This window comes from Achromobacter colocynthidis (genome assembly GCF_057334535.1).
Map to the genome: position 1 here is coordinate 1 of NZ_JBHFIZ010000027.1, position 53,024 is coordinate 53,024.

Genomic DNA, 53,024 nt, shown 5'->3' on the forward strand with positions numbered 1-53,024 from the left:
GCACCCCCCCCCCCCCCCCGTTCACATTAGTGGTCCCGCCGTCAGACCCCGCGTCTAGCGACTCAAGCGTGCGCCCGCCACGCCAATGCTTCACCCGCGGCGAGCGGCACCAGTGTCGTATTGCCGAAAGCCAGCTCTTCAGGCACCTGATAGGCCTCACGCGCAAGCGTCAGCGTACCGGTGTTGCGCGGCAGGCCATAGAAGTCGGGGCCATGAAAGCTTGCAAAGCCTTCCAGCTTGTCCAGTTTGCCCACGGCGTCAAAGGCGGTCGCGTAGAGCTCCATCGCGTGCAGCGCCGTGTAGCAACCCGCGCAACCGCAGGCATGCTCTTTCAGACCACGCGCATGGGGCGCGCTGTCGGTGCCCAGGAAAAAACGCGGACTGCCGCTAGTCGCCGCCTCGACCAAGGCCAGGCGATGCGTCTCGCGCTTCAGGATCGGCAGGCAGTACCAATGTGGACGCACACCGCCCTGGAAAATTGCGTTGCGGTTGTACAGCATGTGCTGCGGCGTGATGGTCGCGGCGGTCGGCCCTTCTGCGTCGCGCACATATTCCGCGCCTTCTTTCGTCGTGATGTGTTCGAACACCACCTTCAAGGCAGGAAACGCGCGACGCAAAGGCTTCATGACGCGCTCTACGAAAATGGCCTCGCGGTCGAACACATCAATCGCCGGATCAGTGACTTCGCCGTGCACCAGCAGCGGCATCCCACACTTTTCCAAGGCTTCCAGCGCCTTGGTGCACTTGCCCAGCAAGTCCGTGACGCCAGCATCCGAGTTAGTCGTGGCGCCTGCCGGGTAGAGCTTTACCGCGTAGACCTGGCCGGACGCATGCGCGGTACGGATCTCTTCGGCGGACGTGTTATCGGTCAGGTAAAGCGTCATCAGCGGCGTGAAGGCATCCGGATTTCCGCCGGCCTTGCGCAACGCTTGAAGGATACGGTCCCTGTAGGCCAGTGCCTGCTCGGTGGTGGTCACCGGCGGCTTCAAATTCGGCATGATGATGGCACGTGCGAACTGCCGTGCGGTATCCGCCACCACTGCCTCCAGCGCCGCGCCATCGCGCAAGTGCAGGTGCCAATCGTCCGGGCGGGTGATCGTGAGCTGAGTCGTGCTTTGAGTAGACATGGAAAGGGCTTCTTATTCTGCCAACGGCATGCCCCGTTCTGCCAGCGCGCAAAACATCGCGCTGCCCAGGGGAATGACCGCATCGTTGAAATCAAAATGGGAGTTGTGCAGGACGCAGCCCGACTCGGCGCCGCCTTGGCCCAGGCGGAAATACGCGCCCGGCTTGCTCTGCAACATGAACGAGAAATCTTCGGAGCCCATCGAGGGCACCAGGTCGCGCACCACGTTTTCCTTGCCGATCATTTCGGTGGCGATATCGGCGACAAGGTTAGCGTGTTGCGGCGTGTTGAGGGTGGCCGGATAGATGCGTTCGTAGATCAGTTCGGCAGTACCGCCAAACGCGCCCGCGATGGCGGTGACCAGCTCGCGCATGCGCGTCTCAACCATCTCCTGAACCGACTTGCGGAATGTGCGCACGGTGCCTACCAGCTTGGCCTCGCGCGGGATCACGCTCATCGCACCGGGGTGTCCAGCCTGCATTGAGCCGATCGACACCACTGCCGAATCCAGCGGGTTCACGTTACGCGACACAATGGTCTGCAATGCGGTGATGATCTGACCCGCGATAGTCACCGGGTCGATCGTCTGATATGGATGCGCGCCGTGGCCGCCGCGTCCGGTGATCTGGATTTCAAAGCGATCGGCCGCTGCCATCATCGGCCCCGGATTGATGCCGATGGTACCCGGCCGCAGCCCGGGCCAATTGTGCAGGGCATAGATCGCATCACATGGAAACGTGTCGAAAAGGCCATCCTCCAGCATGGCGCGCGCTCCGCCGCGCCCTTCTTCCGCAGGCTGAAAAATCAGGACGGCGGTACCGTCGAAATTGCGCGTCTGCGCCAGGTACTTGGCTGCCCCAATCAACACCGCGGTATGACCATCGTGCCCGCATCCGTGCATCAAGCCAGGCTTGGTCGACTTATGACCAAAGTCGTTGTCTTCGGTCATGGGCAAGGCATCCATGTCGGCGCGCAGGCCGATCATGCGCCCGCTGTCGCAGCGTCGGCCGCGGATCACACCCACAACACCGGTCTTGCCGATGCCGCGATGCACTTCGACCCCCAACGCCTCCAGCGCGCCCGCCACGATGCCGGACGTACGGACCTCTTCAAAACCGAGCTCGGGGTGAGCATGTAAATCGCGCCGCAGCGCCGTCAATTCGTCGTGAAAAAGCCGAATTGATTCCAAAGCAGATCGTGCGTACATAGGACGTTACAGAATGGCGTGATAGAGGGGACGATCTGCGCATTTTAGTTGCTACAGAGGATAAATGCCTTTGTCTTTACCAGAGAGACACGTTATGCTCCGGCCGCAGGACAATTTTTCCAACAGCCAGAGAAGGAGCGCCGCATTATGGCCACAACCTCCAAACCCGCGACCGCGCGCAAGCCGAACGCTGCATTCATGAAGCCCCTGACCCCCAGCGCCGAATTGGCCGCTGTCATCGGCTCGGAAGCCGTGCCGCGTACCGAGGTCACCAAGAAGATCTGGGAATACATCAAGAAGCACAACCTGCAAGATGCCAGCAACAAGCGCAACATCAACGCCGATGCCAAGCTGCGTCCGATCTTTGGCAAAGATCAGGTCACGATGTTCGAACTGACCAAGTTGGTCAACGCACATCTGAAGTAAGCAGGCAAAGGGCGTACACCGTACGTCCCTGCCTCTTGGATTGTCGCGACGCCCTGGCTTTTCGCCGGGCTAGCTCACTACCTTCACGCATCCGCCACTCTCGGCGCGCAACATACCAGTCCACACCTTGTGGACGCGGCAAAGCACCGTCTTGCTGTCGCCCGGATCTTTCGGATCTCCCGCTGGCGCCACGCACCTGCACTTCCCCCAAAAAACTATTGGCTCTTGCCACAGCTCGGCAGGCACTTGCACACTCATCTCTGCTGCAAAGGCTTCCTCACGTCGTTGAAGCCACCACCACGCGATACCTAAGGTGCATGCAGAAGACCCCACGCCTCGCAACGGCACATCGCCCCAAGGCTGTTCTGGCGCGCGTGACCTGCCCGCATCCGCGCGCACGTGAAAAAGCCGGCATCTCTGCCGGCTTCCTATGTGTCTAAAGGGCCTTCTTTACTGGTCAAGCGTAGGTGGTCGGTGCGCCACCATCCAACAATGCCAGCCAACCCTTAATCAGACGGTACAGTACCCAAACAATGGTCGCGATCAGGCTGATCCAGCCAATGAAGATATAGATGGCAATTGCGCTGATGGCCAGCCACAACATCGCCCACCAAAACGTGCGCAGCATCCAATCGAAGTGGGCGGCGTAAACGGTCCCGGCAGCGTCCGAACGTTTCACGTACATCAGCACCACAGCGGCCAACGTCGCAATGCCCAGAATTCCGCTCGTCAGAAAGCCCAAGGCGAATAAACCGTAAGCCACATGCGTCAGTGTGCGCAGGTCTAACGTTGTACCGGGCAAAGGGGTCTGGGGATCACTCACGATAACGCTCCAACGAATTGACTCGATCAATCTTACCGCACAAAACACGCCCATCTACGGGCGTTGTTATTTCGGCACAATCAGCATTGGCGCGGGTTGCAGCCTGATTGACGAGGCGTTGTCTATGGGTTTTACCGGCACGTACGAGTCTGTTTCGCCAAAGACAAAGCCCCGCCGGGAACCGGCGGGGCTTTGCGAAATAAGAGCTTAACGATGACCTACTTTCACAGACGTCCGTCCACTATCATCGGCGCGAAGGCGTTTCACTGTCCTGTTCGGGATGGGAAGGAGTGGTACCACCTTGCTATGGTCGTTAAGCGTAACTGCTTGAACGGTTGACTAATCAGTCAACCCCTCGAATCTTTGGGTACTGCCTGGCACTACAAGAACACAAACCACATTCGTGATTGCAGTTACTACCCACAACCACACGCGAGTGTGTTCTCACTTATATAAAACAAAACCCCACAGGATCACCTGTGGGGTTTTGCGCAATAAAAGCCTGACGATGACCTACTTTCACAGACGTCCGTCCACTATCATCGGCGCGAAGGCGTTTCACTGTCCTGTTCGGGATGGGAAGGAGTGGTACCACCTTGCTATGGTCGTTAAGCGTAACTGCTTGAACGGTTGACTAATCAGTCAACCCCTCGAATCTTTGGGTACTGCCTGGCACTACAAGAACACAAACCACATTCGTGATTGCAGTTACTACCCACAACCACACGCGAGTGTGTTCTCACTTATATAAAACAAAACCCCACAGGATCACCTGTGGGGTTTTGCGCAATAAAAGCCTGACGATGACCTACTTTCACAGACGTCCGTCCACTATCATCGGCGCGAAGGCGTTTCACTGTCCTGTTCGGGATGGGAAGGAGTGGTACCACCTTGCTATGGTCGTTAAGCGTAACTGCTTGAACGGTTGACTAATCAGTCAACCCCTCGAATCTTTGGGTACTGCCTGGCACTACAAGAACACAAACCACATTCGTGATTGCAGTTACTACCCACAACCACACGCGAGTGTGTTCTCACTTATATAAAACAAAACCCCACAGGATCACCTGTGGGGTTTTGCGCAATAAAAGCCTGACGATGACCTACTTTCACAGACGTCCGTCCACTATCATCGGCGCGAAGGCGTTTCACTGTCCTGTTCGGGATGGGAAGGAGTGGTACCACCTTGCTATGGTCGTCAGGCGTAACGGGTTGAGCGGCTGCGGGTTAGCGCAACGGCTCCAATCTTGGAAGAAACACAACGTGTGGGTGACCAGAGGCAAGCTCGATGATCACGCACAGGGGGATGTAATTGGTGTTGGCTGGCTGCCGACGGTGCAGCCAGATTTTGTATTGAACGACACTTGGAACGCTATACCACCAGGTCAATAACCATCAGTGTTATAGGATCAAGCCTCACGAGCAATTAGTATCGGTTAGCTTAACGCATTACTGCGCTTCCACACCCGACCTATCAACGTCCTGGTCTCGAACGACTCTTTAGGGGGATCAAGTCCCCGGGATACCTAATCTTCAGACGAGTTTCCCGCTTAGATGCCTTCAGCGGTTATCTCTTCCGTACTTAGCTACCCGGCAATGCCATTGGCATGACAACCGGTACACCAGAGGTACGTCCACTCCGGTCCTCTCGTACTAGGAGCAGGCTCCGTCAAGTATCCAACGCCCACGGCAGATAGGGACCAAACTGTCTCACGACGTTTTAAACCCAGCTCACGTACCTCTTTAAATGGCGAACAGCCATACCCTTGGGACCGGCTACAGCCCCAGGATGAGATGAGCCGACATCGAGGTGCCAAACACCGCCGTCGATATGAACTCTTGGGCGGTATCAGCCTGTTATCCCCAGAGTACCTTTTATCCGTTGAGCGATGGCCCTTCCATTCAGAACCACCGGATCACTATGTCCTGCTTTCGCACCTGTTCGACTTGTCAGTCTCACAGTCAAGCACGCTTATGCCATTGCACTATCAGCACGATTTCCGACCGTACCTAGCGTACCTTCGAACTCCTCCGTTACACTTTGGGAGGAGACCGCCCCAGTCAAACTGCCCACCATGCACTGTCCCCGATCCGGATAACGGACCAAGGTTAGAACCGCAAACAAACCAGGGTGGTATTTCAAGGATGGCTCCACGTGATCTAGCGACCACGCTTCAAAGCCTCCCACCTATCCTACACAGGCCGGTTCACAGATCAATGCAAAGCTACAGTAAAGGTTCATGGGGTCTTTCCGTCTAGCCGCGGGTAGATTGCATCATCACAAACACTTCAACTTCGCTGAGTCTCAGGAGGAGACAGTGTGGCCATCGTTACGCCATTCGTGCAGGTCGGAACTTACCCGACAAGGAATTTCGCTACCTTAGGACCGTTATAGTTACGGCCGCCGTTTACCGGGGCTTCGATCAAGAGCTTGCACCCCATCACTTAACCTTCCGGCACCGGGCAGGCGTCACACCCTATACGTCGACTTTCGTCTTTGCAGAGTGCTGTGTTTTTAATAAACAGTCGCAGCCACCGATTCTCTGCGACCCCATCATGCTAAGCGCGCAGGCGCTTCACACTACCGGGGTATACCTTCTCCCGAAGTTACGGTATCAATTTGCCGAGTTCCTTCTCCTGAGTTCTCTCAAGCGCCTTGGAATATTCATCCCGTCCACCTGTGTCGGTTTGCGGTACGGTCTCGCACAGCTGAAGCTTAGAGGCTTTTCTTGGAACCACTTCCAATCACTTCGCAAGCAATGCTCGCTCGTGCCATACCCTTGATTTACGCGCCCGGATTTGCCTAAGCGCCATCTTCGATACAGCAACAGGGACATCCAACACCCTGATGATCTTCCGCGATCCGTCCCCCCATCGCACTGTACGACGGTACTGGAATATTAACCAGTTTCCCATCAGCTACGCATCTCTGCCTCGCCTTAGGGGCCGACTCACCCTGCGCCGATGAACGTTGCGCAGGAAACCTTGGACTTACGGCGAGGGGGCTTTTCACCCCCTTTATCGCTACTCATGTCAGCATTCGCACTTCTGATACCTCCAGCAGCCTTTACAAGCCACCTTCGCAGGCTTACAGAACGCTCTCCTACCGCGTGCACTAAAAGTGCACACCCGCAGCTTCGGTTTATCGCTTAGCCCCGTTACATCTTCCGCGCAGGACGACTCGATCAGTGAGCTATTACGCTTTCTTTAAAGGATGGCTGCTTCTAAGCCAACCTCCTGACTGTCTATGCCTTCCCACTTCGTTTCCCACTTAGCGATAATTCGGGACCTTAGCTGGCGGTCTGGGTTGTTTCCCTCTTGAGTCCGGACGTTAGCACCCGGTGCTCTGTCTCCCAAGCTGTACTTGCGGGTATTCGGAGTTTGCCATAGTTTGGTAAGTCGCCATGACCCCCTAGCTATAACAGTGCTCTACCCCCCGCAGTAATACTTGAGGCACTACCTAAATAGTTTTCGGAGAGAACCAGCTATTTCCAGATTTGTTTAGCCTTTCACCCCTATCCACAGCTCATCCCCTAATTTTTCAACATTAGTGGGTTCGGTCCTCCAGCACGTGTTACCGTGCCTTCAACCTGGCCATGGATAGATCATCTGGTTTCGGGTCTACACCCAGCGACTGAATCGCCCTATTCGGACTCGCTTTCGCTACGGCTTCCCTATTCGGTTAACCTTGCCACTGAATGTAAGTCGCTGACCCATTATACAAAAGGTACGCAGTCACCCCACAAGGAGGCTCCTACTGTTTGTATGCATACGGTTTCAGGATCTATTTCACTCCCCTTCCGGGGTTCTTTTCGCCTTTCCCTCACGGTACTGGTTCACTATCGGTCGATCACGAGTATTTAGCCTTGGAGGATGGTCCCCCCATCTTCAAACAGGATTTCACGTGTCCCGCCCTACTTGTCTTACGCTTAGTTCCACACACAAGATTTCATCTACAGGGCTATCACCTGCTATGGCCGGACTTTCCATTCCGTTCGACTATCTTGCGTGCTAAAACGTAAAGGCTCTTCCGATTTCGCTCGCCACTACTTTCGGAATCTCGGTTGATTTCTTTTCCTCGAGCTACTGAGATGTTTCAGTTCACCCGGTTCGCTTCCACTAGCCTATGTATTCAGCTAGGGATACTGCATTGCTGCAGTGGGTTTCCCCATTCGGACATCTACGGATCAAAGCTTGTTTGCCAGCTCCCCGTAGCTTTTCGCAGGCTACTACGTCCTTCATCGCCTGTGATCGCCAAGGCATCCACCATATGCACTTAGTCGCTTGATCCTATAACGCTGTAGGCTATAGGACCTGAGTATTAGCGTTTGTGCCGTTCATAAGTTTCAAAGCAGTCTGAGGTTATTCACCTCAGTCTTGAGAACTTGGAACAAAATAATGCAATCACAACCCGTACTTATTTTCTTCGACTTGCGCCGAGTACTTAATAAGTACATTTCGTTGTGCTTCTTCCAGATTGTTAAAGAACGAATATAGCTGTTAGGTAAAACCTAACTCATAACGCTGACAACAGCGCTATGAGTTAGCCTCTACGTCACCACCGAAGTGATATTTGAGAATCAATGGTGGAGGTGAACGGGATCGAACCGATGACATCCTGCTTGCAAAGCAGGCGCTCTCCCAGCTGAGCTACACCCCCATATCCTGCATCGCAGAATACTTGGTGGGTCTGGTTGGATTCGAACCAACGACCCCCGCCTTATCAAGACGGTGCTCTAACCAACTGAGCTACAGACCCAAAACCTTCTCGGATCAGTAGTCAGGAAGCTGAAGACCCAGGGAAGATTCCCTCGACCCAAGCCTACAACTGATCCCAGCTATATCAAACAACCGATAAGAGTGGACGCTTAACACGAGCACTTAAGCTCTGAAAGGAGGTGATCCAGCCGCACCTTCCGATACGGCTACCTTGTTACGACTTCACCCCAGTCATGAATCCTACCGTGGTAATCGCCCCCCTTGCGGTTAGGCTAACTACTTCTGGTAAAACCCACTCCCATGGTGTGACGGGCGGTGTGTACAAGACCCGGGAACGTATTCACCGCGACATGCTGATCCGCGATTACTAGCGATTCCGACTTCACGCAGTCGAGTTGCAGACTGCGATCCGGACTACGATCGGGTTTCTGGGATTGGCTCCCCCTCGCGGGTTGGCGACCCTCTGTCCCGACCATTGTATGACGTGTGAAGCCCTACCCATAAGGGCCATGAGGACTTGACGTCATCCCCACCTTCCTCCGGTTTGTCACCGGCAGTCTCATTAGAGTGCCCTTTCGTAGCAACTAATGACAAGGGTTGCGCTCGTTGCGGGACTTAACCCAACATCTCACGACACGAGCTGACGACAGCCATGCAGCACCTGTGTTCCGGTTCTCTTGCGAGCACTTCCAAATCTCTTCGGAATTCCAGACATGTCAAGGGTAGGTAAGGTTTTTCGCGTTGCATCGAATTAATCCACATCATCCACCGCTTGTGCGGGTCCCCGTCAATTCCTTTGAGTTTTAATCTTGCGACCGTACTCCCCAGGCGGTCAACTTCACGCGTTAGCTGCGCTACCAAGGCCCGAAGGCCCCAACAGCTAGTTGACATCGTTTAGGGCGTGGACTACCAGGGTATCTAATCCTGTTTGCTCCCCACGCTTTCGTGCATGAGCGTCAGTGTTATCCCAGGAGGCTGCCTTCGCCATCGGTGTTCCTCCGCATATCTACGCATTTCACTGCTACACGCGGAATTCCACCTCCCTCTGACACACTCTAGCTCGGTAGTTAAAAATGCAGTTCCAAAGTTAAGCTCTGGGATTTCACATCTTTCTTTCCGAACCGCCTGCGCACGCTTTACGCCCAGTAATTCCGATTAACGCTTGCACCCTACGTATTACCGCGGCTGCTGGCACGTAGTTAGCCGGTGCTTATTCTGCAGGTACCGTCAGTTTCACGGGGTATTAACCCATGACGTTTCTTTCCTGCCAAAAGTGCTTTACAACCCGAAGGCCTTCATCGCACACGCGGGATGGCTGGATCAGGGTTTCCCCCATTGTCCAAAATTCCCCACTGCTGCCTCCCGTAGGAGTCTGGGCCGTGTCTCAGTCCCAGTGTGGCTGGTCGTCCTCTCAAACCAGCTACGGATCGTCGCCTTGGTGAGCCGTTACCCCACCAACTAGCTAATCCGATATCGGCCGCTCTAATAGTGCAAGGTCTTGCGATCCCCTGCTTTCCCCCGTAGGGCGTATGCGGTATTAGCTACGCTTTCGCGTAGTTATCCCCCGCTACTAGGCACGTTCCGATACATTACTCACCCGTTCGCCACTCGCCACCAGACCGAAGTCCGTGCTGCCGTTCGACTTGCATGTGTAAGGCATCCCGCTAGCGTTCAATCTGAGCCAGGATCAAACTCTTCAGTTTAATCTCTGTATTTGTTTCGTATTCTTGGTCCGAATAAATCCGAACCAGGTCATACGTCGCTACTCAAAGGAAGTGAGGTATGTTCTTAAACTTGACGTCTAAGGTACTTCACTTCTAGTGAGCACTTGATTTCATTGTGCTTGTGATAAAGCCAGGATTTAACTCCCAACTTGATCACAGTGCATCGCATCAAGCGCCCACACTTATCGGTTGTTTAATTGTTAAAGAGCGGTACTGCTAAATTCTGTACTACCAACTTCTTGCCACTTACTGAACTTGCTCGCTTCGCTGCGGCTTTCGCCTTGCGTCGCTCGCTGTTTTCAGCAGCAGAGAGGCGAGATTATGAAGAAGTTTTTATCGCTTGTCAAGTCAGCTTCGTTCGCTTTCGCGCCACCGCTTTCTTGCTTGCGACCTCTTCAGATCACCCCCTCTTAGCAGCTATCGAAACATCAGGACACCCATTCGGGTTAACCCTAAGTTTTCGGCAACTGCCAAGCCTGAAACTATAACACAACTTTTGCAGATTATGCAACCGGCTCTTGCCTAATTTGCATCCTATCTTGCAACCCCGCCGCTCGCTTACGCTTTGCGTTGGCTCTGGAATCCAGAGGTTGGTTACTGAACCAGGTGGCTTGCGATATTGATCCGGGTAAACCCCGATTCGTCATCACCAGCCAAGCCAAAGACTATAGCACGATTTTTGCAGATTGCGCAACTGGCTTTTGCCTGATTTGCTGCAATCCTTGCAATAACCGCTTGGCTGCCGGCATAACTACTACTGGCTGCTTAGCGGCAGGCCGGGGTAGGTTTCCTTGCGGATCGCTTGCCGGGTGACCTGTTGCGCTTGCTTGGCTTCGCGGTTCAAAAACTGCCTGAACTGCGAAGGAGCGAGACTATAGCACAAGTTTTTGGGCTGTCCCGCCAGCTCTGCAAGAAAGTTGTGTGAATCCTCAAAGACGGCCCGCCCTGCGGGAAGACCAAGCGCCGTAATCGCCAGGCGCATCACGCCACCCCCTCTATATATAGATAGTCTTCCGCCGGACTTGCCTAGCGTTGGGGTACGTTTACTATTCGCCTGTACGCCGCACCTACTTGGAGACGAGCACGCTATGCCCCCAGCCATCGCCCAGAGCGAAGATATCCTGATCAATGTGACCCCGTTTGAAACCCGCGTTGCGCTGGTGGAACAGGGGTCAGTACAGGAGCTGCATGTGGAACGCAGCATCCAGCGGGGCCATGTTGGCAACATCTACCTGGGTCGCGTGGTTCGTGTGCTCCCGGGCATGCAAAGCGCGTTCATTGATATTGGGCTTGAACGCGCCGCGTTCATCCATATTGCGGACCTGCGTGAAAACCGGGGCGAACGCAGCCAGGGATTGACTCCCACGCCTATCGAGAAGCTGCTGTTCGAGGGACAGACCCTCATGGTTCAGGTGGTCAAGGATCCGCTGGGTACCAAGGGCGCGCGCCTGTCGACGCAGATCAGCATGGCTGGGCGCATGCTGGTTTACCTGCCCCACGACCCGCATATTGGTATTTCGCAGAAGATCGATACCGAGTCCGAGCGCATCCAACTGCGGGAACGGCTTCAGGCGCTGATGCCGCCTGAGGAAAAAGGCGGTTTCATTGTGCGAACCCAGGCGGAAGGGGCCAACAATGAAGAGCTGACCGCCGACCTGGAATACTTGCGCAAGCTGTGGACGAGTGTGCAGGCAGCCGCGCGCACCCAGCCCGCCCCCCCCCTTCTGCATCAGGATCTGACGCTGGCGCAACGGGTCTTGCGCGATATGGTCGGGCCCCACACCGGTACGATCCTGGTGGACTCGCGCACGACGAGCTCGGCGATGCTGGAATGGGCGCGCATCTACACGCCATCCGTGGTGGACCGCATCCAACATTACAGCGGCGAGCGCCCGTTGTTTGATACCGCCAATGTGGACGACGAGATCGCGCGTGCGCTGTCCCGTCGGGTGGACTTGAAATCGGGCGGCTACCTGATCATCGACCAAACCGAAGCGTTGACCACGGTGGACGTGAACACCGGCGGTTTTGTGGGCGGCCGCAATTTCGACGACACCATATTCAAGACGAATCTGGAAGCGGCCCAGGCCATTGCCCGGCAACTGCGTTTACGCAACCTGGGGGGCATCGTCATCCTGGACTTTATTGATATGGAAGAACAGGAGCACCGCGACACCGTGCTGGCTGAACTGAAAAAGGCGCTGTCGCGTGACCGCACGCGCATGACGGTCAATGGCTTCACGCAACTGGGTTTGGTGGAAATGACGCGCAAGCGCACGCGGGATTCGCTTGCGCATCAGTTGTGCGAGCCCTGCCCCATGTGCGAATCGCGGGGCAATGTGCGCACGCCGCGCACCGTGTGCTACGAGATCCTGCGCGAAATACTGCGCGAGGCGCGGCAATTCAATCCGAAGGAATTCCGCATCCTGGCCTCGCAAGATGTCGTGGATTTGTTCCTGGAAGAAGAAAGCCAGCACCTGGCCATGCTGGGTGATTTTGTTGGCAAGCGCGTGTCGCTGGAAGTCGAGAGCACGTATTCGCAGGAAAAATACGACATAATCCTCGTATGATGTTCTGGGCTTCTCACCACTTATCAGATATCCCCTGAAAGCCGCATAAATCCTTGCGGCTTTCTTTCTGGGCTTCTCACGAGCTATCCTCCCATCTCGCAAAATGTGGGTAGCTAGGTGGGTAGCCAGATGCCCCAGCTACCCAAATGAGGGAGTCATGGCGACAAAGCGCGTACTGCAAGGCCAATTGGCCGACGTCCATATCAAGAACTGGATCCGCGCCGGCGTGCCGGTGGCCAAGTCGGACGGCGGGGGGCTGACCTTCACCCTTTCGAAGTCCGGCACCGCCACCTGGGTGCTGCGCTACCGCATGCCGGGGCGCCGTGCCGAGGCGACCATCGGCAACTACCCGGACATCAGCCTGGCCGAAGCCCGCAAGGAAGCCGGACGGCTGCGCGCCATGATCGATGCCGGCAAGGACCCGGCGGCCGACAAGCGCGAGGCCAAGCAGAAGGCCCGCACCGCCAAGACCATAGATTGGCTGGTGGACGACTACCGCGCCAAGGTGCTGCGCCACCTGGCGCCCAACAGTCAGACGCTGTACGAGCGCCAACTGCGCCGGATCGTCAAGGCTTGGCGTGGGCGCGCGGTCGAAGGTCTCGCGCCGGGCGATGTCATCGATGTCATCCGCGCGACAAAGGGCGGTTTCACTACGGACACGGGCGGCTGGCGCGAGACAGAAGCCCTATACATCATCACCCGTGAGGTATTCAAGCACGCCGCCGGCCAACACATCATCCAGGTCAACCCCGCCATGGGCATCAGCCTGGAATCCCTGATCGGCAAGCGCCCAAAGCCCAAGGTCAGGCTCATGCTGACCGACGAAGAGCTATCCCTTGTCATGCGCGCCGCCGGCATGAACCGTCAGAACCAGCTTAGCGTATGGATTGTCATGGCCACCTGCGTGCGGGTGTCCGAATTCACCACCGCGCTGCGCGAGCATGTGCGCACGGACGAGCACACAATCAAGCGTCTGGGCGCCGGCGTCTGGCATATCCCGGCATCCAAGACTGGGCCCGCCATGGACATCCCTTTGGCGCCGAGCGTCATGGAGTGGTTCCGCGAGCTGGACGTGCTGGCGCTGGACTCAAGGTTTATCGTGCCGGCGCGCTCGGTGGCCCGGCTCCGGAAGAACGGCGGCGATGCCCCAGTTGGCAAGGATGCGGGCTGGGGTGCCATCGGCTACTGGCTTGAGAATGCCAAGCCCGACGTCCGCCGGTTCACCCCCCACGACCTGCGCTCTACAGCGAAGTCGCACATGCGCGCGCTGGGCGTCGACCGGGATATCTCGGAAATGTGCCTGAACCACAAGCTCAAGGGCGTAGAGGGGATCTACGACCAATACAGCTACTGGAAGGAACGGCGAGAAGCCCTGGCGCTGTGGGCCGACCACCTGATGAAGTGTCGCGGCGAGGACGTCGTGCAAACTTCCCCCGCCCGCAACGCCCTGGCGGCACTGCGCGCCGCATCCTAAGAAGACACCATGACTGACAACGGAATCCTAGCCCAGGTCCCCGGCCCATTCATCGCCCAGGCATCCCAGACGCTGCCGCCAGCGGCCACCGCCGAGGATCGGGATTACAAGGTGGAGATAGAGGCCGGCCACCTGGGCGCCGTGCGCATCACCTTCCGCAAGCAGAAGCTGAAACGCGCCAAGCACAGTCATTGGTTCTGGGCGGCCAAGCGCGCGGAGCATATCGGGTTGGGAAATGGTGCCTGACAGTGCGTGCTGTCCGTAACGCTGCTACCATACCGCCGAATTCATCCTTCTATCAGTCAGCAAGCGGTCAGATCTGCGCACCGCTCTCTTCGAGTTACGACATGACAGCCTTTATGCGTTGCGTTTCTTGTGGGCATCAGCAATGGGGCTCCGACGATCCTGCACGCTCGCCCTCGTCGTGCGAGCATTGCGGCGGTTCGTCTTTCGACGCCACCGCTCCAGCCTCGATGTTCGATTTTGATTCGGACGCTGAGCAGCAACAGTCCTTGCAGAAGCCGCATGTCGGAACCGCCTGAAATGTTCGAGGAAACCATAAGCATGATGCGCCCGGCACAAGCAGCACGGGGCTAAGGCCAGAAAATGCGAGTGTGCATCATTGGGAGTTGCGTGTCCCGGGATATTTTCAACCACGTCCGCAAAGAAGAAGCGGAGGTCGTGCTGTATATCGCCCGCAATTCGCTGGCATCCATCTACGCATCGTCTCCTTTCTTGGATGTCTACAGCCAGAATCTAAAGTCGCCTTTTCAGGCGAAGCTGGTCGGCATGGATATCGCCAAGACGGCTGCCGCCGAAATCGATGCGTGCGATGCTGATGTCTATCTCATCGATTCCATTGATGATCGATTCGATCTAATTCAGACTCCTGACGGAATCTGTACAAATTCAAATGAACTGCAGACGGCTGTCGGCAGCGCTCAGGTCGATGGGCGAGTGATCAGAGCCGGCTCGCAAGAGTTCATGGAGCATTGGGTCGACGGCTGGAACAGGCTCCTTGATGGCTTTGAAGGTCGGGGTTTGCTACACAAGGTGGTTATCAATCGAGTCCTGTGTCAGCCGGAGACCGTCAATGGCGTGCACTTCAGTGGCAGCTGGGTCGATCGCCTGAATACCAACCTTTCCAGAATCTATGACGTTCAGGAACGTCGTTTACCCCACAACCAATTTATCGATTACGGTGCGTCGTTGTCCTGTCCGGACGACCACCAATGGGGTATTGCTCCTTATCACTTCAATAAGGAGTCGCAGCTTCTCGCCTGGGACTGGATCAGCCGCTTTGGTCAACGGCTGCAAACTTAGATCGCTGCACTCGAAAAGCACTGCGGACGACTCTAGCGCTGCCTTGCCTGGCACACCTCCAATTGCGCTGTCACTTGCCGGATTCCAGCCCGAAGGGCGAAATAATCCGATCGAGCAGCTGGATCAAGTTCGGCGCGGGCTCCATCACCCATGCGGGCGCCGGCTCCGGCTTTGGGCACTCCACTGCGGGCGGCGGGGCAGGTGACAGCGACGTGCAGCCGCTGGCGCCCAGCATCAACATCAGCCCGTAGGCCGTCATCCTGAACTTGCGCATTGCGCATACCCCCATAAGCGGCCCATTCGGCCTTGGCATTCCGTTCGTTGATCTGACCGACTTCGGCCACGCGCCGCTCAAGAATCTCGCGCGCCTTGCTCTGTGACTCGGCGACGCCGGCCGACTGATCGGCCTTCATTGCGGATATCTCGGCGCCGTAACGCCAGCTCTGTGCCTTCCACGCCGCCCCGCCCGCCACGATCGCGCCAACAACCAGGGCCGCGGCGTAACCCTTCCATCCGGCCAGCGTCTTGATAGCGTCGGTGATCATGGCGTGTTCAACCAGTCAGGGACGCGCGCGGGCGCGGCCGGCGCCGGCGGAGTCAAGGCCTCTTCCACTTTCCGCACCGCCGTGCTGGCCGACTTCGCCGCGGCCGTAGCCTTCGTCGCTGCGGTTCCAGCCTTGGTCGCCGCGCCCTTCGCCGCCTTGATTGCGCCCTCAGCCGCCTCTGCCGCTCGGTCCACTTTCTCGGCGGCTTGCTCGGTGGACGTAGTGATCGCCGGCAACCGCTCCTGAACGATGAGCATGATCTGGCGGTTTATGTCCATGAGGCGCTGTTGCTCCGCTTGATGGCTTGCGGACATGCTCGCCACCTGCACATCGGCGCGCGACATCCCCACTAACTGGCCGATGGCAAAGCTTCCACCGACCACGAGCAGCAGCAGCACCCACCCCTCTACGTGGCTGACCACGCGCGGGTGCTTGCGGTGTAGGCGGTCGATTGCCTCACGGATTCGGATTGGCATTGATCATCTCCAGTTTCGCCTGCATGTGCTCCATGCGCGTTTCGAGCCGGGCGACCTTTTCTCGCAGGTCGGCCACCTCTCGATATGCATCATTCCGTTCTTTGGCGAACATGTCGGCGCGCGCGTTCGCCGCGGCAAGCTGCGTCGTCAGCATGTCGATTACCTCCACCCGCGCCTCGTCGCCCGCCCGCTCGACCGAGTCCTTTGACAGCCACCGGCGCAGCATCAGACCGCCGCCCACAATCGTCGCGGCTATGGCGCCAAGCCAACCGCCGATACCCCCGCCCGCCAAGTCTTCAGGTAGTTGCACGGCGCACCCTCCAATCGCGAGGGATCTGGAAATGAGGGCCGTCTCGCATTTTCCAGTCGCCGCCCCATTCCACCGGTACACCCAGTTCGGTGGCGCAGGCCTTCACTACGTCGGCCAGGCCCTTGAACTTGGCCCAGTCGTTCCACGGGATGGCATCATCCACCAGCGGCGCCAAGTCGACCGCGTGGCCGAGGCCGTCCGCCTGCGGCAGGTGGTAGCTGTTCATGGTCTGGCTCGCACCCTTTGCGACATGCTCGCGCTGTTGGGCAACGGTGCGCACACCTTCCACCACAAGGAAATCAACGGGGGTGCGCTGAATTGCCAGCTTCACCACGTCGACCAGGTCCGGGTGCACGCCTGCTAGCCGCGAAAGGCTGCGCTGCGACAGTTGAAACTTGCTCATGCTCGCGTCCCCTATAGACGAAAAAAAGCCCGCCGAAGCGGGCTGATTAAGCTCGGTGCTTAAACGATGACCGTCTCACCCGTTGATCGTGCCTCTGCAATAAGGCGCGCGTCCCCCTGGTTGAAGGTCAAGCTGGAATCTAGGCTCGCCGAAACAGCATTGATCTGCTGCCAGGCCCAGCCCCCCCGCCATTCATAGGCCTGACCAGAAGCCAATGGGATGCCAGTGTCGTCGACGACAGCAGCGTGATAGAACTTTGTGTTCCCTACGCCACCACCACGGATCAGGGGTGATGTTTCTTGGACGTGCCGGCCATCTCCAATTTCGAACGTACGGTCCATCCATGCCGCGAGTTGACCGTTTTCGCCATCTTGGAACACAACCGCCCAGGCATTCGGGGATGAGGCCTTAGCCCCCGTATTGGTCACGCTGGTGAATGCGACTCGGGTGTTGGCTTTCCCGTAATAGATGAACGTGCCCGACTGATAGCCGACCGTGAAAGTTTGCGGACCGTTGTCCTGAAAGACAAGCACGTCTTCAAGCGCAAGTACGTGTTTCTTAATTCCCACAAGCCCAGGGTAAATGTCATAGCGGCAGGTCTCACGCATTACGTACCTATCGAGCGATGCCGTGTTGAATGCCATGACCTCGTTGATTGAGAGAACCTTGATGCTGCTAGACACGCCCGCCGACCCGGCGACCACCGGGGAACCATCGGCCATTACGATGAACGCAGCATTACGACCCGTGGGGGTTCCACCCGTACCGCCGTCCGACCCGTGGTTTCCTCCGGTGTAGATCTTGGTCGTGCTGCCATCGCCGCCCGCCACGGCTTCCACAACGAACGGCCCGGTCCAATCCCCGCCAGCGGCGGTATCCACGATAGTGGTCCACGTTGCAACAGCAGGATCCCCCAACGGCGCGCGCAAAACTCGCCGGATATCTGGGATGCCGTTAGGTCCCTTGGGGCCGAACTCTACGCGGGTGAGACGATCGCCGCTGCGCCATACCGCAGCAAGCGTTCCGCCGTTATCTGCCGTGTACGCCCACCAAATGCCGATGTAATTCCACGCTACAGAGGGGGTTGAAGACGTTCGAGGGAGATCTACTCGCGACCGATCAATGGTCCACGACCATCCGGCGTTAGCGTTGCTCGTGTAGGCGTTAATCGGCGTACCTTCGGCGGGCAATTTACTTGCGTCGCATGTGATTTCGATTCGCAAGCCTGGACGCGACGGAGGAAAGAGGCGCACCGTTTGAATCCCCCCGGATCGCGTGATTTGCTCCTGCGGGCCAAACTGTGAATCGGTGTAGCTCATGATGACGTTAGCGACTGGAGTGGTCGCGTAACTCGCTGCGTCGAACTCCTCAATAATCCAATCGTATGCGCTGACGCCGCCGAGGACCGCCCCATTCTGCTGGTACGCGACTCGATAGAGCTTCGTTGAATCACCGTTGACAACGTGGACGTCAAGCAGCAGGTCATTCATCTGAGAGTTGGCGAGTGACGTCGTTCCACCCCGGTTTGCAACTGCCAACGGAAACGACTTGCCTGAATTGATAGACATTGAGTCTTCACGAATCGGAATCGCCCGCGAGTAGCAAGAGGGGTCGACGATCCACGACCACGCGGGCCGCGTGTTTCCGCTCCACGCATCAATAGAAGCGCCGGCTGCGGGCAACTGGGCCGCATCCACCGTGATGACGAAGCGCAAGAACGGGCGCAAAGCGGGTGTCACGACAACAGTTTGGATTCCGCCGGACCGGTTGATACTCGGGGCGGCATTCGAGTAATGGTGGATCTGAACTGCGCCGGCATCAGTCGTCGCGTAGTCGCTTTCGTTGTGTTCCTCGAGAATCCAGCCGTATGGGTAGTCCCCAACCACCGCCGCTTCGTTTCGCTGATAGGCGATTCGATACAACTTCCCCGCCTCTGCGCCTTGAACGACCACCGATAGAATCAAGTTGCTGAACGGTGCCATCTCGGCCGAAACGGTGCCAGACCGACTGGCCGACCGCAGAGGGTACGGCTTACCCCGGTTGACAGCCAGGGCGTTCAGCGCATTAAAAGCGGCGAGACTGGCCGGTTGTAATCCGGAAACCGCCCACGCTGAACCGTTCCAGACGTAATACTGATTATTCGCCGGCGTAGAGTCGTTCGTGACTTGACCTGGCGTACCGACCGACTGAGACGTGTCGGCATTCATTGACGCCCGTGTCAGGTAGGTCTTCAGGTTCGCGGCGCTAGCGGCTGCTTGAAGTGCCTCCAACTTGATAGACGATAGATTGCTGACGTCATTACCGATGCGATTGATGTTAGGGTCACCAACGGCACCGTTGGAGAATTTCTCCAAAGTACCCGCATCGACGCTCGCGTCCATCAACTCTTGGGCAGTGATGTATCCGGCCATTTGCGACTCTCAATAAAAAGCCCCGCACTTGGCGGGGCTGTGGTTTAAGGCTGTTCTTTAAGGGTGGAAGTCCAGGTCGTTCTGGTAATACCTGGCGTCGTAGTTGATCGCCTTCAGCGGGATGGTCCCGTCTTCATTGGGCGCATCCTTCTCGGTCAATATGAAAGGCTTGGCGGCCCGCGTGTCGCTGGCCTCGGTGATGATGTAGCCGGTAGCGTTGTAGCCCTCGCCACGGCGGATAATCGGCGTGCGCGGATCGCGCTCCAGCAGCGCCAGGCGCGCGGCGCCACCAGGGCTTACGCCCATGCTTTCAACCAAGCCGTCGCTGTTCTGCAGGAAGATCACGTAAGGGCCGGCTCCCCATTCGAACGGCTGGGACAAAGTCACCAGGCGCCCGTCTTCCTCATCGACGCCCAAGATATCGCCGTCTTGGCTCCGCGCCAGCGTGTTGTCGGCGCAAAGGATCCGCTCACTGACGCGCAACAGGTTCGCTTCCGGCAACCCATCGAACTCCGTGGATTCGTCGTGATAGCGGATCTTGTTCCAGCGTCGGTATGCATGGATGGTGGCTTGCGCTTCCATCCGCACGCCCACCGATTCCACGCGCAGCGGGTTCACGGCTGACCTGTCCGCCGGCAGGTAGATCGTCACCGGAGCGTCATTCGCCGGGTCGATCCATTGGAACTCGACGCCGTCATATTCGTCGTCGCTTCCTTCGGTGCGCTGTTCAGACCCAGGCAGCTTGTTGCGGTGGTAGAACAAGACCGTCGCGTCTTCCGTGGCACGCTCGAAGAACAGACGGATGACGCTGCCGCGACGATAGGCCCGGCAGTAGACCGCCTCCGCGATCATCGAAAGCGTCTCCTCGAAACTGAGGTTGTCGCTGTCGATGGTGTAGTCGAACCGCGCCACATCGACGCCGAAGTAGTCGCGGATTTCCTGCGCCGTCGTATAGATATTGTCGAAATCCACCTCGGCCGGCGGTCGGTTACCGATGAGCGGGTCAAGGCAGATCGCCGATATGATGTCGGCCACGTTGGTGGTCGGGTACAGCTCGGTCGTGAACGTCGAGCCAGAAATCCGCTGCGGCAGCTTACGGGTCACCAGTAGGTTCAGCTTGCGTTCCTTTACCGCCAGCGCGCCGTCCGTGGCCAGGGTCACAGACTGCACCGTCGTCACATCGCCGAAGTGCGTCTGCTCGACCGACGAGCAGGCGTACAGGTCGCGCCACTTGATTTCGTCTACGACCGAGCCCTCAAAGTCGGTATCAGAATTCGTCAAACGCCGCGCCCGAAATCGCCAGCGCGCGCTGGCCGCACCCGTGAGCTGAGCGTCCAGCGTATCCGCCCGAACCGAGCGCGTCACTGCGGACCCCGAAATGGTCCTTTCGAAGGCCAGCACATCCCCGTAGGGCGTACCAGAACCATCCACGCGCTGGGCTTCTATGCGGTAAGCCACATCACGGCGGTATTGCTGGCGTCCGTTGTCCTTGTACAGACCATTCAGCGCTATCACGTTGGAAATGATGCGGGTGATCGGCCGTACGCTCTCCACAATGAACCAGCCTACCCAGCGTTCACCGGTCGTGGTGATCGTTGGGTTCAACACTGCCGACTGACCGCCGTAACTGTCCTGCATCACGGTCCAGTCGGGATTTACCGCCGAAGGCGTGTTCAGCGTCAGCAACCCGGAGGTCACCGTGGTGACGGCGTAGGTGCCGGACAGGTCGAATTGAACAATGTCCGACGGCCTTGTCAGCGCGGGGGCCCCTTCCACGTCGGTCGGGGCTGTACGAAAGGCATTCCAAGCCGCTGAATTCTGAGACACATCAAGCCGCAAGCGCGTCACATCAGTCCCAGACAGGTAGCTGACACTCAACACGCCATAGATGCCCGTAACGTTGCTATTTGCCGTGTATGTGAAATCGCCGTCCCCGCCCGTGGTGTCGGTCCACGTCACGTATCCGTTAGACAGCGTGAGGATTTGGCCGTCCGACCATTCGGATGCATGGTTACCAGCGAAGTCAACTTCGCCCCATGAAGGCGACGTTGAGGGATCGGTCCGGAAAACGGCGCCCGCTGGTGGCGTGTAGGTAAACGTCCCTTGCGTCTGCCTGGCGTTCTGCACGGCGATCACGTCACCAGGGATAAACAGCTCGGAAAAGTCTAGATCTGCATCCTGCGAGACAATCTCATTCGGCGACCTGAACACCATGCCGCGTCGGATCACGCTGCCAAAGTCCTGAGGCTGTAGGGACTGCCCGTTGACGCTGTTCGCGCGCTTCGCCGTCGTCACCGGCAAATTGATCGCGTTCCCAATCCGCAGTTGCGGAGCATGGCCGCTATTCGGCGACGTGAACGGCGCGTAGACCTCCACCGATGCCCCAGGGATTTCGGCGATCAGCGTGGTGTCGTCGCGCACATCGTACACCTCGTGGGCGCCGCGCCCGACGCACATAAACGAGACTTCCTTTTCCACATGGTTCTCGAACACCAGGTAGGGCTGCGCGAGCAGGTCCGGGGTTGACCGGACCTGCCCATAAATGTCAGGTACCCGGCCATTGACGCGCACCTGGTTGGTGCGCTCCGAGAGCCCATTGTTCGGCGATTCCTTCTGTACGTTGCGAGCGGTCTGGTTCGGCGGATCCTGCGCCAGGATGGACGTCAGGATCATGGATGCGGCGGTCGTGATCAGCGCCACCGCCAGAGCAGGAAGGAACTGGGGCCCCAGCGGATAAGCCTCCACCACGAAGGGGCCAGGCAGCGCACGCAGTTCGGTGATATCAGCAGGCTTCTCGGGCCGCACGGAGCGCCCGGTCGCCATGTCGGTGATGCGGCAGCCCGCCGGCAGGCGCGGCCCCAGCTCCGCCTTCAGAAAGGCATGCAGGTCCGCCACCTGATACGTCTCGCGCTTCCCGTCCGGTGCCCGGTATAGGTGAACTGTCGTCATGCGTAGAACCTCATGTTGCGATACAGCGCCGTCTGCGCCTCGACCGGGAAGAACGAAGCGCCCGATTCATTGATGTGAAGCAACCGCCCACGCACGCACACGGCGATATGGGCCTCACCTTGAAGCGTTTCCATAAGAGCGATAGATGGCAGCACCGAGGGGCCTGGCAGCTTGCGCATGCCGCGAAACAGCGCCGACAGCCGACCAGCGGCCAAGTCCTCTTCCTTGACCTCGTGTAGCCGGCGGTCGCCCGTCAAATGCTCCCAGGCCTCGGCGGCGAAGTGCAGGCAGTTGTACGTCTTCCGGTCGTAGACTCGGTACAGCAGGAAGTCGATGCTCACAGGTACCCCAGCAGCATCGGAAACAGGTCCGTGCGATACAGCATCCCGGTCTTCGTGACGTTCGCCTGCGGCGCCATGCTGTCGAACTGCGCGCCGTCGCGGTTCCTGACGATCTTGCGCGCTTGCAACGTGACCGGCCCGACCATCGGCGATTCCAGGTCATCCGAGCGGTAGGCCCGGTACCGCACGGTCGGCGGGATCGTGCGCAGCGTGCCCGCCTGGCGCGCGCGCTCGATTTCGTCGGGCAGGATCTCGCCCAGGTCGCCCAGGGTCACCGATATCCCGAAGTCCAGGTTGCCGCGTTCCTCCAACTGCCTAAGCCGCATGGGCACGTACTGCCAGAAGACCAGTTCACCGGACTCCAGGCGTGCCCAGAACCCCTCACGGTAATGCGACTGGAGCCGCCAAACTTGAGAGAAGGCCGGCTGGCTGATTTCCAGGGTTTCCAACTCGGCGGTGCTCTGCGGCGCTCCGAAATAGAAGTCGATGTACTGGGCGTCGTTGTCGTCAAGCATGGGGCAAGTCCTCGTTCACCAACTTCGCCAAAAGGTCCAATATTTCCTTCGCGGCCGGGATGCTGCCGTAGACGGCCAGCATCATGACCAGCGAACCCCAGTAATCCAGGTCCGCGTCGTCGTATTCCTGCAGGCGGTCGACCTCCAGGGAGACGGACACCGTGAAAACGTCCCCAGACACCGACACGCGCGCACTGCCAGGCATAAAGTGCGTCACATAGCGCCGCTTCCGGCTTCCATCGATAACTAGATCAGCCTCAAAGGGCTCGCCGCCCGCACGCTCGACGTTTCGCATGAAGCCCATGAAGGCGTCGTACTCTTCCCCGAACAGGGCATAGGTCGCAGTCACCATGTGCGGGGTCCCGCGCAAGCCCGCGCGATAGCGACCACTGCCACCGTCTAAGGCGATGCGCTGGGTTCCATCGCCCGGCTGGATGCCATAGCCCGCCTGGATGGGTTGAAACGGCAATACGGGGTAGGTCATCGCTTACGCGCCACGTCAAATGAGTTGGTCATCGCCCTCGATGGGCGCGAGTTCGGCCGGTTTAGCTGGGTCTCCATCATTCGCGGGCCTTGTTCAAAGACCTGATTCCGCGCAATCAGAACGATGTCTTCATGGCTCCAGCTCTCGACGGTGTAATCCTGCGGCGCGCCAAGGTTGTTCACCGTGACCTTGGGCGGCGCGATCGCAGGCGCGGCGCTCGCGCTGCTCATGACGGGCGGCGCCATGTCGTCGAGGGAGAGCCGGCCGAAGTTGATCTTGTCGAGCGTGTCGCGGCCAATCCGCCGGGTCGCGTCGGCGTTCAGCACGTATTCCTTGCCGTGAACGATGCCCGTGGGCTCGCTTTCGTCCTTGTCGCCCGTATAGCCGCCGGTAGACAGAGACAGCGGCAGGCCGGCGTTAACCCCCTGCGTGGCCGCTGCGACCTGGCCAGCAGTGGCGGCACCGCCACCACCGAAGCCTGCGGCCAGCCCCTTGACGATGCCGCCCAACCAGCCGGACAGCGGCCCCGTCATCCCTTGCCGGATGGCCAGCCGCGCGATGTCCGCCAGGATGCTCTGCACCAGGCTGGCGAAACTGATCTTGCCGGTAGTCACGAACTGGGCCAGCGCGTCTTCGGCGCCATTGAAGGCATCCGCGAAGGCGCTGCGCGTGCCCGCTGCGACGTTGGCCGCTTCCTCGGCATAGTCATTCAGGCCACCGATCGCGCCGTTCTTCCAGTCAGATTCCAGATCCGCGACCTGCGCGTAGTAGTCGGCCTGCTGGGCAAGGCGTTCATCCAGGCTCTGCTTGAACACGCGCACGCGGTCGGCATAGCCCTGCGAGGACAGCTCGCCGGCGGCCTCCTGCTCGGCCGCACGGTTCACCTGGCGCTGAAAGTCGCGGTAAATCTGCTGCTGGGCTTGCAGTTGCTCACGAAGGCGCGGGCTGGCCGTGAAGCCCTCCAGCAAGTCGTTGTAGCGTTCCTGGTCAGCCGCAAGCGTGGCCTGCGCCGACGCCTCCAGCGTCTTCAGGTTCACGGCCTCCTTCTGCAACTGGATCTGCTCCGACAGGCCGGCATTGCGCTCCAACTGCTGGCGGATGGCCGTCTCGTTGGACAGCACGCTCTTTTCGTCTGCCGTGAGCTGGTCCTTCGCCTTCAGGTCGGCAATGCGCTGCTCGAACTTGACCAGATCCTGGCGCGCAGTCGTGATCTTGACCGCGCTTTCAAGCTGCGCGCGCAGTGCGGCTTCCTGCTGGCGCGCCTGCTCCAGTTCGCGCACGCCCGCGGCGACTGTTCCGGCGCCGCCCTTCGGTCCTGCGAACTGCTTCTGGATCTGCGCCACCCGGTCGGTGTGGGCCTTCAGCGCGTCCTGATATTCCTGGCTTCCCTGCGAAAACTCAGCCGTGGCCTTCTCGAAAGCTTTGTTCTCCGCCTCAAGCGACGCGGCCAAGGATGTGCCCTTGCGCGAGTCGACATAGCTGTCGAGGTCCTTGCGCGCCTGGATGCCGCGCGAGACGGCGCCCGCCTGGTCGGCTTCTGCCTTCGCTGCCGCGTTCTGCCACTTCACCAGATCCTGCAACCCGGTGAGCTGCGCCCTCAAGGCCGCCGCGCGCTCCTTGTGGAACATCGAATTGCCGATCTGATCCAGTTCCTTCTGGATGTCGCCAATACGGTCTTGCGGCGTCAGGTCGCGTCCGATGCCGAGCATCGCGTCCCAGGCGCCCTTTGCTACGCTGGTCACGCCGCGCCATGCCGACTCAAGCAGGCCGATGTTCTGGGCCACCTGCGCGCTGCGTTGCTCCATCGCCTGCGCATACGTGGATAGCGCCAGCCTGGCCGCGTCGTGCATGCGCCCTTCGTCTTCCAGCGCCTTGATCTGGTCGTAAACCGCCAGGGTCAGGAAGTGATAGCGCTCGTTCAGCTTGGCGATGGCCTCGGTGGGCGCGTCGGCGATCCGCTCATAGTCCTTGACCATGTCGTCGACGCTGCGGCCGGTGGCCACCTGCGCCACCACGGCGGCCCGGCCAAGGTCCTCGATCGATTCGCCCGCCAGCTTCCCCGTTGCAACCAGCTTGGCCAGTACCTCGGCCGCATTGCCGGTCGTCCCCCGGATGTCCGAAATCCGCTTCGCCATCGCGGCTAGCGCGCCCTCAGTGACGCCGGCGGCGTTGCCAGTCATGACGATGGCGGCGCTGAACGCACGCGCCTCTGCGGCGCCCTTCTCATACGCGACGGCCAGCGCTACCGCTCCGGCGGCGGCCAGTGTGAACGGCGTAATCAGCCCGGCAACATACCCGCCCACCGCACGGATAGCCGGCCCGACGCCGCCGAACATGTCTTTCAACTGGCCGCCCTGCTGGAGCAAAACCGTAAACGGCGACTGCCCGGTGCTCAGGCCCACCGTGATATCGGTAATCTGCGCGGGCAGTATGCGCAAGGCATTGTTGAGCTGCCCGGCAGACATGCCGGCACCAGTCGCCGAGACACCCAAGGCCTTGTTTGCTGCCGTGGCGGTCTGCGCCGCGGTGGTGGCCTCCTTGGTATTGACGGCAAGCTGCTTTTCCGCCTTGGCCAGTTCCTCGACAGCTTGCTCGGTCTTCTGGCTGGTGACGGCCAACTGGTCGAGCGCAGTATCGGCGGTCTTCGCCTGCGTGCTGTCAACACGCAGGACAAGGGAGGCGACTTCATCAGCCATATGGCACCGTTCAGCCCGGCAGGGCTATTTCCTGTTCATCATCTGGAGCGCGGCGGCTTCCATCACGCGCACTGCGTCGAAGACGTCGATTTCGTCCTCGGGCGGAACCTTCAACACACGCATGACGCACTCAAGGGCGCCATAGTCCAGCCCGGTCGGGCCGCTGAAGCCAATGCGCCACTGGGAACCCATGGCCGAGAACACGACCTTGGGCACCACGTTTTCCGGCCATAGCTCGATCACCGCGACGGGGAAGTCATCAGGCCGGAGCCCGAATTCGGCCAAGGTGGCCTTGTTCGGTTCGGGCCGATACAACTCCTCCGCCGCGGCGATCAGTTTTTTCGGCGGGCCTGCGTCAGTTCCAGGGAGTAGGCCAGCACCAATGCAGGCACGGCGCCCTGGTAGTTCTGGAGCAGCAACTGAATGGCCTCGTCGCAGAATTCCATGTCCGGGCCTTCCCAGCCGGCGATCATTTCGCGGATCAATGCGACGTCCTGGCTCGCGTCCGACTGCTCGGCGCGCTCCATGAAGTCCTTCATTTCCTCGCGCGACTTGTGCTTGAAGGTGACCTTGATCTTGGCCGGCTCTTCGCCGTGCCGGGGAATTTCCACCGGCACGGTGAAGGTCGGGGCGGGCTGCAGCTTGAAAATGGCTTTGCTCATCCCGACCCCTTGTTACGGCAGCGGCGCGTAGCGCGTGAATTCCGACGTCATGGAGAACGTCGCGGTGTTCTGCATGTTCTGGTCCAGCGTCATCGACGGGTCAGCGTCGAACGACGGGTAGACCAGGTAATACAGGGCATCGCCGTTCGGCAGGCGCGCGCGCAGCACAACGGTGTCCTTGACCGCGTCGGCTTCGCGCAGGGTCTCGTACCAGGCCAGCGCCGGGTCATAGTCCAGCGTCAGCGTGATGACCTTGGCGTTCTTGAAGGTCGGGCGCTGGCGCTGACGGCTGCTGCGGTCTTCGACGTAGCGCCACTGGAAGAACTGCTGCTCGCCGCCGGTCTTTTCCACGCCCGTGACTTGCGACAGGTCCACCCAAGTATTGACAGGGATCACCGAGCCCGCGCCTTGGCCGGCCGGGTAGCGCGTCGTGCTGGTGGTGTCGATACCTTCCAGTTCGAAGGTGCTGGCGCTGGCGTTGGCCGAACGCACGACGCGCTCGTTCAGCTCGGTCCAGCCAGATTTCGCGATCAGGATGGCGCCGTCAGTCGGCGGCGTGGTGGCGGATGCAACTGCCGGATTGGCGTTGGTGATGGCGGACACGGCCAAGGCCGTACCCAGGACGGTGGACACCGAGAACACGGTGCCATTGGGGAATAGTGCAGAAATGATAGTTCCTTAGGAGGCCTACGGCCCCTCATCGAAGCCCAGAGGGCAATAAAAAACCGCCATGCGGCGGGTTCCAGTTGCGCCCTTACGGGCCATCGGCTTGAGCCGAATTCAGTCGGGGTAAAACTGGACGTCGTAGCCCAGAGATATGGGCACGGTGTGGTCGGAATCGCCCGTGGTGGGCTGGCCCACGCTGATCGGGGTACGCACGCGCACGGCAAGCGCGCCGGACGGAATGCTCAGGTTCACCGGGAACAGCGCATCAAGCTCGCCCGCGATCTGCTCTGCGGCGCGCGACCCGCTGCCGATCGGCAGCACCGCGTTCACCTGGAACACACCGCGATACTGCCGGTGGTCGCCGGCGGCATCCCGGCTGGTGGTCGCGGCGGGCATGACATAGGCGCGCAGGTAGATCCCAGCGGCGGGCGGCGTGAACTTGGTGTTCTGCCAGGCCACGGGCAGCGCCGGTACGCGGGCTGCGGCCCAGGTGTTCAGCCGGATTTCAAAGGCCTTGCGGATCAGGTCCTGGCTCATTTCTTGGCGTCCTTTGCCGCCTGGCTCACGTACTGCTGGAACTCCTGCGCGGTCAGCTTGACCATGCCCTGGGGCGCCTGCTTGGACCAGCCGTTTTCCAGCCGGACGGCATAGGGCAGCGAGTTGGATAGGTAGGTCACGCCGCCCGCACCGGTACGCTGAATCTCAGCCACCAGCCGGTTCAGCGTGACCTGTCCGCCGCGATCCACTGCCACCGACGTGGCGCGCTGAATGCCGGACGCCGAGAATTGCCAATTGGCCCGAAACCGCCCGGTGTCCACGGGTGACTTCAGGATCACGCCCTGCGCCAACAGCACGGTTGCCTGGCGCGTCGCGGTGTCGATGTTTCCCTTGGCCCGCTCAACGAACTTGGCGATGTCGGCGGCGAAGCTCATGCCTTCCTCAATTGCAGTTCGAACAGCAGCACGATCCCGGCCGGCGCCAGCGGCTTGACCGTCACAACGCGCCAGGTCGCGCCCAGCGCCAGCACCAGGTCGGCCGACTTCGGCTCGATCATCGGGCCGCCTGCCGCCAGTTCAGGCGCCAGGTAAAGCTGCTTGTCGCCCGTCTCGATCACCGAGCCGGCCAGGTTGGCCAGGCCTGCGCTTTGCGCCGAGTAGTCGAACAGTGCGCCGATGCCGTCGTTATCGACCGTGGTGGTGGGCGCTTCACCCAGCTCAGGGTCGTATTCACCCGTCACGACCTGGCGCACGGTCACCGGCCCGCCGAACTCCACCAGCAGTTCCTGGGCGGTGGCGGCCATTTCGGCATAGTCGAAGGTGCTCATGGCCGCACGATCTCCACAGCCACCCGGCCAAAGCGACGGACCTGCTTGATGGCGTCACCCCGAGCATTGATCACCACCATGCCGCGGTCATCCACCTCATCGCAAACAACGACGCCGCGCCGGGTATCCGCCATAACGCAGTGCGTCACAGGCGCCCCATCGAGCGTGACCAGAACACGCAAACCACGGCGGCGCAGAATGCTGTACGCCCGGAATCCGGGACGCCCCTCGTGTACGCAAAATCGCATATCAGCACCTCACCAGCTTGACCGACGATCCATAGGACGACAGCCAGCGGCGCAGCATGGCCGTCACGCCTGCATAGCGCGTCTGGCCATCGTTGCGCGCGCCCTCGGCGGTGGCGTACTTCGTCGTGATCGGGCCCACCGTCTTTTCGATGGCGGCGCCGGCCGTGGTGCTGCTCACGTCCTGCCAGAGCGGCCCCTTGAGCGCGCGCGCCGCCAGCTCGCAGCAGGCATTCACCACGGCGGCCGGAACGCGGCCCTGATTGACGGTACGCGGCCATTCCAGCGCCTGTTCCAAGTACAGCCGACTGCCGACGAATTCATACGCGCTGTCCAGGTAGGACGTGGCGTTGCGCAGGGCGGCTTCCAGGGCTGAGTCCTCGCCGGCGAATGCCAGGCCATGGGCGGCGGCGTAGGCTTGGCAGTCGGCCACGCTCACGTAGCTGTCGGCGTTCGGCAGGCCGGTGCCATCTTCGACGATCAGGGGCATAGGGTTATCTCCACAGGCTGACGGAAACCCCCGCGTGAGCAGGGGCGACCGTCAAACAGCGGTCAGGTGGGCTGAGCGTCCAGCAGCGCGGCCAAGTCCGCCTTGAGCGTCACGCCCTCGGGGATCTGGATCTGCTTGGCGGCCAGCGCATCCTTGATCTGGTCGACCGTCAGGCCGTGCGACGGCAGCGGATCGCCGCCGCCGTCCGCCTTGGCCGCTTCGGCCTTGACCTTCGGCCGGTACTCCGGCTTCAAGGTGACCTTGGGCACGTCCTTGGCGGCGCCTTCGCGGCTGTCGGTGGCGTTGGCATCGATGATGCGCACGCCAGCCTTGGCCGCTTCGGCCTTGACGTCCTGCTCGTAGCGGTAGAACGGACCCGCCAGGTACCAGATGGGCAGCTTTGCTTTCATGGTGTCCCCTTAGATGGAAGCGTCACCAATGGCGATAACGCCAGCGGTGTGCTTGATGTCGGTGGCCACCTTGTCCCAGTTGGTGCCCGTGGCCAGTTCGGCGTCGGTCGGCGACTTGCCGCCGTTGGCCTCGTCCCACGTGTAGCCCTTGAGGCCCAGGCCGAAGGTGTAGTCCACCTGCATCGTGGTTTCGATGCGTTCCTTGCCGTTGACGGTGTCGATGTTGGTGATCACGTCACCCGCATCGGTCACCGTCGCGGCGCCCGAGACCAGACCCAGCACCTTCTGCAGGTTGGGCGTGCCCGTGGCATACAGCGCCGGGGCATCGGTCACCACCACGGTCTTGCCCAGGATGTCCACCACGGTGACAGCGCCGTACTGGAACAACTGCTGGGCGTTGGCCAGGTTCTGGCCGATCAGCTTGTGATAGACCTGGCCGGTCATCACGTTTGCCACGATCAGGCTGGAGCTGTCGCCGAACTTGGCGTGGGCGTCGTTCAGGGCCGAGTACGTCAGGCCCAGGGTGGCCGAAACGTCATTGGTGGCGGCGGCCTGGTTGCTGATGGACGCAACCAGCGCGGCGATGGCCGTGTTCAGTTGGTCCTGCAGCAGCGCTTCGGCGAAGTTGCGCGATGCGACCTCGATACCCTCCGCCGTGGGCTTGTTCAGCCAGGTCATCTGACCGGGCTCAAAGCGGATCGGTCCGAAACCGCCGGCAACCTTTACCGAGCTGTGCTTCAGTTGGGTCAGGTCGGTCGGGGTGGCAGTGCCGTTGGTAGCGTAGCGATCGACGCGGCGGCGCGCGCTGTGGATGGCGGCGTAGAACGATTCCTGCAGGAAGTCGCCTTCCCAGCCGCCCGTGGACAGCATGATGGCGCCGCCCGACGCCGCGTTGAACTTCTGAATCTGCTGGCCCAGCGTCTCGATGATCGCGGGCATCATGTACTTGTTGAAAACCTGCATCTGCGAGAGAGACATGGTCGTTCCTTTTGCTTGGTGCGGGGTCAGCCCGCGAGTTCAGGGAATTGGGCGTTCAGGGCGGCCACGCGCTCGTCGCGAGTGCCGCCCATGTTGCCCGAGGTCTTGCCACCACCATTGCCACCCTGGCCGCCGCCCCCCCGGTTCGCGGGCGCGGTGACAAAGTGCTTGCCCTGGTCGGTGCCGGCCCACTCGGTGACGTGATCGGCCAGCGGCTTGTCGCCGATGACCGCGGCGCCGTCCTTGATGGCCGCTTGGCCGCGCAGCATCGCTTTGGCGGCGTCCATGAAGTGCGGAGCCACGCCAGCCTTAGCCAGCGCGGAAGACAGGCCGCCGTCGATCAGGTGCTGAGTCAGGGCGCCGTCCTTGTCGGTCAGGTCCTTGGTCAGCTTTTCGATCTGGCGGGTGCTGTCCTTCGTCACCTTGTCGAGCTTGCTGGCCAACTCTTCGACTTGCGTCTGGAGCCGGGCATGCTCTTCGGGGTCGACATCGGAACCCTTGGCTTTCGCCTTCGCCTGGCGCAGCTCGGCGAGCAGTTCCTTGTTCTTGGCGCTCAGCGCCTCGGTGGCCTCGGCGGCCACCTCTTCCAACAGGGCCTTCACTTCGGGGTCATTACGGTCAAGCGGCATGGTGTTGTCCTCTGGACGGTTGCAGGGCTCAGCCCCAAAAGCAAAAGCCCCACTGGCTCGGCCAGTAGGGCTTAGAAAGAAGAAGGCCCGCGCAGTGGCGGGCCGGTGGGGTATCAGTCAGTTCACTTCAAGACGACGCGCTCGCCATTCATGAAGCACAGCGCGCACAGCAGAACCTTTGTGCCGCCCTTCCAGGCAAGGCCGGATTCAAACACGCCGATGCGCGTCTCGATGACCTCGCGCCCACCGCAGCGGTGGCACTGGATCATGTCTTGCGGCTTCGGCAGGGCCTTGATCCGTTTCCGGATCCGGTCCTTCTCCGTCTCCGCTGGCTTCGGGGCGTCGGGCACGATGTGAAGAGGCATGCGCGCTATTCTACGCCGGCCCGCGCGAACGCTGCAGCATCCCGGCGCCGCAGTTCGTCCAGGGTCAGATACACGCCTCGGTCGTTGTAGAAGCCGTCCAGCTCGACGCCACCCTTACGTAACAGCGCGCCGCGGGTCGGGCCCAGGATATCGTCCTGGATCGCTGCGGGCTGCCTGCGGAGCCAGTCCGCGTAGGTCGTTGTGGCCCGCACTTGCTCGCCCTTCCCGCGCGCGCTGTCTCGATAGTCCTTTGCCGCCCGTGTTCCGATGAGCGGGTCGTCTTCCATGCCCTTGAGGATCGGCACCGACGTGCTGCGGCACTGCCAATGCAACCGCCCCGGCCCGGCTCCCCACGGCACCTTGTGTCCCACCGGCTTGTGCGAATCCGGCTCATACCGCAGCCCGTCCCGCAGCCTGCACATCTGGCTGGTGCGCGAGTCCAGCGTGCTGACCCAGGCCAGCGCGCCGATGATGTCGTCGTTCGCGTCATACCAGCGGTCCCGCGCAAAGCCTGCCGTGTGGCTGATGGCGGTTCGCACCACCGACTCCGCGTTGCGCCGGTCTATTTCCAGCAGGCCGTCAGCGTAGCCTTTCGCCCGAGTGCCGCGCACGCGCTGCACCACCTGCTGGATGGTCTGCCCTTCCACATACCCCATACGCACCGCGTCCCGGATGCGGCGGCCGCGCCCTGCTTCCAGGCCGGACATCCACTCTCGCAGCAACTGACCCTGGAACGGCTGGGCCATGGCACCCGCGTACACCTGGCTGGCCGTCACTCCGGTCGTGGTGAACTCGATGCCCAGGGAGGCGAACAACTGCCCCTGGTAGCCGATTTCGTAGTCGGCCAGGTCGCGCAGTTCCTTGTCCAGCTCGCCGCGCACCTGCTGGTATGCCTCGGCGTTCAACGTGCGAACGTCTTTCAGCAACTCGTCCAGCCGCGACACCGTGAACGCACTGGCCGGCAGGCGCTCCATGGCGCGCGTGATCTGGTCGGCCAGGTCTGCGTCAACCCGGTTCAGCAGCGCAATGATCCGACGCACCGCCCCGTTGCCGTAGCGCACCAGGTCGATGGCATGCCGTACCGTGGCGTCATACAGCTCCGTTTGCAGGCTGGCCATTCGGGCCTCCGATCATGCCAAGCGCCGGGCCAGCCTGTTCAATGCGGGCCTGCTCTTCCTCGAACGTCACGCCGTCGTCGATGATTCCGCCGCGGCGCATGTTGTCGTAGAACGTTTCCGGGCTGATCGCTGCGGCCTGCAGCGCTCCCACCAGGGCGGTCAGGTCCTGCGCGCTCAGGCCAACCGGGAAGAATTCGGTGTTCAGTTTGACCTCGACCGTGGCGCCCGCCGCGCCCGCCCATTCAGCAGCCCAGCGGAACGCCTTGGTCAGCGAGCGGCCCACCCCCAGGGCGATGCCGCCCAGCACGCTGTTCTCGCCGGCGCGGTGGATCTTGGCCGTCTCGGCCGCCTCCGCGTCACGCTTCTCAGGCGCCAGGATGCGCGCGCCCAAGGTGGCCATCATGCCCTCTTTGCGCTCCAAGCTGACCTTGATGCTGTCCAGCCCCTGGCCGGAGAACTCCAGATACTTGGCGTCGGAGTCCGATTCGCTGAAAACCCAGGCTTCGGACGAGCCGATCTTCAGCGACTCACCAGTGCCCAACGTGTGCCCGGTCACCACCGCAGTGGGCAGCGCCGTGAAGTGCAGTGCGTGTTCGTAGTCCGCCGTGCCACGGTAGTGCGACATGTTGACGTCGACCAGGTCCAGCAGCACCGGCTTTTGCGGGTCGACCGCCTCGCCGTTGCGCCCTATCAGCACGAACGGGATATAGGGCAGACGCTTGCCGTTCATCACCGGCGTGTATTCGAACGCTGGCGCATTCAGGTTGTCACGGTAGATGCGCACGCGGTAAAAGCCGTCCAGCAGGTCCAGCACCCGATACTGCGTCTTTTCCTCGGCGGTGAATTCGTCTTTCTGCTCGGTGTAGCACTCGGCTAGCACCACCATGACCAACTGGTTCACGCCACGCACGCGGGCGGTGCGCCAGTTGATGATCGCCTCGGCCTTGTAGGTGGCCAGGTAGGGGCGCATGCCTGCCGCCTGGGCCTGGCCCACCGTCATGAAGTCGCCGCTTGCCACCGGGTAGTCCACCAGCACGCCCACGCGGGTGACGTCGATCACTTCCTTGACGACGTTCTCGATGAACGTGTCCACCGGCGTGCCCGCCAGGTCAGCGTCATCGATCATCGGCTGCAACGCCGGCGGCAGCGTCACGGTAGGTTCCTTGCGGAACACCATGCCGATCAGCGCTTCCTCGGTGCGGGCGGTGGCGCCGTAGAACAGCGCGCGGCCCTTGTAGGCGTCGTATTCGGCATCGTCCTGGCCCGCCAGCTTGGGCAGGTACTTCGTGCCGGCAGCGTGCACGGCATCCTGGCCCTGCAGCGCGGTGCGGCAGCGCTCCCAGCGCGGCCGATTGGCCGTCCAGAGAGAGTGTTTGCTGTCGACGGGCATGGTCAGGTTCCTGTGAGTTTGATGCGGCTCATGCCGTTTGGCGTGATCGGGTAGCGGTGCACCAGGAAATAGCCCTGGGCGTCGTTCGGGTGGTCATGCCCGGTCGACTTGTCCGGCTCTCCGTTGTTGTCGTAGGCCTGCTGTTCCAGCGCTTCAGTCAGCGATGGGCAGCGGTCGGTGTTCACCAGCCAGCGGCGCTGGCCTTCGTCGTTCAGCAGCATGCCGTTCACCGCGTTCACCCGATCCTTGACCGCCGGGTTGCGGCTGTTCACCCGGACGGTGAACCCAGCCTTTTTCAGGATGGTGAGATCCGATTCGCTGGCGTTCTTGCTGCTGGTGTTGCCGCCGCTTGCATCCGGGTAGATCGTGATGCCGTGCCCCTTGTCCTTGAACCGGTCCTTCAGCATCCGCGCCATTTCCGGCGTGTCGCGCACCTTGGTCAGTTCGCCCACCGTCAGCGGCAGGCCGCCCCGGATAACGTTAACCGTGGCCGTCATGTTCAGCACGTTGAAGTCCATGCCTACGTGCAACTCTTCGTGCGGCTCTTCGGCGGCGTCCGTGTGGTGGTGCCGGCGGTCGAAGTTCGGGTACACGCTCCCGCTGGTCAGGTTCGTGAACATGCCGCGCAGGTATGCGGCGATGAGCTGCGGCGGGTAGCTCGCGCGCAGCGACGGGATGTAGTCTTCCGGCAGGTTCTTGCCGTTTTCGTAGGTGCTGGCCTGGACCAGACCGTACAGCGCGGCCAGGTCGGGCCGTTCACGCACCTGCTTGACGAACTGCTGGTAGACGAACTTGAAGCCCTCTGGCGTCGTTGTCACGTCCACGCCATTGAGCAGGCCGGGCGCGGTGTGGCGCAGGCGGGCAATGATCTTGCGCCAGGCCAGCGCCGCCTTGTCCGCCTTCATCACGTCCAGCTCGTCGATCAGCCCCTTGCCGATCTTGAAGCCCACGATGTCGCCCGGCTTCTCCATCGACCGGCAGATCACGGTGCCCCGGTACTTGCGGCCGGCGAACAGGTGGACTTCCTTGTTCGACTCGTTGATCTTGGCGGACAGGCCCCAATCGTGGGCGACTTCCTCGATCGTCGGATAGAAGATGTCCCGGATCTGGCCGTAGGTCGGCGCAAAGTACCCCGAGTTGACGCGGGGGAATTCCCAGGCATGCCGGCACAGCCCTGCCCCACCGACCCACGTCTTGCCACTGCCAAAGCCCGCGACGAACGCGCGGAACTTGTGGGGCAGCGCCAGGAACCGGGCCTGGGGCTGGTTAAGCGTCGGCATCTGGGATGCTCGCGTTCACCACCTCGATTACGACCTTCACCGGCGGCGGCACGTTGTCGTCGTTGGTCGGGTCCGGCTTATCGCGCCACAGGTCGGGGCGCCGGTTCTTCAGCCAGAAGATGCAGGCCGTCGTATCCGGCGGGTACTGCTTGGTGGTGGGCGTCGTGACAATCACGCCGTCGCATACCCGGATGTCGTCCTCGGCATGCGTGTAGCCCAAGGCGCGCTGAAACAGCCTGTCGGCCACCTCGGCATCCGCCATGGCTTTCCCCCCATTTAGGGCCTGAAGAAACTCGGGAAACTGCTTCTTCCAGGTGTTGAGTGTCCGCTCGGATACGTGGAAGAAATCGGCCAGGTCCTTGTCGGTTGCGCCCAAGCGGCAAAGCTTTGCGGCCTGCTCGGCGAACGCGGGCTGGTATTTGGATGGTCGTGCCATGGCGCGGTCCCTCTGGGAGCGACGCCGCAGGCATCGATTCCGCGTTAAGTGTGAGTCAGGGTGCGCCCATCCGACTTACCCGCCCACTGGGCGAGCTGGGCGTTGCGGTTCTCGTCTGCCAGACACCGGCGACAAGGCCGGGGAGAAGGCCCCGCGCGCTTTGATCCCCCGCGCGGGCCGCCCGGTTGGCTGGGTGGTGTCCTGGGGTGGTGATTTTTGACCGACCCCGAACCCGCAAAGCAAAAGCCCCGGCCATTTGGCACGGGGCTTATTTTCTTCCGGACGCGCGGCGTCCGCCTGCGGGCATCGGGTCTCGTCGTCAGACGGTAGTCATCACGGATTGAGCAGGATTATGCAGCCGGCTTTCCATTTGCGCAACAAAATGCTGAAAATCGGTCACACCGCGCACAAGTTGATCGTCAAACTCGCGCGCACGAATTCCCTGCATGCGGCAGATGACGAACGGCGGCTGGTTCGCGACGTAGTAGGCGCGCAGGAGCAGCGGTGCCCTCGGGTGCATGCGATAAGCCGCGCCCAAGCGCCAGGCGCGCTCGATCAGATCGGCGTCGGCCTCGTTCCATTCCTTTTCGGGGTCGTCGCTGCCCCATGCCCCTTGCCCTGCTCTCTTGGCCAGCGCGCGACAGACTTCATAGGTGGGAGAGACGCCCTGATGGCGCCGGTCGCGCATCACTTCGCCCCAGTTCTCCAATCGGCGGTGGAAGTCAGCGGGCAGCCGGTCCAGCAGCATTTTCGGCGTTTTCATGGCGCGGTGCGCTCCTCGTACTTCGAACAACGTTGGCCGACCTCTTCACCCAGGGCGCAGCGCAGGACGCGCCGGCCGCCGAATGGGCTGGTGATCAGGCGGATTTCCTTGCAGCCGGCGCAGGTGCGCGCGGCAGGCGGTTCTTGGCGGCGCTCCAGCAGCTTGGCCGGGTCGCCGCGCTCGGACTTGCTGGACCAGGTCATGACTTGCCCCCTTGATACCGCCGCCGGTACTCGACAATCAGCGCCTCTGATATCCGCTCGATTGAATAGGCTTCGAATTCACGGCTAGGCGCGCTCTCGCCGATGGATTCGCACAATCGTTGAAAGACGTGCACGGCCTCGTGCACCAGGGTCAGAATTACGTCTACCGGGTCACTTTCGAGCGCGTCAGGGCAGAGGCACACGATGCATGTCAGCAGGCCGTCCTTTTCCCAGGTGTGAACGCAAGCGGACTGACGGGACTCATCCAGCCATCTCTCAGGATTGGAGACGGCACAGTGACGCACCGCCCGCAGGTACTCCGCTTCGGTCAGGCACAGGAGAAGATGCGGTGCCCGGACGGTGTCTCGTGACAGCCATCGCATCACTCACCCCCTCGGCGTCCGCCGGACAGCGAGTGCATGCGCGGCTGAGCGGCCAAAGCGCGGGCGCTGGCGAGTTGCATGGCGGGCGACAGCGTGAGCGGGCGGCCGGGGCGCATGCCCGGCACGACCGTCACGGGGCCGGAATACGGCTGCTCGGGCTTAGGCGTGGCCTTTCCTGCGTAGGGCGCTAAGTGGCCGGCGACGTGGCCAGCCAAAGCCGCCTTCATCCAGCGGTCATAGGCATCCTTCTGCGTTTCGCCGCGGCGCGATACCGTGCCGTCCGTGCATTCCCACAGGCCCAGATCGTCCTTGCGAAGGCGCGGCCGGATCGGCTTGGCGCGCGGTGCCACTTCGCCACGCGCCTCCCGCACAGCACGGGCGATCTGGAACACGCGCGGCTGCGTGATACCGAATGCGCGGGCCAGGTCAGGGCCGGACTCGCCAGCGGTCAACCGGCGTTCGATTTCTTCGTTGCGCTCGCGCGTGGCGGCGCCCTGGTTCGGGTTGCTCATGAAAACCTCTTCGCGTGTGGAAGGGATTGCGTGCAGCGCTGGCAGCGCGGGAAGTTGCCGGGCACGAGCAGCGGCACCTGGATGGTTTCCGCGCCGCGCACGCCGCAGTTGGAATAAACGAAGCGGCCACCCTCGAAGGTTTCGGTGCCGCGCTGGAAGTAATGGGCCTTGTCGCCACGGAACGGCAGCAGCGCCCAGCCCTGCATGCGCACGACGGGCCATACGCCGATTGCTATGTGGCCGCTCATGCTTTGCGCTCCTGATCAACGGCCCAGTGCAGGATGGCCAGCGCGTCGGCGTTGTTGTCGTCAACCACCTTGAAGCCGCGGACCTCGGCCTGGCTGATCATGTCTTCTTTCTTGGCGCGGCCGCTGCCGGTGAAGCTCTTCTTCACGGTGGCCAGGTTGACGCCGTGCGCCTGGATGTTGAAGCCGTCGCAGACCATGTGAGTGATGGCCTCGAATGCGCCGTATGCGTGGGCGGCGTCCCAGAGCGGGCGGCCCTTCACCTCATGACGGATGACCTGCTCGTACACCACCCGGTGGATCTTCTCGTCGTTGATGATCCCGGCCAGCCACGCGCGGTACCGTGCCCACTTCTGTCCCTCGGACCAGGACTTGCGCGGCGTGAATACCTCCGTGCCATGGCGGGTAGAGCCATCGCGCCGGCGCAGCGCGAAGCCGGTCTTCGTGCCAAGGTCCAGCGCCAGGATGTTCAGGTTCACGCCCGCCGAGGGCGCCGCCGTAGATCCAGCATTGGCGCGGCGTGGCGGGGTGATCGTGCTGGTTTGGGCGCCGCCCTGTGCCCAGGGGTCGGACACCTCCAGCGCGCGGCCGGCCAGCGTGCCCGCCAGCGGATCCAGCGCCACGTCGGCCTGGGCGGTCAAGTTCGGTGAATTCATGCTTCGGCTTCCTCGGTTTGGTTTTGGTCCAGCCAAGTCGGGCCGGCGGGTTTGGGGGTGCCCATGTGCGCCTGGGGCTGACGGCATTCGTCGCCCAGGACGCGGAGCATGTGAGCGCCCAGGTGGTAGGCGGTGAGTTTTTCGGCTTTGGCGGCGCTGGCCAGCAGGTCGGCGCGTCCCAGCGCTTCGATGCGGTCCAGCACCTTGCGGCTGACGCTGTCGCCCTTGGGGCGGTTGACCAGCCAGTACGCGGCGGTGAACAGGGGTTTGCGGTTCTGGGCGCGCGCGCTGATGTCGTCGAATTCCGAACGCGGCGCGCCGAAGTGCAGGCGGCAGTGCCAGTCTTGCGCGCCTTGGGTGCTCATCGTGAGCGTGCCCGGCAAGCAGCAGCCGAAGGCAGCGCAAAGGCCATAGGCCTGGGATTCGTGGCCGCTGGCTGCGGCGCTGGCTGCGGCGTAGGAACTCATGCGCTGGCCCCTTGCTGGTGCTGGGCGACCTTGGCGGCCGTCTGCGCTTTCAGGGATTCGAGGCGGTCGCGCTCGGCCTGGCTGGCCTCTTCGGCGGCGCGGCGGCGCTTCTCGCTGGGCGACATGGCGCTGGCCACCAGCTTGCGCAGGCGCGCGATGTTCTCGGCTGCGACCTCGTCGTCGCCCATGCCGTTGGAGGGATCAGGCGGCGGCAGCAGTGCGGCCACATGCGGCGCCGGCAGCAGCCCGGCGTTGCCGGCGGCGGTCAGCGCGCGCTCGCGGCGGTCAGCATCCCAGCCCAGCGATGTCTGCCACGAAACCGGCCGCCGCTCGTTGCGCGACCGCGCCACCAGACGGTCATACGCGCCCTTGAACGCCATGCGCGCGCCGACTTCGTCGCCCAGGTCCAGCACGGAGCGGCACGAAGCGAAGGCCTGCGCGGTTTCCTGCGTCCAGACGACGGTTTCCGCCTCGTCGCGTGACAGCAGCGCAGTCGCCCATGCTTCGTCCGCGCTGGGTCGGTTGTCGCCCGTGCCGTGCCCCAGCAGCGCCAGGATCTGCGCCGGCGTGGGCGGGAATTTGGCCTCGTTCGCCACGTACTGCGAAAACGCTGCGCTTACCGCGGCGAACTCGTAGGGCTCCAGCATGCGCAGCCACAGCATCTGCGTCGCGGGCTGCGGCGCCACGCGGTTGTAGGCGTCGAAGACGCCGGCCAGCAGGTCGGCAAAGGCGGAGGTATCGCGGCTGTGCATCAGATCGGCTCCATGTCGATGGTGCGGCTGTCGTTGCCGCCGTGGCCTGCCAGGCGCAAGAACTCCTGCTTGCGCCGTTCCGACTCGGTCATGCCCGACGCCATGCCCAGGCCGATCTGGCGTCCAGGCGCTTGGTCAGCACGGACCCATTCGGCCTTGAAGCTCTGCCACCCCCGCTCGGAAGCGGTGCGCAGTGCGGCGTTCAGCGACACGCCGGCCATCGCCGCTTCTCGCTCGATGCCGGTCAGCGCGGTCAGCGTAAACGGCGCGCGCTTCTTCGCACGAAGTGCCAGGAAGTCGGTAGCCACCTGGAGTTCGACACCACGGGCTTGCAGGTCAGCAGCGGTGATCGTCGAACCGGCTTTGGGGCTTTCGGAGCTTTGGGATTTCCGGGTTTCGGCGCGTATCTTTTTTTCCTGTTCTTGTTCCTTCTCCTGTTCCTGTTCCTGTTCCTGGCTTCGATGGGGCTTCGAAGGGGCTTCGTTTTGAGCAAAGCAAACGGGATCGGAACTGACCGAAGCGGCACGTCTTTGGGTCAGGTGAAACGACTCGGAATACCGATCAAAGAACGCACCCAAAAACGGGTTATTAGGCAGCGCGTCATAGTCCTTCTGGATACCAGCACAGCGTTTATCGGCGGGCTTGAGCGCTTCGCCGATCTGGTACGCGGCCATCTCATTGACCCAGACCATTTCAGAGGCTTCGTCGTAGGAGCAGAAGCCCACTTCGATGCACGCATGAAGCCCCTTCCAAGCCCCTTCGATGCCCAATCCAGTTTCGTGGGCCATGTACAGGACCGGCTGGTAATACAGCCCGAGCATGTTGGAGTGGGGAGAACTGAGCAGATACAGGGCCACCAAAGCCCCTTCCGGAGACTTGCGAAGGGCCTTCCCGGTGTTCCCTGTCCAGAAGGTCGGGACGATCTTGGCGTAGTCGCGCATCAGAGCGCCTCCATCTTGCTGGCGCGCACAGGCACCCACCGGGTGTATGCCCAGTCGAAGGTGGCGCGCTTGATTTCTCGGTCGATCCCGCTGCGGTCATAGAGCCAGTGGCACGAGTGGCAGGCGGGAACGGTGAAACGGTCGTGGACCTTCAAGCCCATGCCCTTCCCTTCGTTTTGGTGGGCGGGCACGACCGTGGGGTCTTTGGGATAGCTGCGGCAGCCAGGGAAGCGCAGATAGCAGCACTCCCCTTTGATCGCGGCGGTGTACTCGGGCGCATGGCCCGGGCGCTTCTTGGGCGCGCGGCGCTTGAATGGGGTGCGTGCCAGGCCGGTCGTGGTCTTGAGCGGGGTCTTGCGGGTCAGGGGCGTGCGGCGAAGCATCAGCGGGCCTCGCGCGTGCGGAATTCAACGCCAAGCTCTGCGCCGGCGGCTTCTACCTGCGTCAGGTACTGCGCCATGCCCTTGACCGTCAGCATGGTGGTGCTACCCACCAGCGCGCGGTCGCCGCGCGGGGTGATCTGCCATTTGACGTAGCCGTCCAGGCACAGCTCCGGGTCGTATTCCTCGGGCAGGTATTCGCGTTTGAAGTGTTCGTGCCACGACTCGGCAGTAAAGCGCTTTCCACCCACCCAGGCCTGCTCAGCGATGTCAGCCAAGGGGCCAACCCACATCAGGGCGTTCTGACTCATCTTGCGCGGCTTGACGCGCTCGCGGACCACGACCTCAAGGGGTTCGTCAGCGTCCAGTGGCAGGTTGGCCAGGAACGTCTGCGCGGCCGCTTGTTGGCTGGAGCCAATCAGCAGGAACGTGCGGGGGTTGTGCAGGCGCTGGCGCATCAGTGCCTCGTCGAAAATGCGGTGTGCCGGCCAATAACAAGAAAGGCCTCACGCAGTTGGGGGTTCAGGTCTTCGCGCAGCATCATTTCTTCGTAGGCCTTGACGCGGTCCCAGTTGTGCCGGCGCAACTCTTCTTCAAAGGCGCGCTTGGCAATCGCAAGGGCTTGCTCATATGTCATGCGGCCCTCTGGGCGATGACTTCTTCCATAATCGTCAGCCGGCCCAAATGGTTGAGGTACTGGCGAATGGCGTGGTTGCCCACGGCCTCTTCGAAGGCATCGATGCGGTCGGCGGGAAGATTCAGCCGGGGCCGGTTCTTCTCGTCGAAGGGTTCGGGGTGCAGGTAGCTGCTGACGTGAGGCGCGTACAGGTCGCACTCTTCGGCCAGGCTGCGCTGCGTCATGTTCGGGCGGGTCCGATGGTCCCAGGCGAGGCGCACGGCCTCGCGGAAAGTCCTGCACGCGGCAACCGTCGACGGCGGCAGGAACCTCTTTCCGGCGGGCGCCGTCGGGGTACTGGCGCCATAAACAACTGCGGGATGGGTGTGCATTTCTCTTCGCTTAGTAGGAAAAATTCATCGAGTTACAAGATGAATTACAGAGTGGCGTCGGGCCAAAATTCTTCGCATCAACAACACGACGCGACCCGACATGACCGAAACCGAAAAGCTTCTGCAGCACGCCCAAGACATCGCCCGCCGCACCTTCGTGGACCCGAGCGAAAAGGCCGTGCTGGATATCTTTGACGAGCTGCGCGCCGAGCGTGACCGCACGGCTTGGGCGACTGACGGACGCGAAAGCGCGTCGGTGCATTGATGCGGTCATGCCGCTTCCTGCTGCGCCGGCGCGGCGCTAGCCTGCTGCGATGCCCATTCTCTGAACACCTTCGGCTTGGACACGCGCAGGAACTCACGCCACGCCTTGGGAATTCCGTTGGTTCGCCATTGGGATACGGCACCCGTGGTCAGGCCGCACATGGCCGCAACCTTGGAAGTTCCGCCGAAGGCATCGATCAATTTGGAGTCAGGGTTGTGTTCGCTCATGCATCGAATCTTAGTTGTCTAAGATTCCAAATGCAAGCCATCTAAGAACATTTTTGTTTAGCATCCTAAGATGACTTTTCAGGAAAGAATCAAGCAGGCCTTCGAGGAAGAAGCGGCCCGTCGCTCGGACGCGGGCGAGCCGCGCCTCACGAAAACGGATATTTGGAAGGCAGCAGACGCTTCATCTGGGGCGGCGACGCATTGGTTCAACGGATCCAATGGCATGGACATGGCGACCTGCATGAAGGTCGCACCGTTGCTGCGGGTCAACGCGCAGTGGCTGTATGACGGCGTTGGGCCAAAACGCAAAGGTGTTGGTCAGCCTGGAGACGCGCCGGCCCCCTCCCCCGCGCCAGCCCCTTGGCCGTTCCCCGACATCCCTGAAGAGCAAGTGCGTGCCTTGCCTCCTGCGCAGCTAAGCGCGTTGCAGGGCGCGCTAGCCTTGGCAATCGCGCAGCTTCGGTTGGGCGTCAATGTGGCACCCACCCCCGCCCCTGTGCTGAAAACCGCCCCGGCGGCCCTACGCGCGCACACGCCAGGCGGTTTGATCGATATGGACCATGCTGACGATGCCTTCCCTATGCGGATTCCGGGCTTACCTGCCCCGTGGGAAGGCGGTAGGACTACGGCCCAAGCTGAACGCGATCCTAAGATAAGGCTCAGCACGCAGGTGGGCGTGGTCGCGAATGTGGCGCCAGGCGAGCCGCACGCGGCAAACGACAAGTTCGAAAAAGTCCCCGAATTGGCCGAGGTGCGCTTAGCTGCAGGCGACGGGATCGAAAACCAGGACGAACTGCAAACCGGCGTGATCCAATTCCGCCGATCGTTCCTGCGGGAAGTTGGGGCCGACTCTGGCAAAGCACGGGTGGTTTATGCAAAAGGCGACAGTATGGAACCCGTCATCAGGGATGGCGCTGCCCTACTGGTTGTGCCGAATGAGGAACTGACGATCCGCGACTTGGCCGCTGGTGGCGTCTATGCGATCAACTATGACGGCAAAATGATCGTGAAGACCGTTGCGCGCGACAAGCTTACCCACCATTGGGTTGCCCGGTCCTTCAATCCAGCTTATCCAGATATTCCGCTTGAGAACGGGCACCCGGTGCGCGTGCTTGGCCAGGTAGTTTGGGCGGGTTCCCGCCTACGCGATGATGAATCAGGGCAGTGGCGTCGCTCGTAACGCCGCATAGTGCAGCCCGCAACCAGCGGGCTTTTTTACGCACATTAATCTTAGTAAGCTAAGTTTTTGTTGACATACTAAATCTTAGCCGTCTAAGATTACTCCCATGCACTCACAGCCCGTGAGCAACCAGGGAGAACACCATGGACACCCCCATCAACAAGCCGAACGCGACGGAAGCCGAAGTGCTGCACGAGATGCGCACGCTGGGCGGCAACTTCGTCCAGAAGCTGATGAACCTGTGGGACGTTGCGGACGACGAGAACCGCGAAATCATCCGTCAGGCGTGGGCGCACAAGTTCCGCGAGTACGCCACCAAGGTGCACTACAGCAAGTTGGCTGTCGAGGCCGACCGCATGGGGCGGAACTGATCATGGGTGCCTATCACGCTCAACTGATGGACGACCTGCTGCGGGTCGCGCCGCCCTGCTCGCTGCCGCATGAGCCGGATGAGGATGCGCCGACGGTGACGCAGCCGCGCGCCGTCGCGGCGGTGGTGGCCTGCCTCGCCAACGACGAGCCGACCGCCTTCGGCCTGACCGCGAAGGACTGGGCCGAACACCTGATGAATGAACTGGCCGACAACCAGGGCGCGGTGCTGCTGGTGCTGCTGATCGGCGCCAGCGTGCCGAGCGTGGGCGATTTCCTGGCCGGGCACCTGGGCAACTGCATCGAAGGCCTGGCCAACCGCCAGCTCGCCGAAATGGACCCGGACGAGGCGGACGCATGTCTCTGACCCTCTTCATCCTGTGCGGCCTGATAGCCGCTTACCCCTTGGGCCGTGTGGGCGACTTCTTTTCGCGCCTGCACGTCCGCTTTGATCCGTGGAGCGAAGCATGAGCGCCCCGAATTCCAACGTCCTGGCCTTGTTCCATGACGGTCATTACCTGGCAGAAATCCCTGGCGGTATGCGCGCCGCGCACCAGGACGGACGGCGAGCAGATTTCAAGGCCGGCAGCCAGACAGCGATCGAACTGCAAGCCGCCTACGCGGCCGATTCCATGGAAGACCTGCGCTCCAAGGTCGTCAACGCCATGCTGGCCGCCCGGGGTGCGCAATGAGCGACACCATCGACGACTACAAGGCGCTGACGGACCACCGCAAGGCGGTACGCGCCAAGTTCGGCGTGAAGTGCCCGGGCTGCGCCGTCGCGCGCCCCAAGGCCCACCCGACCATCCTGATGCCGCAGCAGCGCTGCAAGGTTGATGGCTACCGCGACCCGCGCCCGGAACTGACCGAAGAGGAGTGGCAATCCGTATGAAACGCCTCCTGAAAGACCGCGACGCCCGCTTGTCCGCATTCATCGTCGCCGCCGTGCTGACCGCCGTGATCTTTGGCTACGGCGAAGTCCAGCAGCGCGACGAGCAAGCCCAATCCCCCACCCTCACCACCCAGGACGGCGGCAGCAAGACCGCATACGCCGCCCGCCAACCCTGAGACGACCATGTCCGAAACGACTGACCTGATTGAAATCCCCAAGGCCAACGCGTTGGAGGTGTTCAGCGCCGACAAGGGCCTGGCGCCCTACATGGCGAAGATCCGCGCCGAGATTGACGCCTTCGTGCCCGACGTGTCCACCCAGAGCGGCCGCGACGCTATTGCGTCCATAGCCTACAAGGTGGCGCGCTCGAAGACGGCCCTGGACGCAGTTGGCAAGGATCTGGTGGCTGATCTGAAGGAACTGCCCAAGAAGATCGACGCCAGCCGCAAGGCGATGCGCGACACCCTGGACGCCTGGAAGGACGAGGTGCGCGCGCCGTTGACGGCGTGGGAAAAGGCCGAGGAAGACCGCGTTCAGCGCCACAAGGATGCAGTCGAAGGCATTGCGTCGCTGGTCGTCAACTGCAACGAATCTGCGGAATCGCTGCGCACCGCTATTGCAGCGGTCGAAGCCATTGCCATCGGCCCCGAATGGCAAGAGTTCGAAACCGAAGCTGCGCGCACCAAGGACAAGGCGCTGATGGGCCTTCGTGAGCGGCTGGTGGCTCGCGAGAAGTATGACGCCGAGCAGGCCGAGCTTGCCCGCCTGCGTGCCGTGGAAGCCGCCCGCGAGCAGAAGGAGCGCGAAGAGCGCATTGCCCGCGAAGCCGCCGAGCAAGCCCAGCGTGAAGCCGACGCCCGCGCCCAGGCCGAACGCGAAGCCGTGATCCGCCGCGAGCAGGAAGCCAAAGCCGCAGCCGATCGCCGCGAACTTGAACTGAAGCTGCAAGCCGAGCAGGCAGAGAAGGCAGCGGCCCAGGCCAAGGCCGACAAGATCGCCGCCGAGCAGCGCGCCGAACAAGACCGCCTCGCCGCCATTGAGCGCGAAAAGCAAGCCGTCGAGGCAGCGCGCCAGGCAGAAATCAAGCGTCAGGCCGACGCCAAGGCAGCGGAAGAAGCCGAGACCGCCCGCCGCGAAAAAGACAAGGCCCACAAGGGCACGGTCAACCGCGCCGCCTTGGATGCGTTCGTTGCGGGCGGCATGCCCGAGGAATGCGCAAAGCAAGCCGTCACCCTGATTGCCAAGGGCCAGATCCCCAACGTTCGTATCACCTACTGAGGAAGCCATGACCGAAGTTATCGACGCCCCGGCCAGCGAAGTGGCCACCCGCCCCGAATTGGCTTCTGGCCAGGTCGCAGTGGCGGCAGCGAATTCCCCCATGGGCATGATGTTGGCTGCCGTACAGCAAGGCGCCACGCTCGAACAGGTCGAAAAGATGATGGACCTGCAAGAGCGTTGGGCCAAGGCCGAGGCCAAAAAGGCCTACGACGCCGCATTCGCCAACTTCAAGGCCGAGGCGGTCAAGATCATCAAGGGCAAGGACGTGACGGACGGCCCCCTTAAGGGCAAGTCCTATGCCGAGCTCCACGACGTGGTCAACGCGGTGACCCCTGCACTATCCAAGCATGGCCTGTCGTCGTCTTGGAAGCTCACGCGCGACGAGAAGGACTGGATGGAGGTCACCTGCTACCTGCGCCATGTGGGCGGACACGAGGAAAGCGTGTCGATGGGCGGGCCGCCTGACGCTGGTGGCGCAAAGAACGCCATCCAGGCGCGCGCCAGCACCAAGACCTATTTGGAGCGCTACACGCTCAAGGCCATCACCGGCCTGTCCGAACAGAACGACGACACCGATGGGAATGCTGCCGCCCATGCGGCCGAAGACCTGCGCGACGAATGGGTCAGCAAGATTGCCCATGCCGACACGCTGGAAGTTGCCACCGCAGTCTGGCAGCAAGGATGCCAAGTGATCGAGAAATTCAACAACTTGTCCGTGTATTCGGCGTTCAAGAAGGCCTATGCCGACAAGCGGGCCATGCTCAAGCAGGAGGGTGCGTGATGGATCTGATCTTCCACAAAGAGCCCCAGGGCACGCCGGAATGGTTGGAAGCCCGCCGCGGCGTTATCACCGGCAGCCGCTTCAAGGACTGCCGCGACCGACTCAGAAGCGGCGAGCCGTCCAAGAAGTGCCTGGGCTATGCCATGGACGGCGCGCGCGAACGCGCCGGTGGCCGGGCCGCTGATGTGTTCGTGAACAGCGCCATGCGCTTCGGCACTGAGCAGGAGCCGCACGCCCGCGCCGCTTACGAAGCAGCCACCGGCCGATTCGTGGACGAGGCCGGCTTCGTCACCACCGAAGACCGCAAGTTCGGCGTGAGCGTCGACGGCCTGGTCGACGACGACGGGATCATCGAAATCAAGACGATGGTGTCGTCCGACACGCTGTTTACCGCCGTCGTCTCGGGCGATATCAGCGAATACGTCGACCAGTGCAACGGCGCCATGTGGCTGCTGGGCCGGCAGTGGACCGACCTAGTGCTGTGGGCGCCGGACCTGGAAGCCATCGGCCGCAAGCTGACCATCGTGCGCATCACGCGCGACGACGACGCGATCGAGGCCATGGAATCCGACCTGCTGGACTTCGAGCGCCGCGTCACGCGGTTGCATCAGCAGCTTACCCAGATCGCCGCCTAACCCTTCCCCAGCAGCACAACCTACGGAGCAATCCCGCATGTTCTCGATCACCGAGCAAACCGCCCGCTTGCAGGTCACCAACCGGCTTGAGAAGCACGGCCAATCCAATGTGCCCGCGATGACCTTGCGGCTCACCTTCCGCGCACCCAACGACATCTTGTCCGAAGTGGATTCCACCCTGAAGTCGTCGCTGTATCGCCGCCCGCACCCGGGCGAGAACGACATGGCCGACGAAGCCGACGAGCGCATGCAGGATCCCAACTACCTGCCGCGCCTGCGCCATCCGAAGATGAAGAACAAGGTGGTGATCGACGAAAAGATCGTCGGCGCCGAATTCACCCTGCATTACGGGCTGGGCGGCCCCAGCAACACCGTGCTGGATGACGTGAAGGTCGACAACTTTCAGTTTGATCCACAGGACGGAGGCACGGTCGAGTGCTCCATCGACATCGACATGGTGCCGAGCGAGCAGGCAGCGGGCCGCATCTTCATGCAGAACGGGCAAGACGTCGTGTTTTCGGTGAAGCCGCCCGAGGAACCGCAGGCCTCGCTGAGCCTGGATCAATAACCCCTTCGGCCGGCGCGGCGGCGGGGCTACCTCAAGCCACCCCCACCGCTGCCGGTGCCGGCCACCTACACAGAGAACGACATGCCCAAGATCATCGACGTCATTGCGCAGACCAACTACCCGGGCGGCAAGCCGCATTACTGCCTCGTGCTGGACGCTATGCCCAAGAACGTCTACACGCGCCATGGCCAGTTCTTCATTGCCCACGACGACGGCTTCTACGATTTCCTGTCCGGGCGCGAAGGCAAGGGCGAAGCGTTCGCGGGCCGTGAGTTCCACATCCAGCTTGATGACGGCAGCACGTTCCATTGCCAGGGTCAGGGCTGGTCGTCCGGGCACGGCGGGCATGTCACAGAAGCGACCGTCGAGGTGGGCATCGGCACGGTGGAGGAGCTGCACAAGTGCTACGTCTTTATGGGCGGGCGCGTGTCGGCTGCCAAGCTTCAGGACTGGTTGGCCTGCAACACGCCGAGCGGCAATTACCGCAAGTACGACCCAAAGCACACGGTTGAATGGCTGGACAGCGTGTTTACGTCCGGCAGCCGCCCGATCGGCGCCAAGCGCGCGCGCCAGTTGCGCCGGCGCGGCGTGCGCATCTTCAAGGATGACACCGGCCGCCGCAGCTGGTCGCCCTATTACGAGCGCCGCAAGGCCCAGATCCTCAAGGCGAACGCGCAATGACCCACGCCCGCAAGCCCCGCCGCAACAAGCGCTACGTGCCGCGCGTCGCCCGCCTGCCCATGCTGATCAAGACCCAGCAGACCCTGGCGCCGCTGGAATCGATCATTGACCAGATCGAGCGCGACGGCACGGTCACGGTCGACGCGCGCAATGTGCCGATCTTCCACTGCGTTGCCGACGGCGAGTGGTACGCCAGCGCGCCGGCAATCGCGGGCATGGCCGACTTCTTCGACATGTGGGCAGTGCGCCACGGGCACGCCTTCAAGGCCACGGCGCTGCGCCAGCTTGCCAACCGCCTTGAGGCGGGCATGCCCATCGACGGGCCGCTGATGGCCGCCCTGAACCGCGAGATACCCAACCTTCGCCGCATCGGTGCCAGCCTGGATCAGGCCGACGCATCCGACCTGCTGCGCCAAACCCAGATCCGCGCCGAGCTTGACGCCGCGCGCGCCACCGGAGCCTGAGAGCATGAACACAGAATGGAAGCTTGTCCCGGTTGAGCCGACGCCCCAAATGATCAAGGCATGGCACGACGCCTACAGCAATGCCGCGATCAAGACCGGTCGATCCGGACGCGCCTACGCCGCCATGCTGGACGCCGCTCCCTGCCCGACCTGCAATGACCAGGGCGCGGTCGGCAACATCCTGACCGCCGAGCCGTGCCCGGACTGCACCCCCGCCCCTACCTCGCACCCTATACCCACCGGAGCGACGGGGGATCGTGACTGGGAGTTGTCCTGCGACGAGTGCAACGGCTCCGGCCATGTGTTCGTCAAGCACCAGGTCGCCGAGCGCAAGACCGACGTGCAGGAGTTCAAGGAGGAATGCGAGTGCTGCGAGGGTCGCGGCTTCAATATCGCCTTCGAGGACGTTCCGGGCATTGCGGAGTATGTGAAGTCGTGCCGGGCCGCCGCCACGGTGGCGACTGAGGTCGCGCAGCCAGCCATCAACTGGGGCGCCGTCTCGGCTCGCATTGCCGAATATGCCGAAGACTACGAGCTGCGCGGTGAAGATGACCACGGTCGAGAAGGCACCTACACGCCGAACGAGACTGAACGCGGTCTGATTATTGACGCCATCCACGGTCTGCTGGCTGATGACGAATTCATGGCCCTGATGCGCCCTGCCGCTCCCGCTGCTGGCGATGCGCTGGACTCCCAAGCTATCGCCGCGTTGCGTCTGGCGCTCAAGTATTGGGAAGACCGCCAGCAGCGCTACAAGAACCGCAGCCCGGCCTGGGTTGAAGCAGCGCGCGCCGCCATTGCCCAGCAGAAGGGAGAGGCGTGATGAAGCGATTCATCCAGCAACCCCACGTCGAGACGCGCGCCACCATCGAACTGTCCGAGGTCGAAATGCGCGCCCTGGAAGCCCTAATCGGCTATGGCGTCCAGCCCTTCCTGGATGTGTTCTACCAGCACTTGGGCAAGCACTACCTGAAGCCGCATGAAGCGGGTATCCGCTCTCTGTTCAAAACCATTGGCAGCGATATCCCGGCCGTGCTGCGGCGCGCGGACGCAGCACGTCAAGCCTTCGCCCTAGATGAGCCGGTGATTCGCTCCAAAGAGGATCACGAAGCATTGATCGCCCGCTTGATCGCAAAGCCCACCACCAAGGAAAGCCATGACTGAGAACAACGCCGCCCAGCCTGGGCTGACCGAGCTACGCCAAGCCTTGAACACCCTGGCCGACCATGAAAAATCGCTGTCTTACGTCAAGTCGAAAGGCTACGACACAGACAAAGCCGAACGCTGCGTACAGGCTGCGCAAGAGCGTGTTGACGCCCTGCTGTCCAAGCTGCGCGCGGAGGGCGTGCAGGCGGGCGATGAGCGGGTGGCAGAAAGCTATTTCGAGGACGAGCTTGAGTCTGCCTATTGGGAAATGGACGCCCGCATCAAGGGCCTGGGCCAGCACAAAGGCCGGCCGCAGCCAGACCGGGATGCTTTAAAGTGGGCGGTGCGCGGTATGCGCCGGATGCCGCCAAAGACCGCCCCGGAACGCATCTGCATTTGCTGCGACGTTCCTCGGAACAACTGCGACTGCGAGCCGGAAAGCGCCGCCCTGGCAAGCGCCCCTGTAGCCGGGGAGGCGGTGACGGACGACATGCGCGACGCAGTTCGTTTCGCGCCATCCAGTGCGTATTGGTCGCGCCGGTTGGTCGAGTTCTTTGGACCGCATGCGCGCGAAGGAATCAATGCCCTGGAAAAGCAATTGCGCGCCGCCTTGGCAGATGCATCCGCAGCCGGGGAGGCGACCGTATATCTGGACGCGGGACACATGCGCGAAGTGCTGGCCGGCAACAATATGCCCGTGTCGGCGTCGGCTGAGCCCGGCCGTGGAATGGTGCCGATGCATGCCGCGCCCCAGGCCAGCGAGGCGGTGCGCAACGAAGCGCTGTACTTGCTCCGCGAGGCGCGCGCGCTGCTTCCCATGTTCGCCACCGCTGAAGCCATCGGCGACTGGTCGGAAAAAGTGAACCGGTTCGCAGCGGGCGACGTGATAGACATCCCGCCCCAGGCTGACAAGGACGGCGGGGATTGCGCGAAGGGTGCGGGGGATGCGATGGCGATTCATCCAGAAATTCAGGCAGTCCTGGCAATGCTGGACGTACCCGTCCTAGGGTATCTCGGCAGCCATTCGGGCAAGCTAATCAAATCTTCTGACAAGGTGGATAGTTTTGAGTCTGCGGTTCCCTTGGTAAGCGAAACTGCCCACCGCGCTGCGTGCGAGAAGATCATCGCCGCCCTGTCCCCCACCCCGTCAGTCGTCAAGCAATCCTTGACAGCTACACAGACGGGCGAGAAAGGAGAGAGCGATGCGTGAACGCCCTATTCTGTTCAGCGCTCCGATGGTGCGCGCGCTGCTGGCTGGCACGAAGACGCAGACGCGGCGCGTGGTAAAGGGCATCGACCCCGCGAACCTGGACTCCACGATGACCAAGGCGCAATGGCGACAGGTCAACCGCGACAGGCCCGTATCCTTTGGCCCGACGTACTTCTGCCCCTACGGCCAGCCCGGCGACCGCCTGTGGGTGCGCGAGACGTGGAGCAGCGATTTCGCTGGCCACTACCCGCATGACCGCGTCTGGTACGCCGCCGATGACGACCGGCAGCATGACATCGAGGTGCGCAACGGCGTGCGCGGCATCTACAGTCCGGAGAGCCAGCAATTCGTTCCCTTCCGCTGGAGGCCCAGCATCCATATGCCGCGCTGGGCCTGCCGCATCCTGCTGGAGATCACCGCCGTGCGCGTGGAGCGGCTGAGCGAGATTAGCCACGAAGACGCCGAGCTTGAGGGCGTGAAATGCAATATGTCCCAGCTGGGAT

65 protein-coding genes, 2 tRNA genes and 6 rRNA genes (1 of these 73 running past the window's edge) are annotated in these 53,024 nt (G+C 61.7%); 22 read left to right on the forward strand and 51 right to left on the reverse strand.

Annotated elements, in window-relative coordinates; genetic code table 11:
• Window positions 1-62 precede the first annotated feature (62 nt).
• Both pyrC and ACE04A_RS11450 read right to left on the reverse strand, forming a co-directional pair.
• Window positions 63-1,127 carry a dihydroorotase gene (pyrC, locus tag ACE04A_RS11445; protein WP_259252626.1) on the reverse strand — a complete coding sequence of 355 codons (1,065 nt, stop codon included), beginning with the start codon at window positions 1,125-1,127 and terminating at the stop codon, window positions 63-65.
• 12 nt (window positions 1,128-1,139) lie between these two features.
• Complete coding sequence (locus tag ACE04A_RS11450) at window positions 1,140-2,333, reverse strand: M20 aminoacylase family protein (RefSeq protein ID WP_259252627.1); 1,194 nt, start codon at window positions 2,331-2,333, stop codon at window positions 1,140-1,142.
• A gap of 147 nt (window positions 2,334-2,480) precedes the next feature.
• Between ACE04A_RS11450 and ACE04A_RS11455 the strand changes: the two genes are divergently transcribed.
• On the forward strand, window positions 2,481-2,759 hold the full coding sequence (locus tag ACE04A_RS11455; protein ID WP_006217453.1) for an SWIB/MDM2 domain-containing protein: 279 nt from the start codon (window positions 2,481-2,483) through the stop codon (window positions 2,757-2,759).
• 457 nt (window positions 2,760-3,216) lie between these two features.
• Here the strand turns inward: ACE04A_RS11455 and ACE04A_RS11460 are convergent, their stop codons facing one another.
• The 10 genes from ACE04A_RS11460 to ACE04A_RS11505 all read right to left on the reverse strand — a co-directional run bounded on the left by ACE04A_RS11460 (window position 3,217) and on the right by ACE04A_RS11505 (window position 11,007).
• Window positions 3,217-3,636, reverse strand: a complete 420-nt coding sequence (locus tag ACE04A_RS11460) for a DUF4870 family protein (RefSeq protein WP_259252629.1) — start codon at window positions 3,634-3,636, stop codon at window positions 3,217-3,219.
• A 151-nt stretch (window positions 3,637-3,787) separates the two neighbouring features.
• Window positions 3,788-3,900, reverse strand: a 5S ribosomal RNA gene (gene rrf, locus ACE04A_RS11465).
• A 182-nt stretch (window positions 3,901-4,082) separates the two neighbouring features.
• Window positions 4,083-4,195: ribosomal RNA gene (gene rrf / locus ACE04A_RS11470) — 5S ribosomal RNA — on the reverse strand.
• A gap of 182 nt (window positions 4,196-4,377) precedes the next feature.
• Window positions 4,378-4,490 (reverse strand): 5S ribosomal RNA (gene rrf, locus ACE04A_RS11475).
• A gap of 182 nt (window positions 4,491-4,672) precedes the next feature.
• Window positions 4,673-4,785 (reverse strand): 5S ribosomal RNA (rrf, locus tag ACE04A_RS11480).
• A 202-nt stretch (window positions 4,786-4,987) separates the two neighbouring features.
• Window positions 4,988-7,872 (reverse strand): 23S ribosomal RNA (locus tag ACE04A_RS11485).
• A gap of 294 nt (window positions 7,873-8,166) precedes the next feature.
• Window positions 8,167-8,242: transfer RNA gene (locus ACE04A_RS11490), tRNA-Ala, on the reverse strand.
• Window positions 8,243-8,264: 22 nt separating this feature from the next.
• Window positions 8,265-8,341, reverse strand: a tRNA-Ile gene (locus ACE04A_RS11495).
• Between the two features lie 132 nt (window positions 8,342-8,473).
• A 16S ribosomal RNA gene (locus ACE04A_RS11500) occupies window positions 8,474-10,004 on the reverse strand.
• Together the 16S, 23S and 5S rRNA genes with 2 tRNA genes alongside form the textbook arrangement of a ribosomal RNA operon.
• Before the next feature lie 775 nt (window positions 10,005-10,779).
• The gene (locus tag ACE04A_RS11505; protein ID WP_448715536.1) at window positions 10,780-11,007 is read right to left on the reverse strand and encodes a hypothetical protein; all 228 of its coding nucleotides are present in this window, start codon (window positions 11,005-11,007) and stop codon (window positions 10,780-10,782) included.
• Between the two features lie 106 nt (window positions 11,008-11,113).
• Between ACE04A_RS11505 and rng the strand changes: the two genes are divergently transcribed.
• The 4 genes from rng to ACE04A_RS11525 all read left to right on the forward strand — a co-directional run bounded on the left by rng (window position 11,114) and on the right by ACE04A_RS11525 (window position 15,392).
• The gene (rng, locus tag ACE04A_RS11510; RefSeq protein WP_485820132.1) at window positions 11,114-12,595 is read left to right on the forward strand and encodes a ribonuclease G; all 1,482 of its coding nucleotides are present in this window, start codon (window positions 11,114-11,116) and stop codon (window positions 12,593-12,595) included.
• 157 nt (window positions 12,596-12,752) lie between these two features.
• Window positions 12,753-14,069, forward strand: coding sequence for a tyrosine-type recombinase/integrase (locus ACE04A_RS11515; protein ID WP_485820133.1), 1,317 nt, complete (start codon window positions 12,753-12,755; stop codon window positions 14,067-14,069).
• A gap of 9 nt (window positions 14,070-14,078) precedes the next feature.
• The gene (locus ACE04A_RS11520; protein WP_448715538.1) at window positions 14,079-14,315 is read left to right on the forward strand and encodes a hypothetical protein; all 237 of its coding nucleotides are present in this window, start codon (window positions 14,079-14,081) and stop codon (window positions 14,313-14,315) included.
• A 360-nt stretch (window positions 14,316-14,675) separates the two neighbouring features.
• Window positions 14,676-15,392 carry a DUF6270 domain-containing protein gene (locus tag ACE04A_RS11525; RefSeq protein WP_448715539.1) on the forward strand — a complete coding sequence of 239 codons (717 nt, stop codon included), beginning with the start codon at window positions 14,676-14,678 and terminating at the stop codon, window positions 15,390-15,392.
• A gap of 32 nt (window positions 15,393-15,424) precedes the next feature.
• On the opposite strand, the gene ACE04A_RS11530 is transcribed toward ACE04A_RS11525, so the two are convergent.
• From ACE04A_RS11530 to ACE04A_RS11715, 38 genes are all read right to left on the reverse strand, one after another.
• Complete coding sequence (locus ACE04A_RS11530; protein WP_448715540.1) at window positions 15,425-15,937, reverse strand: lysis system i-spanin subunit Rz; 513 nt, start codon at window positions 15,935-15,937, stop codon at window positions 15,425-15,427.
• Complete coding sequence (locus ACE04A_RS11535; protein ID WP_448715542.1) at window positions 15,934-16,413, reverse strand: hypothetical protein; 480 nt, start codon at window positions 16,411-16,413, stop codon at window positions 15,934-15,936. The genes ACE04A_RS11530 and ACE04A_RS11535 overlap by 4 nt, the downstream gene beginning before the upstream one ends.
• Window positions 16,394-16,723 (reverse strand): hypothetical protein, encoded by a 330-nt coding sequence (locus ACE04A_RS11540; RefSeq protein ID WP_447988345.1) that lies wholly within the window; start codon window positions 16,721-16,723, stop codon window positions 16,394-16,396. The genes ACE04A_RS11535 and ACE04A_RS11540 overlap by 20 nt, the downstream gene beginning before the upstream one ends.
• The gene (locus tag ACE04A_RS11545) at window positions 16,710-17,126 is read right to left on the reverse strand and encodes a M15 family metallopeptidase (RefSeq protein ID WP_448715543.1); all 417 of its coding nucleotides are present in this window, start codon (window positions 17,124-17,126) and stop codon (window positions 16,710-16,712) included. The genes ACE04A_RS11540 and ACE04A_RS11545 overlap by 14 nt, the downstream gene beginning before the upstream one ends.
• Before the next feature lie 59 nt (window positions 17,127-17,185).
• Entirely contained in the window at window positions 17,186-19,537 is a 2,352-nt protein-coding gene (locus ACE04A_RS11550; RefSeq protein WP_448715545.1) for a hypothetical protein, read from the reverse strand.
• Window positions 19,538-19,594: 57 nt separating this feature from the next.
• Window positions 19,595-22,486 (reverse strand): host specificity factor TipJ family phage tail protein, encoded by a 2,892-nt coding sequence (locus ACE04A_RS11555; RefSeq protein ID WP_485820134.1) that lies wholly within the window; start codon window positions 22,484-22,486, stop codon window positions 19,595-19,597.
• The gene (locus ACE04A_RS11560; RefSeq protein WP_448715547.1) at window positions 22,483-22,827 is read right to left on the reverse strand and encodes a hypothetical protein; all 345 of its coding nucleotides are present in this window, start codon (window positions 22,825-22,827) and stop codon (window positions 22,483-22,485) included. The genes ACE04A_RS11555 and ACE04A_RS11560 overlap by 4 nt, the downstream gene beginning before the upstream one ends.
• Complete coding sequence (locus ACE04A_RS11565) at window positions 22,824-23,342, reverse strand: DUF1833 family protein (RefSeq protein WP_448715548.1); 519 nt, start codon at window positions 23,340-23,342, stop codon at window positions 22,824-22,826. Before ACE04A_RS11565 ends, ACE04A_RS11560 begins: the two co-directional genes overlap by 4 nt.
• Window positions 23,335-23,826 (reverse strand): hypothetical protein, encoded by a 492-nt coding sequence (locus tag ACE04A_RS11570; RefSeq protein ID WP_448715549.1) that lies wholly within the window; start codon window positions 23,824-23,826, stop codon window positions 23,335-23,337. The genes ACE04A_RS11565 and ACE04A_RS11570 overlap by 8 nt, the downstream gene beginning before the upstream one ends.
• Entirely contained in the window at window positions 23,823-26,522 is a 2,700-nt protein-coding gene (locus ACE04A_RS11575; protein ID WP_485820135.1) for a phage tail tape measure protein, read from the reverse strand. Before ACE04A_RS11575 ends, ACE04A_RS11570 begins: the two co-directional genes overlap by 4 nt.
• Window positions 26,523-26,546: 24 nt before the next feature.
• Window positions 26,547-26,837, reverse strand: coding sequence for a DUF1799 domain-containing protein (locus ACE04A_RS11580; RefSeq protein ID WP_448715551.1), 291 nt, complete (start codon window positions 26,835-26,837; stop codon window positions 26,547-26,549).
• A gap of 17 nt (window positions 26,838-26,854) precedes the next feature.
• Window positions 26,855-27,184: a phage tail assembly chaperone gene (locus ACE04A_RS11585; protein WP_448715552.1), complete on the reverse strand. Its 330-nt coding sequence runs from the start codon at window positions 27,182-27,184 to the stop codon at window positions 26,855-26,857.
• A 12-nt stretch (window positions 27,185-27,196) separates the two neighbouring features.
• Window positions 27,197-27,817, reverse strand: a complete 621-nt coding sequence (locus ACE04A_RS11590; protein ID WP_485820136.1) for a phage tail protein — start codon at window positions 27,815-27,817, stop codon at window positions 27,197-27,199.
• Between the two features lie 147 nt (window positions 27,818-27,964).
• Window positions 27,965-28,387, reverse strand: a complete 423-nt coding sequence (locus tag ACE04A_RS11595; RefSeq protein ID WP_448715554.1) for a DUF4128 domain-containing protein — start codon at window positions 28,385-28,387, stop codon at window positions 27,965-27,967.
• Window positions 28,384-28,782 carry an HK97 gp10 family phage protein gene (locus tag ACE04A_RS11600; RefSeq protein WP_448715555.1) on the reverse strand — a complete coding sequence of 133 codons (399 nt, stop codon included), beginning with the start codon at window positions 28,780-28,782 and terminating at the stop codon, window positions 28,384-28,386. Before ACE04A_RS11600 ends, ACE04A_RS11595 begins: the two co-directional genes overlap by 4 nt.
• On the reverse strand, window positions 28,779-29,174 hold the full coding sequence (locus ACE04A_RS11605; RefSeq protein ID WP_448715556.1) for a hypothetical protein: 396 nt from the start codon (window positions 29,172-29,174) through the stop codon (window positions 28,779-28,781). Before ACE04A_RS11605 ends, ACE04A_RS11600 begins: the two co-directional genes overlap by 4 nt.
• Before the next feature lie 249 nt (window positions 29,175-29,423).
• Complete coding sequence (locus ACE04A_RS11610; protein WP_448715557.1) at window positions 29,424-29,909, reverse strand: DnaT-like ssDNA-binding protein; 486 nt, start codon at window positions 29,907-29,909, stop codon at window positions 29,424-29,426.
• 62 nt (window positions 29,910-29,971) lie between these two features.
• Window positions 29,972-30,319 carry a hypothetical protein gene (locus ACE04A_RS11615; RefSeq protein WP_448715558.1) on the reverse strand — a complete coding sequence of 116 codons (348 nt, stop codon included), beginning with the start codon at window positions 30,317-30,319 and terminating at the stop codon, window positions 29,972-29,974.
• A 9-nt stretch (window positions 30,320-30,328) separates the two neighbouring features.
• A complete protein-coding gene (locus ACE04A_RS11620; protein ID WP_448715559.1) occupies window positions 30,329-31,297 on the reverse strand; it encodes a major capsid protein in 969 nt (322 codons plus the stop codon).
• 26 nt (window positions 31,298-31,323) lie between these two features.
• Window positions 31,324-31,926, reverse strand: a complete 603-nt coding sequence (locus ACE04A_RS11625; protein WP_485820137.1) for a hypothetical protein — start codon at window positions 31,924-31,926, stop codon at window positions 31,324-31,326.
• 122 nt (window positions 31,927-32,048) lie between these two features.
• Window positions 32,049-32,291: a hypothetical protein gene (locus ACE04A_RS11630; RefSeq protein ID WP_448715561.1), complete on the reverse strand. Its 243-nt coding sequence runs from the start codon at window positions 32,289-32,291 to the stop codon at window positions 32,049-32,051.
• A gap of 5 nt (window positions 32,292-32,296) precedes the next feature.
• Window positions 32,297-33,409, reverse strand: coding sequence for a phage minor head protein (locus ACE04A_RS11635; RefSeq protein WP_448715562.1), 1,113 nt, complete (start codon window positions 33,407-33,409; stop codon window positions 32,297-32,299).
• Window positions 33,381-34,799: a DUF4055 domain-containing protein gene (locus ACE04A_RS11640; protein ID WP_448715563.1), complete on the reverse strand. Its 1,419-nt coding sequence runs from the start codon at window positions 34,797-34,799 to the stop codon at window positions 33,381-33,383. Before ACE04A_RS11640 ends, ACE04A_RS11635 begins: the two co-directional genes overlap by 29 nt.
• 2 nt (window positions 34,800-34,801) lie before the next feature.
• Window positions 34,802-36,079: a terminase large subunit gene (locus ACE04A_RS11645; protein WP_448715564.1), complete on the reverse strand. Its 1,278-nt coding sequence runs from the start codon at window positions 36,077-36,079 to the stop codon at window positions 34,802-34,804.
• On the reverse strand, window positions 36,066-36,515 hold the full coding sequence (locus tag ACE04A_RS11650; protein WP_448715565.1) for a terminase: 450 nt from the start codon (window positions 36,513-36,515) through the stop codon (window positions 36,066-36,068). The genes ACE04A_RS11645 and ACE04A_RS11650 overlap by 14 nt, the downstream gene beginning before the upstream one ends.
• Window positions 36,516-36,834: 319 nt before the next feature.
• Window positions 36,835-37,278 carry a hypothetical protein gene (locus ACE04A_RS11655; RefSeq protein ID WP_448715567.1) on the reverse strand — a complete coding sequence of 148 codons (444 nt, stop codon included), beginning with the start codon at window positions 37,276-37,278 and terminating at the stop codon, window positions 36,835-36,837.
• Window positions 37,275-37,481 carry a hypothetical protein gene (locus ACE04A_RS11660; RefSeq protein ID WP_448715568.1) on the reverse strand — a complete coding sequence of 69 codons (207 nt, stop codon included), beginning with the start codon at window positions 37,479-37,481 and terminating at the stop codon, window positions 37,275-37,277. Before ACE04A_RS11660 ends, ACE04A_RS11655 begins: the two co-directional genes overlap by 4 nt.
• On the reverse strand, window positions 37,478-37,864 hold the full coding sequence (locus ACE04A_RS11665) for a hypothetical protein (RefSeq protein WP_448715570.1): 387 nt from the start codon (window positions 37,862-37,864) through the stop codon (window positions 37,478-37,480). The genes ACE04A_RS11660 and ACE04A_RS11665 overlap by 4 nt, the downstream gene beginning before the upstream one ends.
• On the reverse strand, window positions 37,864-38,376 hold the full coding sequence (locus ACE04A_RS11670) for a hypothetical protein (RefSeq protein WP_485820138.1): 513 nt from the start codon (window positions 38,374-38,376) through the stop codon (window positions 37,864-37,866). The genes ACE04A_RS11665 and ACE04A_RS11670 overlap by 1 nt, the downstream gene beginning before the upstream one ends.
• Window positions 38,373-38,624: a hypothetical protein gene (locus ACE04A_RS11675; RefSeq protein ID WP_448715572.1), complete on the reverse strand. Its 252-nt coding sequence runs from the start codon at window positions 38,622-38,624 to the stop codon at window positions 38,373-38,375. The genes ACE04A_RS11670 and ACE04A_RS11675 overlap by 4 nt, the downstream gene beginning before the upstream one ends.
• Entirely contained in the window at window positions 38,621-39,277 is a 657-nt protein-coding gene (locus ACE04A_RS11680; RefSeq protein WP_485820139.1) for a hypothetical protein, read from the reverse strand. The genes ACE04A_RS11675 and ACE04A_RS11680 overlap by 4 nt, the downstream gene beginning before the upstream one ends.
• Window positions 39,274-39,744, reverse strand: coding sequence for a hypothetical protein (locus ACE04A_RS11685; RefSeq protein ID WP_448715574.1), 471 nt, complete (start codon window positions 39,742-39,744; stop codon window positions 39,274-39,276). Before ACE04A_RS11685 ends, ACE04A_RS11680 begins: the two co-directional genes overlap by 4 nt.
• Window positions 39,741-40,496 (reverse strand): replicative helicase loader/inhibitor, encoded by a 756-nt coding sequence (locus ACE04A_RS11690; protein ID WP_448715575.1) that lies wholly within the window; start codon window positions 40,494-40,496, stop codon window positions 39,741-39,743. Before ACE04A_RS11690 ends, ACE04A_RS11685 begins: the two co-directional genes overlap by 4 nt.
• On the reverse strand, window positions 40,496-41,437 hold the full coding sequence (locus tag ACE04A_RS11695) for a hypothetical protein (protein WP_448715576.1): 942 nt from the start codon (window positions 41,435-41,437) through the stop codon (window positions 40,496-40,498). The genes ACE04A_RS11690 and ACE04A_RS11695 overlap by 1 nt, the downstream gene beginning before the upstream one ends.
• The gene (locus ACE04A_RS11700; protein ID WP_448715577.1) at window positions 41,437-41,820 is read right to left on the reverse strand and encodes a hypothetical protein; all 384 of its coding nucleotides are present in this window, start codon (window positions 41,818-41,820) and stop codon (window positions 41,437-41,439) included. Before ACE04A_RS11700 ends, ACE04A_RS11695 begins: the two co-directional genes overlap by 1 nt.
• Window positions 41,820-42,275, reverse strand: coding sequence for a recombination protein NinB (locus tag ACE04A_RS11705; protein ID WP_448715578.1), 456 nt, complete (start codon window positions 42,273-42,275; stop codon window positions 41,820-41,822). The genes ACE04A_RS11700 and ACE04A_RS11705 overlap by 1 nt, the downstream gene beginning before the upstream one ends.
• Window positions 42,275-42,454, reverse strand: coding sequence for a hypothetical protein (locus ACE04A_RS11710; RefSeq protein ID WP_448715580.1), 180 nt, complete (start codon window positions 42,452-42,454; stop codon window positions 42,275-42,277). Before ACE04A_RS11710 ends, ACE04A_RS11705 begins: the two co-directional genes overlap by 1 nt.
• Window positions 42,451-42,825 (reverse strand): hypothetical protein, encoded by a 375-nt coding sequence (locus tag ACE04A_RS11715; protein ID WP_050446359.1) that lies wholly within the window; start codon window positions 42,823-42,825, stop codon window positions 42,451-42,453. Before ACE04A_RS11715 ends, ACE04A_RS11710 begins: the two co-directional genes overlap by 4 nt.
• 100 nt (window positions 42,826-42,925) lie before the next feature.
• Between ACE04A_RS11715 and ACE04A_RS11720 the strand changes: the two genes are divergently transcribed.
• Window positions 42,926-43,090 (forward strand): hypothetical protein, encoded by a 165-nt coding sequence (locus ACE04A_RS11720; protein ID WP_427999280.1) that lies wholly within the window; start codon window positions 42,926-42,928, stop codon window positions 43,088-43,090.
• A 5-nt stretch (window positions 43,091-43,095) separates the two neighbouring features.
• Here ACE04A_RS11720 and ACE04A_RS11725 read toward each other — a convergent pair whose 3' ends face one another.
• Window positions 43,096-43,317 (reverse strand): Cro/CI family transcriptional regulator, encoded by a 222-nt coding sequence (locus ACE04A_RS11725; RefSeq protein WP_050446357.1) that lies wholly within the window; start codon window positions 43,315-43,317, stop codon window positions 43,096-43,098.
• A 70-nt stretch (window positions 43,318-43,387) separates the two neighbouring features.
• On the opposite strand from ACE04A_RS11725, the gene ACE04A_RS11730 reads away from it, so the two are divergent.
• From ACE04A_RS11730 to ACE04A_RS11805, 16 genes are all read left to right on the forward strand, one after another.
• Window positions 43,388-44,497: a S24 family peptidase gene (locus ACE04A_RS11730; RefSeq protein WP_448715583.1), complete on the forward strand. Its 1,110-nt coding sequence runs from the start codon at window positions 43,388-43,390 to the stop codon at window positions 44,495-44,497.
• A gap of 143 nt (window positions 44,498-44,640) precedes the next feature.
• Window positions 44,641-44,868, forward strand: coding sequence for a hypothetical protein (locus tag ACE04A_RS11735; RefSeq protein ID WP_448715584.1), 228 nt, complete (start codon window positions 44,641-44,643; stop codon window positions 44,866-44,868).
• A gap of 2 nt (window positions 44,869-44,870) precedes the next feature.
• Window positions 44,871-45,233, forward strand: coding sequence for a hypothetical protein (locus ACE04A_RS11740; RefSeq protein ID WP_485820140.1), 363 nt, complete (start codon window positions 44,871-44,873; stop codon window positions 45,231-45,233).
• A gap of 100 nt (window positions 45,234-45,333) precedes the next feature.
• On the forward strand, window positions 45,334-45,558 hold the full coding sequence (locus tag ACE04A_RS11745; protein ID WP_448715586.1) for a hypothetical protein: 225 nt from the start codon (window positions 45,334-45,336) through the stop codon (window positions 45,556-45,558).
• Complete coding sequence (locus ACE04A_RS11750) at window positions 45,555-45,758, forward strand: hypothetical protein (RefSeq protein WP_313462386.1); 204 nt, start codon at window positions 45,555-45,557, stop codon at window positions 45,756-45,758. Before ACE04A_RS11745 ends, ACE04A_RS11750 begins: the two co-directional genes overlap by 4 nt.
• Entirely contained in the window at window positions 45,755-45,934 is a 180-nt protein-coding gene (locus tag ACE04A_RS11755; protein WP_448715587.1) for a hypothetical protein, read from the forward strand. Before ACE04A_RS11750 ends, ACE04A_RS11755 begins: the two co-directional genes overlap by 4 nt.
• A gap of 7 nt (window positions 45,935-45,941) precedes the next feature.
• A complete protein-coding gene (locus tag ACE04A_RS11760) occupies window positions 45,942-47,036 on the forward strand; it encodes a hypothetical protein (RefSeq protein WP_448715588.1) in 1,095 nt (364 codons plus the stop codon).
• A 7-nt stretch (window positions 47,037-47,043) separates the two neighbouring features.
• Complete coding sequence (locus ACE04A_RS11765) at window positions 47,044-47,817, forward strand: ERF family protein (RefSeq protein WP_448715589.1); 774 nt, start codon at window positions 47,044-47,046, stop codon at window positions 47,815-47,817.
• A complete protein-coding gene (locus ACE04A_RS11770) occupies window positions 47,817-48,452 on the forward strand; it encodes a lambda exonuclease family protein (RefSeq protein ID WP_448715591.1) in 636 nt (211 codons plus the stop codon). The genes ACE04A_RS11765 and ACE04A_RS11770 overlap by 1 nt, the downstream gene beginning before the upstream one ends.
• A 37-nt stretch (window positions 48,453-48,489) precedes the next feature.
• Window positions 48,490-49,020 carry a hypothetical protein gene (locus ACE04A_RS11775; RefSeq protein ID WP_448715593.1) on the forward strand — a complete coding sequence of 177 codons (531 nt, stop codon included), beginning with the start codon at window positions 48,490-48,492 and terminating at the stop codon, window positions 49,018-49,020.
• Between the two features lie 81 nt (window positions 49,021-49,101).
• Window positions 49,102-49,701 carry a hypothetical protein gene (locus tag ACE04A_RS11780; RefSeq protein WP_485820141.1) on the forward strand — a complete coding sequence of 200 codons (600 nt, stop codon included), beginning with the start codon at window positions 49,102-49,104 and terminating at the stop codon, window positions 49,699-49,701.
• Window positions 49,698-50,165 carry a hypothetical protein gene (locus tag ACE04A_RS11785; protein WP_104142781.1) on the forward strand — a complete coding sequence of 156 codons (468 nt, stop codon included), beginning with the start codon at window positions 49,698-49,700 and terminating at the stop codon, window positions 50,163-50,165. The genes ACE04A_RS11780 and ACE04A_RS11785 overlap by 4 nt, the downstream gene beginning before the upstream one ends.
• Before the next feature lie 4 nt (window positions 50,166-50,169).
• Window positions 50,170-50,988, forward strand: a complete 819-nt coding sequence (locus ACE04A_RS11790) for a hypothetical protein (RefSeq protein WP_448715595.1) — start codon at window positions 50,170-50,172, stop codon at window positions 50,986-50,988.
• Window positions 50,988-51,329 (forward strand): hypothetical protein, encoded by a 342-nt coding sequence (locus tag ACE04A_RS11795; protein ID WP_448715596.1) that lies wholly within the window; start codon window positions 50,988-50,990, stop codon window positions 51,327-51,329. The genes ACE04A_RS11790 and ACE04A_RS11795 overlap by 1 nt, the downstream gene beginning before the upstream one ends.
• Complete coding sequence (locus ACE04A_RS11800) at window positions 51,322-52,521, forward strand: hypothetical protein (RefSeq protein ID WP_448715597.1); 1,200 nt, start codon at window positions 51,322-51,324, stop codon at window positions 52,519-52,521. The genes ACE04A_RS11795 and ACE04A_RS11800 overlap by 8 nt, the downstream gene beginning before the upstream one ends.
• Window positions 52,514-53,024, forward strand: partial view of a hypothetical protein gene (locus ACE04A_RS11805; protein ID WP_448715598.1) — the 5' portion only. Its footprint extends 149 nt past the window's final position; only the first 511 of its 660 coding nucleotides appear in the window; its start codon is at window positions 52,514-52,516; its stop codon lies off the right edge, out of view. Before ACE04A_RS11800 ends, ACE04A_RS11805 begins: the two co-directional genes overlap by 8 nt.

Coding starts and splice junctions, on each gene's coding strand:
- pyrC (WP_259252626.1), bottom strand. CDS start 1,127: ATGTCTACTCAAAGCACGACTCAGCTCACGATCACCCGCCCGGACGAT.
- ACE04A_RS11450 (WP_259252627.1), bottom strand. CDS start 2,333: ATGTACGCACGATCTGCTTTGGAATCAATTCGGCTTTTTCACGACGAA.
- ACE04A_RS11455 (WP_006217453.1), top strand. CDS start 2,481: ATGGCCACAACCTCCAAACCCGCGACCGCGCGCAAGCCGAACGCTGCA.
- ACE04A_RS11460 (WP_259252629.1), bottom strand. CDS start 3,636: ATGGGCGTGTTTTGTGCGGTAAGATTGATCGAGTCAATTCGTTGGAGC.
- ACE04A_RS11505 (WP_448715536.1), bottom strand. CDS start 11,007: ATGCGCCTGGCGATTACGGCGCTTGGTCTTCCCGCAGGGCGGGCCGTC.
- rng (WP_485820132.1), top strand. CDS start 11,114: ATGCCCCCAGCCATCGCCCAGAGCGAAGATATCCTGATCAATGTGACC.
- ACE04A_RS11515 (WP_485820133.1), top strand. CDS start 12,753: ATGGCGACAAAGCGCGTACTGCAAGGCCAATTGGCCGACGTCCATATC.
- ACE04A_RS11520 (WP_448715538.1), top strand. CDS start 14,079: ATGACTGACAACGGAATCCTAGCCCAGGTCCCCGGCCCATTCATCGCC.
- ACE04A_RS11525 (WP_448715539.1), top strand. CDS start 14,676: ATGCGAGTGTGCATCATTGGGAGTTGCGTGTCCCGGGATATTTTCAAC.
- ACE04A_RS11530 (WP_448715540.1), bottom strand. CDS start 15,937: ATGATCACCGACGCTATCAAGACGCTGGCCGGATGGAAGGGTTACGCC.
- ACE04A_RS11535 (WP_448715542.1), bottom strand. CDS start 16,413: ATGCCAATCCGAATCCGTGAGGCAATCGACCGCCTACACCGCAAGCAC.
- ACE04A_RS11545 (WP_448715543.1), bottom strand. CDS start 17,126: ATGAGCAAGTTTCAACTGTCGCAGCGCAGCCTTTCGCGGCTAGCAGGC.
- ACE04A_RS11550 (WP_448715545.1), bottom strand. CDS start 19,537: ATGGCCGGATACATCACTGCCCAAGAGTTGATGGACGCGAGCGTCGAT.
- ACE04A_RS11555 (WP_485820134.1), bottom strand. CDS start 22,486: ATGACGACAGTTCACCTATACCGGGCACCGGACGGGAAGCGCGAGACG.
- ACE04A_RS11565 (WP_448715548.1), bottom strand. CDS start 23,342: ATGCTTGACGACAACGACGCCCAGTACATCGACTTCTATTTCGGAGCG.
- ACE04A_RS11570 (WP_448715549.1), bottom strand. CDS start 23,826: ATGACCTACCCCGTATTGCCGTTTCAACCCATCCAGGCGGGCTATGGC.
- ACE04A_RS11575 (WP_485820135.1), bottom strand. CDS start 26,522: ATGGCTGATGAAGTCGCCTCCCTTGTCCTGCGTGTTGACAGCACGCAG.
- ACE04A_RS11585 (WP_448715552.1), bottom strand. CDS start 27,184: ATGAGCAAAGCCATTTTCAAGCTGCAGCCCGCCCCGACCTTCACCGTG.
- ACE04A_RS11595 (WP_448715554.1), bottom strand. CDS start 28,387: ATGAGCCAGGACCTGATCCGCAAGGCCTTTGAAATCCGGCTGAACACC.
- ACE04A_RS11600 (WP_448715555.1), bottom strand. CDS start 28,782: ATGAGCTTCGCCGCCGACATCGCCAAGTTCGTTGAGCGGGCCAAGGGA.
- ACE04A_RS11605 (WP_448715556.1), bottom strand. CDS start 29,174: ATGAGCACCTTCGACTATGCCGAAATGGCCGCCACCGCCCAGGAACTG.
- ACE04A_RS11610 (WP_448715557.1), bottom strand. CDS start 29,909: ATGCCCCTGATCGTCGAAGATGGCACCGGCCTGCCGAACGCCGACAGC.
- ACE04A_RS11615 (WP_448715558.1), bottom strand. CDS start 30,319: ATGAAAGCAAAGCTGCCCATCTGGTACCTGGCGGGTCCGTTCTACCGC.
- ACE04A_RS11620 (WP_448715559.1), bottom strand. CDS start 31,297: ATGTCTCTCTCGCAGATGCAGGTTTTCAACAAGTACATGATGCCCGCG.
- ACE04A_RS11625 (WP_485820137.1), bottom strand. CDS start 31,926: ATGCCGCTTGACCGTAATGACCCCGAAGTGAAGGCCCTGTTGGAAGAG.
- ACE04A_RS11630 (WP_448715561.1), bottom strand. CDS start 32,291: ATGCCTCTTCACATCGTGCCCGACGCCCCGAAGCCAGCGGAGACGGAG.
- ACE04A_RS11635 (WP_448715562.1), bottom strand. CDS start 33,409: ATGGCCAGCCTGCAAACGGAGCTGTATGACGCCACGGTACGGCATGCC.
- ACE04A_RS11640 (WP_448715563.1), bottom strand. CDS start 34,799: ATGCCCGTCGACAGCAAACACTCTCTCTGGACGGCCAATCGGCCGCGC.
- ACE04A_RS11645 (WP_448715564.1), bottom strand. CDS start 36,079: ATGCCGACGCTTAACCAGCCCCAGGCCCGGTTCCTGGCGCTGCCCCAC.
- ACE04A_RS11650 (WP_448715565.1), bottom strand. CDS start 36,515: ATGGCACGACCATCCAAATACCAGCCCGCGTTCGCCGAGCAGGCCGCA.
- ACE04A_RS11655 (WP_448715567.1), bottom strand. CDS start 37,278: ATGAAAACGCCGAAAATGCTGCTGGACCGGCTGCCCGCTGACTTCCAC.
- ACE04A_RS11660 (WP_448715568.1), bottom strand. CDS start 37,481: ATGACCTGGTCCAGCAAGTCCGAGCGCGGCGACCCGGCCAAGCTGCTG.
- ACE04A_RS11665 (WP_448715570.1), bottom strand. CDS start 37,864: ATGCGATGGCTGTCACGAGACACCGTCCGGGCACCGCATCTTCTCCTG.
- ACE04A_RS11670 (WP_485820138.1), bottom strand. CDS start 38,376: ATGAGCAACCCGAACCAGGGCGCCGCCACGCGCGAGCGCAACGAAGAA.
- ACE04A_RS11675 (WP_448715572.1), bottom strand. CDS start 38,624: ATGAGCGGCCACATAGCAATCGGCGTATGGCCCGTCGTGCGCATGCAG.
- ACE04A_RS11680 (WP_485820139.1), bottom strand. CDS start 39,277: ATGAATTCACCGAACTTGACCGCCCAGGCCGACGTGGCGCTGGATCCG.
- ACE04A_RS11685 (WP_448715574.1), bottom strand. CDS start 39,744: ATGAGTTCCTACGCCGCAGCCAGCGCCGCAGCCAGCGGCCACGAATCC.
- ACE04A_RS11690 (WP_448715575.1), bottom strand. CDS start 40,496: ATGCACAGCCGCGATACCTCCGCCTTTGCCGACCTGCTGGCCGGCGTC.
- ACE04A_RS11695 (WP_448715576.1), bottom strand. CDS start 41,437: ATGCGCGACTACGCCAAGATCGTCCCGACCTTCTGGACAGGGAACACC.
- ACE04A_RS11700 (WP_448715577.1), bottom strand. CDS start 41,820: ATGCTTCGCCGCACGCCCCTGACCCGCAAGACCCCGCTCAAGACCACG.
- ACE04A_RS11705 (WP_448715578.1), bottom strand. CDS start 42,275: ATGCGCCAGCGCCTGCACAACCCCCGCACGTTCCTGCTGATTGGCTCC.
- ACE04A_RS11710 (WP_448715580.1), bottom strand. CDS start 42,454: ATGACATATGAGCAAGCCCTTGCGATTGCCAAGCGCGCCTTTGAAGAA.
- ACE04A_RS11715 (WP_050446359.1), bottom strand. CDS start 42,825: ATGCACACCCATCCCGCAGTTGTTTATGGCGCCAGTACCCCGACGGCG.
- ACE04A_RS11720 (WP_427999280.1), top strand. CDS start 42,926: ATGACCGAAACCGAAAAGCTTCTGCAGCACGCCCAAGACATCGCCCGC.
- ACE04A_RS11725 (WP_050446357.1), bottom strand. CDS start 43,317: ATGAGCGAACACAACCCTGACTCCAAATTGATCGATGCCTTCGGCGGA.
- ACE04A_RS11730 (WP_448715583.1), top strand. CDS start 43,388: ATGACTTTTCAGGAAAGAATCAAGCAGGCCTTCGAGGAAGAAGCGGCC.
- ACE04A_RS11735 (WP_448715584.1), top strand. CDS start 44,641: ATGGACACCCCCATCAACAAGCCGAACGCGACGGAAGCCGAAGTGCTG.
- ACE04A_RS11740 (WP_485820140.1), top strand. CDS start 44,871: ATGGGTGCCTATCACGCTCAACTGATGGACGACCTGCTGCGGGTCGCG.
- ACE04A_RS11745 (WP_448715586.1), top strand. CDS start 45,334: ATGAGCGCCCCGAATTCCAACGTCCTGGCCTTGTTCCATGACGGTCAT.
- ACE04A_RS11750 (WP_313462386.1), top strand. CDS start 45,555: ATGAGCGACACCATCGACGACTACAAGGCGCTGACGGACCACCGCAAG.
- ACE04A_RS11755 (WP_448715587.1), top strand. CDS start 45,755: ATGAAACGCCTCCTGAAAGACCGCGACGCCCGCTTGTCCGCATTCATC.
- ACE04A_RS11760 (WP_448715588.1), top strand. CDS start 45,942: ATGTCCGAAACGACTGACCTGATTGAAATCCCCAAGGCCAACGCGTTG.
- ACE04A_RS11765 (WP_448715589.1), top strand. CDS start 47,044: ATGACCGAAGTTATCGACGCCCCGGCCAGCGAAGTGGCCACCCGCCCC.
- ACE04A_RS11770 (WP_448715591.1), top strand. CDS start 47,817: ATGGATCTGATCTTCCACAAAGAGCCCCAGGGCACGCCGGAATGGTTG.
- ACE04A_RS11775 (WP_448715593.1), top strand. CDS start 48,490: ATGTTCTCGATCACCGAGCAAACCGCCCGCTTGCAGGTCACCAACCGG.
- ACE04A_RS11780 (WP_485820141.1), top strand. CDS start 49,102: ATGCCCAAGATCATCGACGTCATTGCGCAGACCAACTACCCGGGCGGC.
- ACE04A_RS11785 (WP_104142781.1), top strand. CDS start 49,698: ATGACCCACGCCCGCAAGCCCCGCCGCAACAAGCGCTACGTGCCGCGC.
- ACE04A_RS11790 (WP_448715595.1), top strand. CDS start 50,170: ATGAACACAGAATGGAAGCTTGTCCCGGTTGAGCCGACGCCCCAAATG.
- ACE04A_RS11795 (WP_448715596.1), top strand. CDS start 50,988: ATGAAGCGATTCATCCAGCAACCCCACGTCGAGACGCGCGCCACCATC.
- ACE04A_RS11800 (WP_448715597.1), top strand. CDS start 51,322: ATGACTGAGAACAACGCCGCCCAGCCTGGGCTGACCGAGCTACGCCAA.